The 52,020-nt window shown below is 75.6% G+C and carries 26 protein-coding genes and 2 pseudogenes; 21 read left to right on the forward strand and 7 right to left on the reverse strand.

All coding sequences use genetic code 11. The features are described from left to right. Positions 1–122 precede the first annotated feature (122 nt). Positions 123–1,868: a putative Ig domain-containing protein gene (locus ACFV8H_RS28610; protein WP_380405558.1), complete on the reverse strand. Its 1,746-nt coding sequence runs from the start codon at positions 1,866–1,868 to the stop codon at positions 123–125. Positions 1,869–2,163: 295 nt separating this feature from the next. Continuing rightward, the gene (locus ACFV8H_RS28615) at positions 2,164–3,354 is read right to left on the reverse strand and encodes a M20 family metallopeptidase (RefSeq protein ID WP_380405626.1); all 1,191 of its coding nucleotides are present in this window, start codon (positions 3,352–3,354) and stop codon (positions 2,164–2,166) included. Between the two features lie 287 nt (positions 3,355–3,641). Here ACFV8H_RS28615 and ACFV8H_RS28620 point away from each other — a divergent pair, with 287 nt between their 5' ends. The 5 genes and pseudogenes from ACFV8H_RS28620 to ACFV8H_RS28640 all read left to right on the forward strand — a co-directional run. Beyond that, on the forward strand, positions 3,642–3,968 hold the full coding sequence (locus tag ACFV8H_RS28620; RefSeq protein ID WP_380405560.1) for a PadR family transcriptional regulator: 327 nt from the start codon (positions 3,642–3,644) through the stop codon (positions 3,966–3,968). Continuing rightward, positions 3,965–4,918, forward strand: a complete 954-nt coding sequence (locus ACFV8H_RS28625; RefSeq protein ID WP_380405563.1) for a hypothetical protein — start codon at positions 3,965–3,967, stop codon at positions 4,916–4,918. The genes ACFV8H_RS28620 and ACFV8H_RS28625 overlap by 4 nt, the downstream gene beginning before the upstream one ends. Positions 4,919–5,062: 144 nt before the next feature. Then, on the forward strand, positions 5,063–5,929 hold the full coding sequence (locus ACFV8H_RS28630) for a DUF4184 family protein (protein ID WP_380405566.1): 867 nt from the start codon (positions 5,063–5,065) through the stop codon (positions 5,927–5,929). A 705-nt stretch (positions 5,930–6,634) separates the two neighbouring features. Next, positions 6,635–6,811 (forward strand): hypothetical protein, encoded by a 177-nt coding sequence (locus ACFV8H_RS28635; protein ID WP_380405569.1) that lies wholly within the window; start codon positions 6,635–6,637, stop codon positions 6,809–6,811. 111 nt (positions 6,812–6,922) lie between these two features. Continuing rightward, positions 6,923–6,979 (forward strand): annotated as a pseudogene (locus tag ACFV8H_RS28640) (hypothetical protein); the annotation flags it as partial. 20 nt (positions 6,980–6,999) lie between these two features. On the opposite strand, the gene ACFV8H_RS28645 reads toward ACFV8H_RS28640, so the two are convergent. Continuing rightward, positions 7,000–7,314, reverse strand: coding sequence for a hypothetical protein (locus ACFV8H_RS28645; RefSeq protein ID WP_380405631.1), 315 nt, complete (start codon positions 7,312–7,314; stop codon positions 7,000–7,002). A gap of 585 nt (positions 7,315–7,899) precedes the next feature. Here ACFV8H_RS28645 and ACFV8H_RS28650 point away from each other — a divergent pair. From ACFV8H_RS28650 to ACFV8H_RS28715, 14 genes are all read left to right on the forward strand, one after another. Next, the gene (locus ACFV8H_RS28650; RefSeq protein ID WP_380405572.1) at positions 7,900–9,858 is read left to right on the forward strand and encodes a hypothetical protein; all 1,959 of its coding nucleotides are present in this window, start codon (positions 7,900–7,902) and stop codon (positions 9,856–9,858) included. Between the two features lie 356 nt (positions 9,859–10,214). Further along, positions 10,215–11,471, forward strand: coding sequence for an NAD(P)/FAD-dependent oxidoreductase (locus ACFV8H_RS28655; RefSeq protein ID WP_380405574.1), 1,257 nt, complete (start codon positions 10,215–10,217; stop codon positions 11,469–11,471). 74 nt (positions 11,472–11,545) lie between these two features. After that, on the forward strand, positions 11,546–12,748 hold the full coding sequence (locus ACFV8H_RS28660) for an SRPBCC family protein (protein WP_380405577.1): 1,203 nt from the start codon (positions 11,546–11,548) through the stop codon (positions 12,746–12,748). Next, positions 12,745–22,029: an amino acid adenylation domain-containing protein gene (locus ACFV8H_RS28665; protein ID WP_380405580.1), complete on the forward strand. Its 9,285-nt coding sequence runs from the start codon at positions 12,745–12,747 to the stop codon at positions 22,027–22,029. Before ACFV8H_RS28660 ends, ACFV8H_RS28665 begins: the two co-directional genes overlap by 4 nt. Continuing rightward, positions 22,026–31,064, forward strand: a complete 9,039-nt coding sequence (locus ACFV8H_RS28670; protein ID WP_380405583.1) for an SDR family NAD(P)-dependent oxidoreductase — start codon at positions 22,026–22,028, stop codon at positions 31,062–31,064. The genes ACFV8H_RS28665 and ACFV8H_RS28670 overlap by 4 nt, the downstream gene beginning before the upstream one ends. Next, positions 31,061–37,267 carry a beta-ketoacyl synthase N-terminal-like domain-containing protein gene (locus tag ACFV8H_RS28675; RefSeq protein ID WP_380405586.1) on the forward strand — a complete coding sequence of 2,069 codons (6,207 nt, stop codon included), beginning with the start codon at positions 31,061–31,063 and terminating at the stop codon, positions 37,265–37,267. Before ACFV8H_RS28670 ends, ACFV8H_RS28675 begins: the two co-directional genes overlap by 4 nt. After that, positions 37,260–38,381 (forward strand): DNA alkylation repair protein, encoded by a 1,122-nt coding sequence (locus ACFV8H_RS28680; protein ID WP_380405589.1) that lies wholly within the window; start codon positions 37,260–37,262, stop codon positions 38,379–38,381. The genes ACFV8H_RS28675 and ACFV8H_RS28680 overlap by 8 nt, the downstream gene beginning before the upstream one ends. Continuing rightward, the gene (locus tag ACFV8H_RS28685; protein ID WP_380405592.1) at positions 38,378–42,223 is read left to right on the forward strand and encodes a bifunctional SDR family oxidoreductase/pyridoxal phosphate-dependent aminotransferase family protein; all 3,846 of its coding nucleotides are present in this window, start codon (positions 38,378–38,380) and stop codon (positions 42,221–42,223) included. The genes ACFV8H_RS28680 and ACFV8H_RS28685 overlap by 4 nt, the downstream gene beginning before the upstream one ends. Before the next feature lie 59 nt (positions 42,224–42,282). Continuing rightward, complete coding sequence (locus ACFV8H_RS28690) at positions 42,283–42,594, forward strand: hypothetical protein (RefSeq protein WP_380405595.1); 312 nt, start codon at positions 42,283–42,285, stop codon at positions 42,592–42,594. Beyond that, positions 42,591–43,742: a class II histone deacetylase gene (locus ACFV8H_RS28695; RefSeq protein WP_380405598.1), complete on the forward strand. Its 1,152-nt coding sequence runs from the start codon at positions 42,591–42,593 to the stop codon at positions 43,740–43,742. The genes ACFV8H_RS28690 and ACFV8H_RS28695 overlap by 4 nt, the downstream gene beginning before the upstream one ends. After that, a complete protein-coding gene (locus ACFV8H_RS28700; protein ID WP_380405601.1) occupies positions 43,735–44,703 on the forward strand; it encodes a thioesterase II family protein in 969 nt (322 codons plus the stop codon). The genes ACFV8H_RS28695 and ACFV8H_RS28700 overlap by 8 nt, the downstream gene beginning before the upstream one ends. Then, positions 44,618–46,126 (forward strand): MFS transporter, encoded by a 1,509-nt coding sequence (locus ACFV8H_RS28705; protein WP_380405629.1) that lies wholly within the window; start codon positions 44,618–44,620, stop codon positions 46,124–46,126. Before ACFV8H_RS28700 ends, ACFV8H_RS28705 begins: the two co-directional genes overlap by 86 nt. A gap of 183 nt (positions 46,127–46,309) precedes the next feature. Then, complete coding sequence (locus ACFV8H_RS28710) at positions 46,310–46,669, forward strand: glyoxalase (RefSeq protein ID WP_380405604.1); 360 nt, start codon at positions 46,310–46,312, stop codon at positions 46,667–46,669. Continuing rightward, positions 46,630–47,262 (forward strand): hypothetical protein, encoded by a 633-nt coding sequence (locus tag ACFV8H_RS28715; RefSeq protein ID WP_380405607.1) that lies wholly within the window; start codon positions 46,630–46,632, stop codon positions 47,260–47,262. Before ACFV8H_RS28710 ends, ACFV8H_RS28715 begins: the two co-directional genes overlap by 40 nt. Here the strand turns inward: ACFV8H_RS28715 and ACFV8H_RS28720 are convergent. Further along, the gene (locus tag ACFV8H_RS28720; RefSeq protein ID WP_380405610.1) at positions 47,228–47,818 is read right to left on the reverse strand and encodes a TetR/AcrR family transcriptional regulator; all 591 of its coding nucleotides are present in this window, start codon (positions 47,816–47,818) and stop codon (positions 47,228–47,230) included. The two genes, ACFV8H_RS28715 and ACFV8H_RS28720, sit on opposite strands and share 35 nt — an antisense overlap. Before the next feature lie 141 nt (positions 47,819–47,959). Here ACFV8H_RS28720 and ACFV8H_RS28725 point away from each other — a divergent pair. Next, positions 47,960–48,229, forward strand: a pseudogene (locus ACFV8H_RS28725) (phytanoyl-CoA dioxygenase); the annotation flags it as partial. 132 nt (positions 48,230–48,361) lie between these two features. On the opposite strand, the gene ACFV8H_RS28730 reads toward ACFV8H_RS28725, so the two are convergent. The 3 genes from ACFV8H_RS28730 to ACFV8H_RS28740 form a co-directional block, all read right to left on the reverse strand. After that, positions 48,362–49,546, reverse strand: coding sequence for an alpha/beta hydrolase family protein (locus ACFV8H_RS28730; RefSeq protein WP_380405614.1), 1,185 nt, complete (start codon positions 49,544–49,546; stop codon positions 48,362–48,364). Between the two features lie 131 nt (positions 49,547–49,677). Beyond that, complete coding sequence (locus ACFV8H_RS28735; protein ID WP_380405617.1) at positions 49,678–50,616, reverse strand: hypothetical protein; 939 nt, start codon at positions 50,614–50,616, stop codon at positions 49,678–49,680. Positions 50,617–50,718: 102 nt separating this feature from the next. Beyond that, positions 50,719–51,123 (reverse strand): hypothetical protein, encoded by a 405-nt coding sequence (locus ACFV8H_RS28740; protein ID WP_380405620.1) that lies wholly within the window; start codon positions 51,121–51,123, stop codon positions 50,719–50,721. Positions 51,124–51,559: 436 nt separating this feature from the next. Here ACFV8H_RS28740 and ACFV8H_RS28745 point away from each other — a divergent pair, with 436 nt between their 5' ends. Beyond that, on the forward strand, positions 51,560–51,925 hold the full coding sequence (locus tag ACFV8H_RS28745) for a hypothetical protein (protein WP_380405623.1): 366 nt from the start codon (positions 51,560–51,562) through the stop codon (positions 51,923–51,925). Positions 51,926–52,020 lie beyond the last annotated feature (95 nt).

The following is a 52,020-nucleotide window of genomic DNA, read 5'->3' on the forward strand; positions in this document are numbered from 1 at the left end:
GGGGGGGGGGGTTGGGGGGGGGGGGGGGGGGGGGGGGGGGGGGGGGGGGGGGGGGGGGGGGGGGGGGGGGGGGGGCGCGGGCCCCCCCCCCCGGGGGGGGGGGCCCCCCCCCCGGCCGTGGCTCAGGAGACGTTGACGGCGGTGTCGTCGAGGACGAAGGAGGTCTGCTTGGTGTAGTCCTCGGAGCCGGAGAACTTGAGGGTGACGCTCTGGCCGGCGTAGCCGGACAGGTTGAAGCTGTGCTGCTGGTAGCCGGCGGCCGCGTTGACGTTGGAGTAGGTCGCCAGGGTGGTGCCGTTGGCGGTCACGGTCAGCTTGTCGAAGGCGGTGGTGTTGCTGGCCGCGGTGTCGATGTGCAGCCAGAAGCTGAACGTGTAGCTGCTGCAGCCGGCCGGGAGGGTCACGGTCTGGGCGAGGGTGTCGGTGTTGGTGCTGCCGTACCCGTCGAGCCAGGCGTCGTAGCTGCCGGAGTGCGGCGGCTCGTTGGAGCTGCTGTTGATGGTGCTGGTGCCGCTGGTGTTGGTCTCCGTCCAGCCGGTCGTCGAACCGGCCTCGAAACCGGGGTTGGTGAGCAGCTGGGCGGCGGTGCAGCCGCTGCCGCCGCCGGTGGGCTGGACGGTCCAGGTGAAGGTGACGGAGGAGGACGGGCCGGTGGAGTCGGTCGCGGTGGCCGTCACGGAGTACGTCCCGGCGGTGGTCGGCGTGCCGCTGATCAGGCCGGTCGTGGCGTTGACGCTCAGCCCGGCGGGCAGGCCGGAGGCGCTGTAGCCCAGGGTGCCGCCGGCGGTGTCCGTGGCGGAGAGCTGGAGGCTGGTGGCGGTGCCGGCGGTGGCGGTGCGGGCGCCGGGGTTGGTGAGGCTGACGCTGCCGGTGGTGCTGCCGCTGCCGCCGGCGGCGAGCCAGGCGGTGGCGTTGAGGCCGAGGGCGGCGTCGGTGCCGGCCGGGTCGTCCCAGCCGTTGTAGACGGTCTTGCCGGGCTCGCCGGTGCCGTCGTCGATGGCGGAGCTGTCGCCCCAGACGGCGACCCGGCCCTTGCCGAAGCTGCTGGTGGCGAAGAAGGCGCCGGTGGTGCCGGAGGAGCCGGTGCGGTAGACGATGCCCTTGACGGCGGGGTTGTCGGCGGGCTTGAGGGTGAAGGTGGTGCCGTTGCGGATGATGCTGCCGGTGACGGTGCCGAAGGGGCCGTGCAGGACGGGGTCGGTGGCGTCGTTGACGGCGGTGGGGTTGTCGGTCTGGATGTTGAGCAGGTCGACGGAGAGCCCGAACGGGTCCTTGCTGTTGACCGAGTTGGTGGTCATCAGGTCGTTGATGACGGCGGGGGAGTCCCAGCCGTCGTTGTTGCGGTCGCTGCCGGTGTGGTCGGAGATCAGGAACAGGCCGCCGCCGTTCTGGACGAACGTCATGACCGCGGTCTTCTCGGCGTCGCTGAGCCGGACGTTGGGCTCGGGCAGGACGAACTCGTCGAAGTTGGCGAGGTCCAGCGCGCCGCCGGTGCCGTAGGTGATGCTGGAGCCGCTCGGCAGGGTCTTGAGGCTGTACTGGCCGGTCTTCTGGAGGGCGACGCCCCAGCTGGAGATGGCGCCGGTCCAGTCCGTCCCGGACTGGGGGTTGGCGTTCTCGGCGAGCGGGTCCGGCTGGCTGGTGCTGATGATCCAGTCCGCGTTGCCGGCGGTCTCCGCCTTGCTGTTGTCGAACAGGACGCGGTGCTGGGTGGCGGTCGCGGCGGCGGGGGCCGTCGTGGTGGCCGTCGTCGCGGTCGCGGTGGTGGCCGCCGCGGCCGGGTGGGGGGCGGTGCTCGCGACGGCGAGCACGGTCAGGACGGCGGCACCCAGGGCGAGCGGGCGTGTCACGTTGACGCGTCTGAGCATGGGTCAAGTCCCTTGGGTCGTGGGGATGCAGGGGAGAGCTACGCGCGTAGGCGCAGTGGCACCGTCCCATGATGGGGTAATCGGCGCTTGAACGGAACGCGACGAAACGGCTCATCGGTGCGCCCTCGGGCCTTTCGCCGGAAGCCTGCACAGCTGCGACACCATTGGGCCACCGGACCTCCGCGCCCGTGCCGCGGCCCTTGCCGAAGCCTTTAACGAGGGCTCCGGCAAGGGCCGCGACATCGGACTCCGGCGACGGGAGCAGCTACCCCTGCATCGGTTGTGCGCGGGGCCGCTACCCCCGGGCCAGCCGCCCCAGGGCCAGACCCGCCAGCAGCGCGGCGCCGTCGCCGAGCACGCCGTCGTCGAACTCGGCCTCCGGGGAGTGGTTGTAGGGCGCGGTGAACGGGTCGCGCCCGTCGTCCGGGACGGCGCCGAGCAGCAGGTACGCCGACGGGACCAGTTCGCCCAGCACGCCGAAGTCCTCGGAGCCGGCGATCGGCTGGGGCATCTCCAGGAACCGCCCCGACCCGAACAGCCGGGCCGCCAGGCCGGATGCGAACTCCGTCTCCCCCGGGTCGTTGACGGTCACCGGGTAGCCGGGCTCCACCTCGGCCGCCACCTCCAGCCCGTGGGCCGCCGCGATCCCGTGCACCACCCGTAGGGACTCGGTGCGCACCAGTTCGCGCGAACGCGGCGAGAAGGAGCGGACGGTGGCCTCGAACCGCGCCTCGTCGGGGATCACGTTGGCCGCCGTACCGGCGCCCAGCAGGCCCACGGTGAGCACCACCGGGTCGAAGGCGTCGATCCGGCGGGTCACCATCGACTGGAGTGCCAGGACCGCCTCGCAGAGCGCCGGGACGGGGTCGAGCGCCGAGTGCGGGCTGGAGCCGTGCCCGCCGCGCCCGCGCAGGGTGACCCGCAGGGTGTCGGAGGCGGCGAGCACCGGCCCGGGGCGGGTAGCGACCACCCCGTTGGGCAGGATGGCGGCGGCCACGTGCAGGGCGTACGCGGCCACCACCCGCTCCCCGGCCGCGTCCAGCACGCCCGCCTCGACCATCAGCCGGGCGCCGTCCGCCCCCTCCTCGCCCGGCTGGAACATCAGGACCACGTTCCCGGCCAGCTCCGCGCGCCGCTCGGACAGCAGCCGGGCGGCGCCGACCAGCGCGGCCGCGTGCAGGTCGTGCCCGCAGGCGTGCATCACCCCGGGGGTCTCGGAGGCGTACGGCAGCTCGGTGCCCTCCTGTACGGGCAGGGCGTCCATGTCGGCCCGCAGCAGCACGTTCGGGCCCGGTCGCCCGCCGCGCAGGACGGCGGTGATCGAGTTCAGTCCCTTGCCGAGGGTGAGTTCCAGGGGGAGGCCGTCGAGCGCGGCGAGCAGCCGGGCCTGGGTCCGGGGGAGGTCCAGTTCGAGTTCCGGGCGGCGGTGCAACTCCCGGCGGAGCAGCGCGAGTTCGGGTTGCAGGAGGGCGGCCGAGCGGAGCAGTTCGGGCAGGTCGAGCCGCTCCCACGGTGCGGCGGGCGCGCCGGGTGCGCCGGGGGTGGTGCTGGACAGGTCGGACACGGGGGACCTCCAGGGGTGGACGGACCGGGGGGAGCCCGGGGTGGCTGGTGCCATGATCGGAGGTTGCCCACCCCGATCCGGCCCGGCACACGGGAGGGCCGTGAATCCGGTCCGGACGCCACGGGAAACGCTCCGGGGCGTGGCCGACCTCGGGCTTCGTTGAGATGGTCCGACGGAGTGACTATCTTCATGGGGTGAGTGAGCGTGTGATGCAAGAACCCACCGTGATGGTCCTGACCGCCCTCGCGGACGCCCCCCGGCACGGCTACGCCGTCTCCCAGGAGATCAAGGCGATGACCGACGGCCGGGTCGCCCTGCGCACCGGAGCCCTGTACGGGGCACTGGACCGCCTGCTGGCCGACGGCCTGATCGAGGTCGAGCGCGAGGAGGTCGTCGACGGCCGCGCCCGACGGATCTTCACCCTCTCCCCGACCGGCCGCGAGCGGCTGGCCGCGGAGGCCGACCGCCTGGCCGCGACGGCCCGGGAGGCCACCCGTCGGCTGTCCGCCGCCCGACCGGCGGCGACCGGCACATGATCGACCACCTGCTGCGCCTCTACCCCGCCGCCTACCGCCGCGCCCACGGTGCGGAGATCGCCGCGACCTACCGCGAGCTGACCGCCGGCGAGCCGCTGGGCCCGCGCCTGCGGGACGCGGCGGAACTGGCGGGGCACGCGCTGCGGCTGCGCGCCGGACTGGGCCCGGGCACCGCCGCCGCACGGATGCTCGGGGCGGCGTACCCGCTGGTCCTGGCCGCCTCGGCCGCCGCCTGCGGTCTGCACCTGCTGCGCTGGTACGCCGCCGTGGCCGCCTCGCCGGCCCCACTGGGGGTGCAGCTCCGATCCGACCTGTCCGGGGTGTGGGGCGTACTGCTGCTCTCCTCGCTGCTGGTGTTCGCGGGGGCGGCGGCCGCCCTGGCCGGACGGTGGCGGGCGGGCGTGCCCTGCACCGTGGCCGGGCTGCTCGCCTTCGCCACGGCCGCCGTGGCCAGCGGGCCGGCCCTCGGCGACCCGGTGGCCGGTCCGGCCGCAGCCGTGCTGGCGGCGGCCGCGCTGCTCGGCTGCCCGCCGGACCGGCGCACGGAGGCCCTGGCGGCCGGCCGCGCGGGCACGGCCGGGGTGGCGGTCGCGCTGGTCCTGGTGCCCCGGGCGGCCGTCGCCGCGCACGCCGTGCCCTGGATCAGCACCGACTACGGGTGCTGGCCGCCGCTGGTGCTCGCCGCGGCGGCGGCGGTGACCGCCTGGCGCAACGGCGCCGGGGGCGGCGCATCTCGGGGCGGCGATTCTCAGGGCACCGGCTCCCGGGGCACCGGCTCCCGGGGCGCCCGCGAACTGGCCGCCCTGGCCCTGGCCTCGCCGCTTCTGCTCGCCCAGGCCGGCACGGTGGCCTGGGGCGACCCGACCGCGCTCGCCGTCCTGGCGACCGTCCTCACGGCAGCCCTGGCGGCCGTCCCGCTCGCCGGCCGCCTCGGGCGGGCCCGGCGCTGAACAACCCGACCCCGCCGAGCGGCCCCCGGCCGAGCGGCGGGGTTCGTCGCGCACGTATTACTCCGTTTGACGTAGCATTCCGTTCAACGGACTATCGGGCCGTCGGCTCCACCGGATCCGGCGGGCCCACGCGAGAGGATGCCCATGCCGTTCACCATGTCCCACCCCGCGGCTGTCCTGCCCCTGCTGCGGACGCCGTTCAGCCGGGTCGCGCTGGTGGCCGGGGCCGTCGCGCCGGACCTGCCGTACTTCCTGGTCACCACCGGACTGCCGGTCAGCGCCCAGTCCTGGTACGAGCCCTTCGCCAATGCCACCACCACCCACACCCTGCCCGGCGCCCTCACCGTCGGCCTGCCGTACACCCTCGCGCTGTGGGCGCTCCTCCTGGCCGGGTGGCGGCCGCTGGCCGCGCTGCTGCCGCTCCCGGCGCCCGCCGCGCTGCAGTCGTCGGGCGGTGCGGGCGGTACGGGCGGTACGGCCGGAGCGATGGTGCGGCGGGCCGGCTGGGTCCTGCTGTCCGCGGTGATCGGGCTCGCCACCCACCTGGTCTGGGACTCCTTCACCCACTACGACGGCTTCGTGGTCACCCGCGCGCCCTGGCTGAACACCACCCTGGCCGGCAGCCTCACCTGGGCCCGGGCCCTGCAACACGCCAGCACCATCGGCGGCCTGGCGGCCATCGCGGTCTTCGCCTGGCGCCGACGGGCCCGGCTGCGCACCGGCGCCCGGCCCGTCACCGGTCGGCGTCGCCGCATCCTGCTCGCGCTGGCCCTGTGCACGGCCACCGGGGCGGTCGCGCACGCCTGGTGGTGGCTGGCCGGCCCGCAGGCGGTGGCCGACGGGCGGCCGCTGGACGCCCTGCTCGAAGGCGTGCTCTCCGACGCGGCGAAGGGTGCGGGCGCCGGCCTGATCGCCGCCCTGGTGCTGTACACCAGCGCCTGGTGGATCCGCCACGCGGCCATCGCACTGCGCGGCCGCGCGGGCGCCGCACAGGCCGGTACCACGGCCTGACCGTGGCAGACCCTCGTGCCGCCCGATGGGTCGTCCGACGGGTCGTCCGACAGGTCGACAAGTCCTGCCTGCCGTCCAGGACTTCGCTGTCGTTCGACGTTTCGGGGGCGCCCACCGGGCGCCCCCGAAGGGCCGGACGCTGGGTCCGGGCGGTGGCCGGCTCCGCTGCATCGGAGGGCGGCCGTGGTCCCTGGGTGTCGATTGCTCGCGACCGGGACATCGGGTTCAAGGCTGGCGGGGAGCGGGGCCGGAACGCCCAGTTGCGTGCTGCGGGGCCGGACGGCATGGTGGCGACGTCGCTGGACGGGGTCGCCTCGGTGGTGGATGACCTGGGCCTTTTCCCGTTCCGCCGGGCGTGATTGTTGCGGCGGGTTCCGGACTCGCGCGCAAGAAATCCCGGGGGCGGTGTCCGTCGGGACGGAAAACCCGGACAGGGGCGCGATCCGGCGTGTGCGGGGGTGCTCACGGTGGCCGCGAGCTGCGGATACCTCCGTTGATCATGCGATGTTCTTTCGGAGCGGAATGCCGATTGGGCCGTTCGGGGAATTCGCGGGGCACGTCGTACCCGAGAATGAACGGCGGGTGCCGGGCGGGAGCTGCAATCTCCGGTCCGGGTCTTCAAGACTCGATTGAACGTCAATTCGATTGTAGGGACTTCGTATGAGTGTGCCGCGTCCGCGGCGGACGACGGCGAGCAGCAGTGTGTTGCCCGTCTCGGTCGTCGTCCTGGCGTTGGGTGTTCTGACCGCGGTCGTCGTTCTCGCCCTGGCCGGGGTGTCCACGGAGACGATCATCGCCCTGTCGAGTGCAGCGGTCTTCGCCGCGGCCGAGCTGACCAGACGGCTGGTCGCCGCCGTCGCCCGCGAACGCCGGCGCAGGTGAGCGTGCGCCATGGGACGGCACAAGAAGGCGGTGCCGGACGGTGCGTTCGCGGAGCGGCTCGCCGTGTACCTGCGCGGCCTGCGGGAGCGCAGCGGCAAGACCTACGAGGCCATGGAACCCTTCTCCGTCGCGACCTTCTCGCGTGCGGACTCCGGTGCTTCCAGGCCGAGTTGGCGAGTCGTGGAGGCTTACGTACGGGCCTGCGGCGGACGGCCGTCGGAGCTGCGCAAGGCCGACCGGCTGTGGCAGGAGACGCCCGCGAGCCAGCCGGCGGCGGACGCCCCGGCCGACGGCGCCGACGCCTGGCCCGAACCGGACACCCTGGTGGAGCCCCACCAGCTCGGCGAGGTCATGCGGATCGCGCGGAAGGCGTGCGGCGACCCGTCCTTGCGCGGCCTGGAGGTGCGGGCGGCGCAGCTGGGTGAACAGCTCTCCCGCAGTACGCTCAGCGACGCGCTGCGCAAGCGCGGCGGGCCGCAGTTGCGGACGTTCTGCGTCTTCATGCGGGTGATCGCGGACTATCCGGGGTCGCCGGCCGCCGGCTACCCGGCCCGGGTGTGGGCCGAGGCGTGGCACCGCGTGCAGGAGGGGGGCGGCGGGGCGGCGGCGCCCGCGGTCGGGCCGGGGCGTCCGTCGGCGGGGGCCGGGCGGGCCCCCGCGTACCGGGTGGGGGGGCGGGGGCCGCCGGGGCGGCTCGCCCCCCCGGGGCCCCCCCCCCCCCGGGGGGGGGGGGGGGGGGGGGGGGGCGGGGGGGGGGGGGGGGGGGGGGGGGGGGGGGGGGGGGGGGGGGGGGGGCGCGGGGGGGGGGGGGGGGGGGGGGGGGGGGGGGGGGCGGCCGCCCCCCCTCGACCGGGGAGGGGCGGCGGCGCCCGCGGCTGCTGACCCGTCCGTGGGCGCCGCCGGGGCCGCTGCGGGACCTCAAGGACGCCCTGCACGACCTGTACCTCGCGGCCGGCGCGCCGTCCCTGGCGGACATCGCGGGCGCCGTCCGGCTGGACGACTCGCTCGCCGCCGCACCGGAGCGGGACAGCGTCCGCCGGCTGCTGCGCTCGCCCCAGCTGCCGCCCAACCCGCACGACGCGGTGGCGGTGGCGTCGGTGCTGGCCCGGATGGCGGGGGGCGGGGCGGCGGTCGCGGCGGGGGAGGCGGCCCTGCGCGCCCGGAACCTGTGGATCGCGGCGGCGGCGGAGCCCCCGTACGGGCACGCCGTCGCGGACCTGCTCGATCCGATCGCCCTCGGGGTCCGTCCGACCTTCGCGTTCCCGGACATGCCCGACACCCTGCCGACCCTGACCCCGTACGTGGACCGGCTGCACGACCGGGCGCTGCTGGACGTGGTGCGGCTGGGGGTCGGCGGGCACAGCGGCATCGTCATCGCGCGCGGTGCACCGTCGACCGGCAAGACGCGCAGCTGCTGGGAGGCGGTGCGGTCGCTGCCCGCCGACTGGCGGCTGTGGTACCCGGCCAATCCCTCCGACACCGGGCAGGTGCTCCAGGCACTGGCGGGGGCCGGGCCGAGGACGGTGGTGTGGCTGGACCGGATCGACCGCTACCTGGACGCCGTCCAGGGGGTGACGGCCCAGCGGATCCACGACGAGATCAGGCAGGCGCTGTCCGACACCCGCCGCGCCCCGGTCCTGGTGATCGGGACGGTGTCCGACTCCGCCCGGATGCTGACGGGGGAGGGGGGCGAGGAGCTCCCGAACGCCGCCGCCCTGATGCTGATCGAGGAGGCGGGCGTCAACGTCCCCAACTCCCTGACGGGCAGTGAGCTGCTCGGGCTGGCCGCCCTGGCGCACCGGGACCCCCGGCTGTCGCTGGCCCAGGCCACCGCCAAGGAGACGGCCGTGCAGTTCCTGGCCAGCAACCACGGCGCCCACCCCGTGGTCAACGCGTACTCCTTCCACACGGCCGTGACCACCGGGGACACCGACACGCTCGTGGTGGGCGCGCGCCTGCTGCACGAGACCGGCCGCCCGCGGGAGGCGGTGGCCTGGTACCAGGCCGCGGCGGAGGCCGGCGACAGCCAGGCCGTCCGGTCGGCGGCGAGCCTGCTCAGCGAGAGCGGCGACCTGGCCGAGGCGATCTCCTGGCTGCGCGAGCGCGCCGACGCCGGCGACACCCACGCCGCGTTGGAAGCGGCACGGCAACTGGAGCACGACGGGCAGGACGAGGAGGCGATCACCCTCTACCAGCGCGCCGCCCAGACGGGTGGCAAGAGCCAGGCGCTGCGCTCGGCGGCGGCCGTGCTGCGCCGTCACGGCCGGGCGCCCGAGGCCCTGGCGTGGTTGCAGGGCCGGGCGCGGGACGGCGACGAGAAGGCGCACCGCGAGGCCGCCCACCTGCGCTGGACCACCGGTGACCGGGAGGGCGGACTGCGCTCCTACGAGGAGGCGGTGGCCGCCGGCGACACCACCGCCCTGCGCGAGGCGGCGGAGCACCTCCAGGCCGCGGACCGGATCGAGGAGGCGATCGACTGGTACCGGCGCGCCGTCCGCGGCGGCGACAAGGTGGCCCTGCGGCCGCTGGCCGACCTGTTGAAGGCCGAGGGCGACCTCGACGGCGCCCTGCCGTACTACCTGCGGGCGGCGGAACTGTCCGACGTGCTGGCCATGCACCAGGCGGCCGCGCTCTACCGCTTGGGGAAGCAGCCGGCCCGGGCGCTGCACTGGTACCGGGAGGCCTCCCGGCACGGGGACGACTCGGCGCTGCTGCACATCGCCGCCCTCCACCAGGAGGCCGAGCGGATCGACACCGCGCTGACCTGGTACGCGAGGGCGGCCGACAGCCGGATCCGGGACGCCTACCGGGAGGCCGTCTGGATGCTCTGGGACGCGGGGCGGCTGGACGACGCCTACGCGTGGCTCGAGGGCCGCGTCGACAACGGCGACCGCCGGGCACTGCGCGAGATGGGCGACCTGCTCCGCGAGGTCGGCCGGCTCCCGGAGGCGCTCGCCTGGTACCGCCGGTCCGCGGCGCTGGGCAGCAAGTACTCCGGCCGGCACGTGGCCCGGCTGGAGGCCCGGTCGGGGGCCCGGTCGGCGTAGCGGCCGGGCCACCGGCCGCTCCGGTGATTTTCGGCCACGGCGCGGCCGGATTCCCCTGCGAACTTCACGAGTTACTTCACCCCAGTGATTCCGGGGCCCTTCCGCCGGTGATTACCGGGGTAATCAGAGAAATGACATGTCTCAGGAATGTGAGCAAGATGTGTGCCCTGGTATGTCCGCTTTTGATCGGACAAGTCGCCGGTGGTGAGGCGCGTAGACAGCCGGGGAATTGCCTCGGCACTACCAACTCTTGACCTTCACTAGGGGATTACGTAGCCTCCTGATCAATACGGAGGGCCGGTCGCCGGGGTGTTCGAGCGAGCCAGTTGCCGCCGTGGGGTGACCAATTCGAATCCGTGGGGGATCTCGTGTACGACGTCATTGTTGTCGGTGCCCGCTGCGCCGGATCGCCGCTGGCCATGCTGCTGTCCCGGCAGGGGCACCGGGTGCTGGTGGTGGACCGGGCCTCGTTTCCCAGCGACTCCGTGTCGACGCACTACATCCATCAGGCCGGACTGTTGAAGCTCAAGGAATGGGGGCTGCTCGACGAGATCGTCGGCGCCGGAACGCCGGCGCTGCGCACGATGCACTACGCCTACCGCGGGATCGAGCTCAACGGCTTCGCCGAGCCGGTCGACGGCGTCGACGCCGTCTACTGCCCGCGCCGCACCGTGCTCGACGAGATCCTCGTCAACGCGGCCCGCCGGGCGGGCGCGGAGGTGCTGGAGGGCTTCACCCTGACCGACCTGGTCTTCGACGGCGACCGGGTGGTCGGTATCCGCGGCCGCGAAGGCGACGGCCCGGAGCGGGAGTTCCGCTCGACCGTGGTGGTCGGCGCCGACGGGTTCCACTCGACGGTGGCCAAGCGCACCGGAGCCGAGCTCTACAACGTGCGCCCGGCCGCCGGGTTCATCTACTACTCCTACTACACCGGGCTGGAGGACTGGGGCCTGCACCACAAGACCGGCATGAACGAGCGCTGGTTCGGCACCTGGCCGACCAACGACGGGCTCCAGATGCTGGCGACCATCTGCACCCGCCGCCAGCTCAAGGAGTTCCGCCAGGACGTCGAGGGCCGCTTCCAGGCCGTGTTCGACGACGTGTCCCCCGAGATGGGCGTCCAACTGCGGGACCAGGGGCGGCGCGTGGAGGACTTCAAGCCGATGCGCTACCCGGACAACTACTACCGCCGCGCCTACGGTCCGGGCTGGGCCCTGGTCGGCGACGCCGGCTACCACAAGGACCCGTACACCGGGTGGGGCATCACCGACGCCTTCCTGCACGGCCAGCTGCTGGCCGACCGGCTCCACCAGGGGCTGGCCGGGGAGCGGCCGATGGAGGAGGCGCTCGCCGAGTACAACAAGCTCCGCGACGAGGAGAGCGGCGACGTCTACGACTTCACCACCACCCTCGGCGAACTCACCGAACTGCCGCCCTTCTTCCGCGCCACGATGTCCGCGATGAGCGCCACCCAGGAGTGGACCGACCGGATGCTCGGCCTGATCGGCGGCATCGTCGAGGGGTACGAGATCTACGCGCCGGACGCCCTGGAGCGCCTCTACGACAGCGCCGGAGTGCCGCAGGACCAGCGGATCTACGACCCAGCGGGCTGAGCCGCCCCGCCCGTCCGATGGTCCGTCACAGCACTGCCGCAGCAGTCGTTCCAGTCCGCCGAGGGAGCCAGCAGATGACCAACGCCGCCAGCATGTACGACCTCATCAGCGAACAGCCCGAGCAGAGACCGTACTTCGAGACCGGCGGGACCGGCCGGTCGCACGAGTTCTACACCGGCGAGGAGCAGCACCGCAGGGAGATGGAGCGGATCTACGGCCGCCGCTGGCTGCCCGTGGACCACGTCTCCCGGCTCAAGGAGAAGGGCGCGTTCAGCACCCTGAACATCGGTACCGGATCCGTCCTGCTGCTGCACGGCGACGACGGCATCCAGGCCTACCACAACTACTGCCGCCACCGCGGCTACAAGCTGGTCGAGGAGGCCTCCGGCAAGCGGCAGAGCCTGGTCTGCCTCTACCACTGCTGGGTGTACGACCGCAACGGCGCGCTCAAGAGCCTCAACGGCACCTACCTCGACCACTTCTTCGCCAAGGAGAAGAACGGGCTGCTGCCGATCCGCACCGAGATCCGGCACGGCGTCGTCTTCATCGCCTTCTCCGACGACGCCCCGGACCTGGACGAATCCCTCGGCGAGTTCGGCGAGTTCGCCCGCGTCTACCACCTGGACGAACTGGAGTGCATGGAGGCCAAGGACTACCCGGTCGCCTCCAACTGGAAGCTCGTCGCGCACAACGTCAACGAGAGCCTGCACTTCCCGACCGCCCACAAGGACCTGCACCGGATCACCGACTTCGACGACGCCGGCACCTACGACCTCCGGGGCGACATCGTCGGCGCCTGGCAGTCGATCCGCGGCGGCTTCAACTCCGTGTCCATGACCGGCCGCAGCCGCCGCGAACCGATGCCGCTGGTGCCCGAGGCCGACCGGCAGCGGATCAACTGGATCACCATCCTGCCCAACCTGCTGTTCGGCTTCACCGCCGACTACGTGATGATGCAGTGGGTCTGGCCGGAGAGCCCCGGCACCTGCCTGGTCCGGCACTTCTGGCTCTTCCACCCCTCCGAGACCGCCAAGGAGGACTTCTCCCACGAGGCCGTCTTCGCGCTGTGGGACAAGGCCAACTACGAGGACTGGGCGATGTGCGAGCGCACCCACCGGGGCCTGGCGAACCCGCACTGGGCCCCAGGGCAGCTCTCCCTCGACGAGGAGGTGGTCTCCCAGATCGACGCCTGGGTCGCGGAACAGACAGCTGAGATGGACCCGACAACTCCTTCCGTCAGCTCCGACGCCGCCCCGGCCGGCGAGGCCCGCGCATGACGACGAACTGCTACCTCATCGGCGGCACCCGGGTCCTGACCGCGTGCGCCGCCCGGCTCCTCGACGTCGGCGTGCACATCGAGGGCGTCCTCAGCGACGACCCGGCCGCGGCCGCCTGGGCCGCAGAGCACCGGATACCGCTGCTCGACCCGCGCGGGGACCTCCGGGAGCTGCTCTCCCGACGGCCGTTCGACTACCTGCTCAGCACCGTCAACTTCCGGATCCTGCCCGCGGACGTGCTCGCGCTGCCCAGGATCGCCGCCGTCAACTTCCACGACGGCCCGCTGCCCCGCTACGCCGGCAGCCACGTCCCGGCCTGGGCGCTGTACGAGGGCGCCACCCGCCACGCCGCCACCTGGCACCGGATGACGGAGACCGTCGACGCCGGAAGCGTGCTGCTGGAGCGCTGGTTCCCGATCCGCGAGCACTCCACCGCCCTGTCGCTGACCTACGAGACGGCCGAGACCGGCATCGAACTGTTCGGCGACCTCGTCCCGCACCTGGTGGCCGGCACCCTGCCCGAACCGGTCGACACGGCCGGCCGCGAACGCCGCTTCTACCGCCGCTCCGCCCGGATGGCCGACGGCGGCGTCATCCACGCCGGAACCACCGCCGCCGAGGCCGTCCGCACCGCCAAGGCCCTCGACTACGGCTCCTTCCCCAACCCGCTCGGGCTGCCCGTGTACCTCACCGGGCAGGGCGCGGTGTTCACCCGGCAGGTCCGCTCGATCCCCCGCGCCGACGCCCGCACCGGCACCACCGCGCTCTCGGTGACCACCTCCGCGCTGACCCTGGCCGGACCGGACGCCGACCTCGTGCTCAGCGACTTCACCGCCGTCGACGGCACCGCCCTCAGCGGGCAGGCCGCCGCCCAGTGCCTCGGCATCGTCGAGGGCGCCCCGGTGCCGCCCGCCCCGCAGGACCTGCTCGCCGCGCTCGCCGCCGCCCAGGAGCAGCTGCGACCCCACGAGCCCTGGTGGCGCGCCCGCCTGACGGACCTGCGCCCGGCCCGGCTGCCCGCCGGGGACTTCACCGCCGCCACGGCCCACTACGGCCGCTACGAGCTGGCGTTCACCCCCGCCTCGCGCGAGGACACCGCCGAGGTCGTCCGCGCCTTCCTGCGCGCGGTCGCCGAGCGCACGGACGCCGGGCGTACGGACGCCGAGAGCGCGGACGTCGAGAGCGCGGACGTCGACCGCACGGACGCCCCGGCCGACCAGGACGCCCCAGGGGGCTTCGACTTCGCCTGGTCCCCGTCCGCCGCGCGGGACCTCGCCGAGCGCACCCACGGACTCGTCACCGCCCGCCACCCCGTCCGCTTCGACACCGAGGACACCGCCGCGGCGCTGCGCCGCAAGCTCGACCGGGCCGCCGAGAAGGGCGGCTACGCCGCCGACCTGGAGGCCCGGCTCGGCCTGGCCGGGCGCCCGCTGGGCGAGCGGGAGCCGGCCTTCACCCGGGTCATGGTCCTGGAGCGCGGCGCGGGCGAGGAGGCCTCCGCCGAACCGCACACCGAAGTCGCGCTGCTGTGCGTGCAGGACGGCCCGCCCACGGTGTTCGTCCGGGAGACCGCCATGGACTCCGAGGAGGCGCTGGCCTTCACCGAGCGGGTCGAGGACCTCTTCCTGGCCGCGCTGTTCCACGGCGAGGACGGGACGCCCGCGGCGAGCGGGAGCACCGAGGACGCCTCGGCACGTGCGAGCACCGATGCCCCGGCGACCGGGGCCGAGTCGGACGCCACCGAGGGCCCGACCGTGCTCGACCTGGTGGCCGCCGCCGTCGCCGAACGGCCCCGCGCCGTCGCCGTGCGCTGCGGCGACCGCACCCTCGACTACGCCCACCTCGACGCCTGGGCGGACGCGATCGCCGCCCGCCTCCACGACCACGGCATCGAACCCGGCTCGGTGGTCGGCATCCTGACCGAACGCGGCCCCCACCTGCTGCCCGCCCTGCTCGGCGTCCTGCGGGCCGGCGCCGCCTTCCTTCCGCTGGACCCGGGCTACCCGGCCGACCGGCTGCGCCGCTACACCGAGGTCGCCCGCTGCGACCTCGTCCTCACCGACGACCGCACCCACGCCCTCGGGCAGTCGCTCGGCGCCGCCCTGCGCGTGCCGGAAGCGGACGGCGCCGCGATGGCCGTGCCGGCCCCGGTCGGCGGCCGCGACCTCGCGTACGTGCTGTTCACCAGCGGATCCACCGGCGACCCCAAGGGCGTCGAGGTCGAGCACGGCGCCCTGGCCAACTTCCTCACCGGCATCGGCACCCGCCTGGCCGTACCGGCCGACGCCCGGGTGCTCGCGCACACCACGGTGGCCTTCGACATCTCCCTGCTGGAGCTGCTCCTGCCGCTGACGCTCGGCGCCACCGTCGTCCTCGCCTCCCGCGAGACCGCGCGCGACCCGCACCGGCTGGCCGAACTGACCGGCGAGGTGACCGTCGCCCAGGCGACCCCGAGCCTGTGGCGCCTGCTGCTGGAGACCGGCTGGACCCCGCCCGCCTCGCTCACCGTCCTGTCCGGCGGCGAGGCGCTGCCGGCGAGCGTCGCCCGGCAGCTGCACGCCTCCGCCCGGGAACTCTGGAACCTCTACGGCCCCACCGAGGCCACCATCTGGGTCTCCTGCCACCGGGTCACCGACACCGACGCCCTGCTGCCGCTCGGCGAACCCCTGCCGAACCTCCGCCTGCACGTCCTGGACGAGCGCTCGGAGCCCGTCCCGGCCGGCGGCACCGGCGCCCTGTACCTCTCCGGCGCCGGGCTCGCCCGCGGCTACGCCCACCGCCCGGACCTCACGGCGGACGCCTTCGTCGTCCACCCCACCAGCGGCGTACGCCTGTACCGCACCGGGGACGAGGTGCGGCTGCACCCGGACGGCGCCGTCGAGTGGCTGGGCCGGGCCGACGCCCAGGTGAAGGTGCGCGGCAACCGGATCGAACCGGCCGAGATCGAGCGGGTGCTGGAGCGCTTCGACGGCATCACCGCGGCCGTCGTCGGCGCCGCCCGCTTCGAGGGGCGCGGCGAACCGCGCCTGACGGCCTACCTGGTCGGCGGAGCGACGGCCACCAAGTCCCGGCTGGACGCCTTCGTGCGCGCCGCGCTGCCGGACTACATGGTCCCCGACGCCTACGTGCGCATCGACGCCCTCCCGCTCACCGACAACGGCAAGGTCGCGCGCACCCGGCTGCCCGAGCCGAAGCGGGACAACATCGTCCGCGCTGGCGACGGGGCGGAGCCGACGCGCCCGGCGGTGCAGGACCGCACCGGCGGGATCGCCCGGGTCTTCGCCGCCACGCTCGGGCACACCGAGTTCACCGCGGACGACAACTTCTTCGACCTCGGCGGCGACTCGGCCAGCGTCACGGTGGCCGCGGCGCAGCTGAGCACGGCGCTGGGCCTGCGGATCAGTGCGGCGGACGTCTTCGCGACCGGCACGCCGGCCAAGCTGGCCCGGCTGCTGGGCGCGGGGGAGGGGGAGCCGGCGCCGACCGTGCCCGCGCCCGTACCCGTGGCCGTACCAGTGGTCGAGGTCGAGGTCGAGGTCGTTCCGGCCCCCGTACCGGCCCCGGTCGTCGCCCGGGAGCAGGCCCCGCCCGTGGCCCCGGCGCCCGCCGCCGTACGGCCGCAGCCCGCTCCGCGCCCGGCCGAGGACGGCGCGCTGGCCGTCGTCGGCATGGCCTGCCGCTTCCCCGGCGCCGCCACCCCGGACGAGTTCTGGCGCAACCTGATGGACGGCGCCTCGGGCGTCGGCCCGGCCCCGGCCGGGCGGCGCGGCTGGGCCGAGCTGTGGTCCGACACCGACGACGTGCCGACCGGCTGGCTCGACGGCGTCGAGTACTTCGACCCCGCGCGCTTCGGCCTCACCGACCGCGAGGCCCGGCGGATGGACCCGCTCCAGCGCCTACTGCTCAGCGTCACGGCCGAGGCGCTGGAGAGCTGCGGCCACGACCACACCTCGCTCGGCGCGGACACCGGCGTCTTCGTCGGCACGATCGCCAGCGACTTCCCCGAACTGGTCGCCCGCAGCACCGGCCACGCCGACCCGCACGCGGCCACCGGCACCGCCATGTCGATGATCGCCAACCGGCTGTCGCACGTCTTCGACTGGTCGGGACCGAGCATCGTGGTGGACACCGCCTGCTCCTCCTCCCTGGTCGCCCTGCACCAGGCCGCCATGCACCTGCGCGCGGGCGACGTCGACGCCGCCGTGGTCGGCGCGGCCAACCTGGTGCTCACCCCGGACAAGTCCCGCTCCTACGCGCGCACCGGCATGCTGTCCCCGCAGGGGCGGTGCCGCACCTTCGACGAGGCGGCGGACGGCTACGTACGGGGCGAGGGCTGCGGCGTCGTCGTCCTCAAGCGGCTCGCCGACGCCGAGCGCGACGGGGACCCGGTGCTCGCGGTGATCCGCGGTACCGCCGTCAACCACACCGGCGGCAGCGCCGGATTCCTCACCGCGCCCAGCAAGCCCGCCCAGGAGGCGGTGCTGCGCAAGGCGCTCGCCGCCGCCGGCCGCACCGCCGAGGACATCGGCTACATCGAGGCGCACGGCACCGGCACCCCGCTGGGCGACCTGATCGAGCTGGAGGCCCTGCACGCCGTCCTCGGCCGGGGCCGGGAGGCGGCCCGGCCGCTCCCGGTCGGATCGGTGAAGACCAACCTCGGCCACCTGGAGCCCGCCGCCGGCATCGCCGGCCTGATCAAGACCGTCCTCGCCCTCCAGGCGGCGACCATCCCGCCCTCGCTCAACTACCGCACCCCGAACCGGGCGTTCGACTTCGCCGGCTCGCCGCTGGTCGTCGCCGACCGGGCGCTGCCGTGGGACGGGCCGAAGGCGGCGGGCGTCAGCAGCTTCGGCTTCGGCGGCGTGAACGCGCACGTCGTGCTGGAGGCCGCGCCGGACACCGCCCCGGTGCAGGACGGCGGGCCCCGGCTGGTCGTCCTGTCGGCCGGGTCGGAGGCGGCGCTGCGCACCCTCGCCGAGCGGCTCGTCCTGATGCTGGACTCCCCGCACTGCCCGCCGCTGGCCGCGCTGAGCGAGGCCGCCCTGCGCCGCCCGGCCCAGGCGCACCGACTCGCCTGCGTGGTGAACGGCGTGGAGCAGCTCGACGACAAGCTCCGGCTGTTCCTGGCCGGGGCGGGTACCTCGCGCTCGCTGCACACTGGCGTGGTCTCCGGCACGGCCAGGCCCGGCCGGGAGCCGCTCGCCCCCGGCGCCTCCAGGGCGCAACTCGACGACGCCGCACGGCAGTTCGTCACCGGGGTGGACCTGTCCGCCGGCCCGGGCCGGGCGGGCGTGCGGTTCCCGACCGCACCGCACGAGGAGCGCTTCCTGTGGCCGGCCCCGGCCGCCGCCCCCGTGGCCGCAGCGGTCCCCGTTGCCGCGCCCGCACCCGTGCCGGCCGGTCCGTCCGTCCGCCGCTGGGACGGGCAGCCGGAGGCCGCCGAGCACCTCGTGCTCGGGCGGCCGACCCTGCCCGGCGCCGCGTACCCCGGCCGGGTCGCCGAACTCCTCGGCCGGGACGGCTTCACCCTGCGCGACCTGACCTTCCGGATGCCCGTCGAAGGCGCCGACACCCTCACGGCCGAGCAGGACGGACCCTCCGTCCGGTTCCGCAACGCCGCCGGGGCACTGGTCTGCGACGGCGAGGTGACCGCCGCCGAGGCGCCGTCCCCCCTCGCCCCGCCCGCCGCCAACGGCCTGGCACCCGTGGACCTCGACGCGATGTACCGGGCCCACGAACAGGCCGGGCTGCACTACGGCCCCGGCTACCGCACCGTCACCGCGCTGTCCACCACCCCCGGACAGGCCGTCGGCACCCTCCGCGCCGACGACCGGCCGTACGGGCCGCTGGACGCCCGGCTGCTCGACGGCGCCTTCCAGGTCGCGCTCGCCGCCTGCGGCGCGCGGGGACTGTACGTCCCCTTCGCCGTCGAGCGGCTCACCGTCCGCGGCCCGCTGCCCGCCACCGCCCGGGTGCACGCCCGGCGCGACCGGGAGGCCGGCCCCGACGCCGGGCTGCTCAGTGCGAGCCTGGTGATCCTGGACGGCGACCAGCCCGTGCTGGAGGCCCGCGGGGTCACCTGGAAGCGGATCTCGCCGACCCCGCCGGGGCCGGCGCCCGAGCCCGACCTGCGGCGGGAGACCGCCCACGGCGCATCCGCGACCGCGCCCACCGGCGGCACCCGGCCCACCGCACCGCCGCCCTCGCCCCGGCGGACCGGGGGCGCCCTCCGGGCCACGCTCGCCCAGTGGGTGGCGTCCGCCCTGGAGCTGGACGCCGACACCCTCGAAGGCGACCGGCCGCTCCAGGAGTTGGGGCTCGACTCGGTCCTGGCCGTCTCGCTGGCCCAGGACATCCGGTCCCGGCTGGACGTGGACATCCCGATCACGCTGCTGCTGGAGGTCGGCACGGTCGACCGGCTGTCCGCCGCGCTGCGCGAGGAGTACGGCGTCACCGACGGCCCGGCCGAGCCGGCCCCCGCTGCCCCGCCGGAGCGCACCGAGGCCCCGGCGGCCACGGAGGTCCCCGTGACCCCCGCGGCTACTGCCGCTCGACGTGAGGATCACCAGGACGACGGTCCCCGTGACGAGGGCCCCCGCCACGACGACGAGCGCCACGACATCGCCGTCATCGGCGTCGACGGCGTCTTCCCGAACGCCGCGAACCCCGCCGAGCTCTGGCGCGTCCTGACCGACGGCCAGGACTGCCTGCGCGAAGTGCCCGCCTCCCGCTGGGACATCGACGCGTACTACGGCACCGAGGGCGAGCCCGGCACCGTGTACCTGCGGCGGGCCGGCTTCGTCGACGGCCTGACCGACTTCGACGCCGGGTTCTTCCGGCTCTCGCCCGCCGAGGCCCAGTGGATCGACCCCCAGCAGCGCCACCTGATCCAGTCGGCCTGGCGCGCCCTGGAGGACGCCGGCCCGGCCGGCCGGGAGCAGACCTCCACCGGCGTGTTCGTGGGGGCCAGCTACCAGCACTACCGGGACATGGTCGTCGGCGAGGTCGTCGAGACGGCCGCCGGGCTGGGCAACCACAACGCGATCCTGGCCAACCGGCTGAGCCACTTCCTGGACCTGCGCGGTCCGAGCATGACGATCGACACCCTGTGCTCCTCCTCGCTGGTCGCCCTGCACACCGCCGTGCGCTCGCTGCGCTCGGGCGAGTGCGAGCAGGCCATCGTCGCCGGGGTGCACCTGGGCATGTCGCCGCAGTACTTCCAACTGGGCTCCCGGCTACGGTCGTTCTCGCCCTCGGACGCGATCCGGCCGTTCGACGCGGCCGCCGACGGCTTCGTGCCGGGCGAGGGCGTGGTGTCGGTGGTGCTGAAACCGCTGACGGCGGCGCTGCGCGACGGCGACCGGATCCGGGGCGTCATCCGCGGCAGTGCCGTCAACCACGGCGGCCGCACCAGCGGCCTGACGGTGCCGAGCAGCGGCGCCCAGGAGGACGTGGTGCTGGCGGCGCTGCGGGACGCGGGCGTGTCCCCGGACACGATCGACCTGATGGAGGCCCACGGCACCGGAACCGGCCTGGGCGACCCGATCGAGGTCGAGGGGCTCACCCGGGCCTGGCGGCGGTACACCGACCGTGCGCAGTTCTGCGCGCTCGGCTCGGTCAAGTCCAACATCGGGCACCTGGAGCCGGCCGCCGGACTGGCCGGCCTGGTCAAGGTCCTGCTCGCGATGGAGCACGGCACGATCCCGCCCTCGCTGCACCTGCGCCGCCCCAACGACCACGTGAAGTTCGAGGGTTCGCCGTTCTACCTGGCCGACCGCGCCCTCGACTGGCCGCGCGGCGGCGGGCGGGTGCGCCGGGCGGCGGTCAGCGCCTTCGGCATGGGCGGCGTCAACGCCCACGTCATCGTGGAGGAACCGCCGGCCGTCCCGGCCCGCACCCCGGAGGCCCGGCGGAGCCACCTGATCCGGGTGACGGCCGCCGACCAGGACGCCGTCCGCACCCTGGCCGCCGCCTACGCCGACCGCCTGGGCTCCGCGACCGCCGACGAACTCGGCGACATCGCCTACACCGCCAACACCGGCCGGGCCGCCCACCGCTGGCGGGTCGCCGTGCACGGCAGCACCGCCCGCGAACTGGCCGAGCGCCTCACCGAGGTCGCCGACGGCCGCACCCCGGCGGTCCGGCCCACCGGCCGGCCCACCACGGCCTTCCTGTTCACCGGCCAGGGCTCGCAGTACCGATCCATGGCGAGCGGCCTGCTCGCCACCGAACCGGCCTTCCGCGACGCGCTGCACGAATGCGCCGACCTGCTGCGCCCGCACCTCGACGTCCCGCTGCCCGACCTGCTCCACGGCGACGCCCGGCACCTGCTGGACGAGACCCGCTACGCGCAGCCCGCCATCGTCAGCGTCCAGGTCGCCCTGGTCCGGCTGCTCGCCGGAACGGGCGTGCACCCCGACGTGGTCGCGGGCCACAGCCTCGGCGAACTCACCGCGGGCTGGGCCGCCGGCGCCCTCGACCTGCCCGACCTGCTGCGGCTCACCGCGCTGCGCGGCGCCCTGATGCAGGAGTGCCACGGCGCGGGCGGGGCGATGACCGTCGTCCACACCGACGCGGACACCCTCGTCGAGGAGCTGCGGGCCCACCCCGGCGTCGAGATCGCGGCGTACAACGCGCCGCGGGTGCACACGGTCACCGGCCCGGCCGAGGCCGTCGCGCGGTACTGCGAGCGGACCCCGCACCGCACCCAGCGGCTCGCCGTCGGCCACGCCTTCCACTCCGCCGCGATGGAGCCGGCCGTCCGCCCGTTCGCGGAGGCCGTCGCGCGGACGCCGCTCAAGGCACCGGCCCTCCCGTTCGCCTCCACCCTCACCGGCCGCTGGCACACCGACACCACCGCCACCGACCCCGAGCACTGGGCGGCGGCGATCCGCGAGCCCGTGCGCTTCGCCCAGGCCCTCGCCGTACTCGGCGAGGGCGCCCCGGACACCGTCTGGGAGGTCGGCCCGCACCCCCAGCTGCTGCCGCTGGCCCGGACCGTCCTCGCCGAACCGCACCCGGCCTGGATCCCCACCCTCCACCGCGACCGCGACGACCAGGCCCAGCTGCACGCGGCCCTGGCCACCCACCACAACCGCACCGGCGCCGACCTGGACTGGAGCGCCCTGCACGCCGGCCGGGACCGGCGCACCACCACCATCCCCGGCTACCCCTTCCACCGGCAGGAGCTGACCGCGCCCCCCGCCCGCCGCCTCGCGGCGAGCGCCGTCGGCCACCCGCTGTTCGACCGCCGTTACGAGAACGGGAACGAGGGCCAGTGACGACGCATCGAGCCGACACCCACGCGACCCACGGGACGCACGACACCCGAGGGACGCACGGGACGAACGACGTCCACGGGACGCGCGAGACCTACGAGAAGACCTTCGCCGGGCGCGAGCCCCTCATCGCCCAGCACCGCGCCGACGGCCTCGGCCTGCTGCCGGCCGCCGTGCAGCTGGAGATGGCCCTGGCGGGCATCGCCGGGCTGCGCCCCTTCGCACCGTCGGAGCTCACCGACGTGGCCTTCCTGCGCCCGCTCACCCTCGCCGAGGACGCCTCGGCCGCCGTGCGCCTCGACGTACGCCGCACCGGCACCGGCACCGACCGGACCGGCTTCGAGCTGAGCACCGTCCTGGCGGGCGAGCGCAAGGCCCTGTCCACCGGCACCGGGCGCCTGCTCGGCGCCGGGAACTCCGGCCCGACGGCCTGGCAGGTCACCGCGCCCCGCGCGGTCGACCCGGCCGAGCTGTACCGGGGCTGGGCGCGCGAGGGCCTCGCCTACGGGCCCGACTTCCGCACCGTCCGGGAGCTCGCCGTCGGCGACGGCACGGCCCGCGCCGTGCTGGCCACCGACGCCGAACCGCTGCCCTGGCACGCCCACCCGCTGCTGGTGGACGGCGTGTTCCAGGCCGCCGCCTGCGCGCTCCAGGACCTCGCCGACGGCCCGCGGCCCGTGCTGCCGATCGGCATCGCCCGGATCGCCGTGCACGCCGAACTGTCCGGAGGGACGGGCGGCGCGACCGTGCTGGTGCGCCGCACCGGCGACGAGGGCGCCTACGCGACGGCGGACGCCCTGCTGCTCGGCCCCTCCGGCGAGGTCGTCGTCGAGTTCACCGGCCTGCGGATGCGCCGCACCACCGGGCGGGCGGCGGGCCCCGCCCACCCGCTCTCCCGGATCCGCTGGCGCCAGGCGCCCGGCCCGGGCGAGGCACCCGGCCCGGTCCGCGAGCCGGCCGAGGGCACCTGGGTGCTGCTGCACCACGGCGCCGCCGGGGACGACCCCGCCGGGCGCACCGCCCGCCGACTGCGGGCGGAGGGCGCCCGCGTGGTGGAGGCCGTCCTCGGTACGGACACCGCCACCGGCGGATCCGACCGCGTCCTGCTGCCCGCCGCCGACGAGGAGTCCTTCCGCCGGCTGTGGGAGTCGCTGGGCGAGCCGGTGGCCGGGGTCGTGCACCTGTGGAACACCGGGCCCGCGCGCGAGCGGCAGGCCGAACTCGACCAGGGCCTGCACGGCTGCCTGGCCGCGCTCAGGACCCTCGGCGAACGCCAGCGGAACGCCCGCTTCTTCGCGGTGACCGCCTCCGGCCAGCCGGTCGTGGACGGCGACGTCCCGGTGCCCGCCCGCGCCGCGCTCTGGGGCCTGGTGCGCACCGCCGCGATCGAGTACCCGGGGCTGCGCCCGCGCCTGATCGACCTGGACGGCGCCTCCGCCGAGGCGCTGGCGGGCGAGCTCGGCGACGGCCCCACCGAGGTCGCCTACCGGCGGGGCGTGCGCCACGAACCGGTGCGGGTGCGCACCCGCCCGGCCCGTCCGGGCGGGCGGCCGGTCCGGCCCGGCGGCCGCTACCTGCTGCTGGGCGGGCACGGCGGGCTGGGCCGCGAGCTGGCCGCCCGCCTCGCCCGGGAGGGCGCCGGCCTGGTCGCGCTGGTCAGCCGCTCCGGCGGCGCCGGTGCCCCCGCCGCCGACCTCCCCGGCTGCACGGTCGTCTCGTACGCGGCCGACATCACCGCCCCGGGCGAACTCGGCGCCGTCGTCGACCGGATCCGTGCGGAGTTCGGCGAACTGCACGGCGTCGTGCACGCCGCCGGCACCCTCAAGGACGGCCTGATCCGCTCCGCCACGCCCGCCGACCTCGCCGCGGTGCTGCGGCCCAAGGTGGACGGCGTCCACGAGCTCGCCGCCGCCCTCGCCGGGACGGACCTGGACTTCGCCGTGCTGTTCGCCTCGGTCTCCGGGACCTTCGGCAACCTCGGCCAGGCCGGGTACGCCGCCGCCAACGCCTACCTGGACGCCTTCGCCCATGCGCACGGCCGGCCCTGGCTGAGCGTCGACTGGGGCCTGTGGGGCGAGGTCGGCATGGGTACCGCCGTCGCCGACCAGCTGCGCCGGCGCGGCGTCCGGCCGCTGGGCACCGCCGAGGCCCTGGACGCCCTGCTGGCGGTGCTGGGCGAGGACACCCGGCAGGTCGTCATCGCCCACCCCGACGCCTCGGTGGTCCTCCCCGAGGACGAGCCCCCGGGCGCGCGGCTGCCGGGTGCCGAACCCGCCGACGAGCTGCGCGCGCCCGCCGCGCTGCACGCCGGAGGCGCCGGCCCCGAGCGCGTCGAACAGGCCCTGGAGGGCTTCCTGACGGAGCGCCTCGGCCTGGCCCGCCTCGACCGCGACGCGCCGCTGTCGGACTACGGGATGAGCTCCATCACGAGCGTCGAGCTCTCGGAGGAGCTGTCCCGCCGGTGGGGGATCCACCTGCCCGCCACCCTGTTCCTGGAGTACGGCGGCTTCGCCGAGCTGGCGCAGGCGCTGACCGAGCGGTACGGGGCGGCCGAGGCGCTGCCCGCGCCGACCGCGCCGACCGCCGATCCTGACCCCGGGCCGGACCCGGCGCCGGACCCCGGACCGGCTCCCGCTGCCGCTCCCGTCCTGGAAACGGCCGAGGCGTCGCCCGCCGCCCGCCCCGTCGACCGCCCCGGGGACATCGCCGTGGTCGCCGCCTCCGGCGACCTGCCCGGCGCCACCGACCCGGACGGCCTGTGGGCCCTGCTGCGGGCCGGCGGCCACGCCTTCACCGAGATCCCCGCCGACCGCTGGGACATCGACGCCCACTTCGGCCCGCGCGCCCCGCGCCAGACCGGCACCTACTGCCGCACCGGAGCCTTCCTCACCGGCATCGACCGCTTCGACCCGGCGTTCTTCGGCGTCTCCGTCCGCGAGGCCGAGGAGCTGGACGTCCAGCAGAAGCTGCTGCTGGAGCACGCCTGGGCGGTGCGCGACGAGAGCGGCCTGGCCGACCGCCGCGACATCGGGGTGTTCGTCGGCGCCACCTACACCCACCACCGCGACGCCCAGGGCCTGGACAGCGTCGGCCCCTACAGCGCGCTCGGCTCCATGAACGCCCTGCTGGCCAACCGGATCTCCTACGCCCTGGACCTGCGGGGCCCGTCGCAGACCGTCGACACGCTCTGCTCCTCCGCCCTCGTCGCCGTCCAGCAGGCGGTCGCCGCCCTGCGCGCCGGCCACTGCGGCGCCGCGATCGTCGCGGCCTGCCACGTCGGCCTGACCCCGTGGTACTACCGCAGTCTCAGCCAGCTGGGCGCCCTGTCCGAGGGCCTGCCCCGCCCGTTCGACGCCCGGGCCGACGGCTTCGTCCCGGGTGAGGGCGCGGTGGCCGTCATGCTCAAGCCGCTGGCCGACGCCGAGCGGGACGGCGACCGCGTCCTGGGCGTCATCCGCGGTGCGGCCGTCAACCACGGCGGCCGGGCCGGCGCCCTGCCGGTGCCGCGCAGCGAGGCCCAGACGGAGGTGATCCGGGCGGCCCTGGCGGACGCCGGAGTGGCCCCGGCGGAGATCACCCTGATCGAGGCGCACGGCACGGCCACCCAGCTGGGCGATCCGATCGAGACGGCCGCGCTGGCCGCCGTGTTCGGCGCCGACCCGGCCCGCCGCGCCCCCTGCCACCTCGGCTCCGTCAAGGCCAACATCGGCCACCTGGAGCCGGCCGCCGGCCTGGCCGGCCTGCTCAAGGTGCTGCTCTGCCTGCGGCACCGGGAGATCCCGCCGCTGGCCGGCTTCGACACCCCGAGCGCCCAACTCGACCTGGCCGACGGGACGTTCGTCATCCCGACCGAGCCGGTGGAGTGGTCCGGGGAAGGGCCGCGCCGGGCCGGGATCAGCGCCTTCGGCATGGGCGGCACCAACGCGCACCTCGTGGTGGAGGAGTACGTCCCGCAGCCCGCCGACCGGACCCTCGCCCCGGGCGGGGCACCCGAGGCACTCGGCGAGCACCTGCTCGTGCTGTCCGGGCACACCCCCGAGGCCCTGGCCCACCGCGCCGCGGACGTGCTCCGCCTGCTGCGCGGCGACACCCCGACCGACCTCGCCGCGCTCTGCCGCTCGGCCGCCGTGGGACGCGACCACCGGCGCCACCGGCTGGCCGTCCTCGGCTCCACCGCCGGAGAGCTGGCCGCCGGGCTGGCCCGCCACCTGCGCGACGGGCAGGCGCCGGCCTTGCGTGGCGACGCGCCCCTGGACGGCGCCGCGACACCCGCCGACGACGACTTCCTCGACCTGGTCGCGGGATTCACCACCGTGAGCGCCGAGCGCCTGCGGGCCCGGCTGCCCCTGCCCGAGCAGCGGCTCGGCACCGCGCTGGCCCTGCACCACGTCAGCGGCGGAACCGTCGACTGGCGCGCCGTCCACCAGGGCGCGCCCGCCCGCCGCACCGACCTGCCGCCCTACCCCTTCCGGGCCCCGGCCGAGACCGCCCGCCGGCTGACCCGCGCCCACCGGGTCTTCGGCGAACCGACCGTGCCCGGCGCGCTGCCGCTGGCGCTCGCCCTGCACCGGGCCCACCTGCTGCACCGGGCGGCCTTCCTCGGCCGGGGCACCGGCGAGGGCCCGCTCGGCAGCGACCTGGACGACCCGGCACGCACCGGCGCGGCCACCTTCCGCCACGGCGGGCGGACCATCGCCCGCATCGAGCCGGCCGGCCCGGACACCGCACCCGCCCGCGCCCCCCGCGCGGCGGACCTCGACGCCCTGCGCGCCCGCCTCGGCCGCACCCTCGAACCGGACGGCCTGTACGCCTGGTTCGCGGCGAAGGGCATGGACCTCGACGCGCCGCTGCGCTCGCTCGGCGAGGTGCGCTACGGACCGGACCGCGTGCTCGCCCGCGTCGACCTGCCGGAGGGCGGGCCGCTGGAGCGGACGGTGGTCGCGCTGGACGCGGCCCTGCAGAGCATGGCCGTGCTCACCCTGGCCGACCCGTCCGCCGCCGCGGAGACGTACCTGCCGGAGTCCGTCCGGCAGGTCGAGCGGTGGGACGACCCCGCCCGGACCGCCTACGTGCTGCTGGAGGCCGAGGACAGCGGGACGGACCGGGTCCGCCGGGGCGACGCGACGCTGCTCGCCGCCGACGGCGCCGCGCTGGCCCGACTCACCGGAGTCGAGTACCGGACGGCGCAGGGGCCGGGGGCGTCGGCCGGGTCCGCTGCGGCCGAGACCGCTGAGCCCGAGACCCTCGTGGCCGGGCCCGAGGCGCCGGTGCCGGTCCGGACCGTACCGGACGGGCACGGCGCGGCCGTGGAGGCCGCCGTCCTCGCCATCGTCCGGGACGCCTTCCGCGACCCGGCGATCACCGCGACCACCCCGCTCTCCACCGTCGGGCTCGACTCCCTGCTGGCGACGGCCGTCGCGGCGGACCTGGAGGCGGCCCACGGGCTGCGGCTGAGCCCCGGTGAGGTGCTGGAGCACCCCGACTGCCGCTCGTTGGCGGCCTACCTGGCCGGGCAGGCCGCCGCCGGTTTCGCCGCAGTACCGGACGTGCCGGCGGACGCACCGGCTGAGGCACCGGCTGTTACTGAGTCGGAGCCGGAGCCGGAGGCGGACTCGAAGGACATCGCGGTCATCGGCTTCGCCCTCGCACTGCCCGGTGCCCGGGACGAGGACGCGCTCTGGTCGCTGCTCGCCGACGCGGGCAGCGCCCTCGGCCCGGCTCCCGCCCACCGTTGGAACGGCTCCGCGGCCGTGCGGACGGGCGACGTCGGCGGATTCCTCGACAACGTCGAGGAGTTCGACGCCCGGTTCTTCGACTTCTTCCCCAAGCAGGCCGAGGTCCTGGACCCCCAGGTCCGCTGGCTGCTGCGGACGACCTGGGAGGCGCTGGAGTCGGCCGGTCTGCCGCCGCGCGGCCTCGACCGCGACACCGGCGTGTTCGTGGGCGCCAGTTACCAGCACTACCGCGAGTACAACCTCGCGCCGGAGCTGGATGCCCACAGCGGCCTGGGCAACCACAACGCCTTCCTGGCCAACCGGCTGAGCCACTTCCTGGACCTGCGCGGTCCGAGTATGACGATCGACACCTTGTGCTCCTCCTCGCTGGTCGCCCTGCACACCGCCGTGCGCTCGCTGCGGGTGGGCGAGTGCGGCCAGGCGATCGTCGCCGGGGTGCGGGTCGGGCTGTCGCCGCTGCACTACACCGCGATGACCAATCTGCGCGCACTCTCCCCGACGGGCCTGGTGCGGGCGTTCGACGCGACCGCCGACGGCTTCGTGCCGGGCGAGGGCGTGGTGTCGGTGGTGCTGAAACCGCTGGCGGCGGCGCTGTGCGACGGCGACCGGATCCGGGGCGTCATCCGCGGCAGTGCCGTCAACCACGGCGGCCGCACCAGCGGCCTGACGGTGCCGAGCAGTTCGGGACAGGAGGACGTGGTGGCCTCGGCGCTGCGCGAGGCGGGGGTGTCGCCCGAGTCGATCGGCCTGGTCGAGGCGCACGGCACCGGTACCCGGCTGGGTGACCCGATCGAGGTGGAGGGGCTGACCCGGGCCTGGCGCGAGCACACCGACCGCGCGCAGTTCTGCGCGCTCGGCTCGGTGAAGTCCAACATCGGGCACCTGGAGCCGGCCGCCGGACTGGCCGGCCTGGTCAAGGTCCTGCTCGCGATGGAACACGGCACGATCCCGCCCTCGCTGCACGTCCGGCGACCCAACGACCATGTGACGTTCGAGAGTTCGCCGTTCTACCTGGCCGACCGCGCCCGCCCCTGGCCGCGCGGGGAGCAGGCCCGCCGGGCGGCCGTGAGCTCCTTCGGGATGGGCGGCGTCAACGCCCACGTCATCGTCGAGGAGCCGCCCGCCCTCCCGGTCCGCCCGCCGCTGCCGCCCGGCAGCCACCTGGTGCGGGTGACGGCCGCCGACGAGGACACCGTCCGCACCCTGGCCGCCGCCTACGCCGAGCGGTTCGCGGCGGTCCGCGACCCGTGGGAGACCGCCGACCTGTGCTGCACGGCCAACACCGGCCGCTCCCCGCAGGAATGGCGGACGGCCGTCCACGGCCGTGACGCCGCCGAACTCGCCACCGCCCTGCGCGCCGTCGCCGCCGGCCGGGTGCCCGTCACCCGCGCCGACCAGGAACCGGGCGCCGCCGAGCGGTCCGTGCTCGCTACGCCCGGTGCCCGCACCGCGAACCTGCCGACCTACCCGTTCGCCCCGGACACCTACTGGCGGACCCGCACCGGCGAAGCCCCCCGGCCCACCGGTACCCGGGCCCTGCGCACGGCATGGCACCCCCAGGAGCCGGCCGCCCCGACGGCCGCCCCGACGGTGGCCCTCGGGACCGTCCGGCTGGTCGGCGCCGACCGCGCCCTCGGGCAGCTGATCGAAGCCGAACTCCGCGCCCGCGGCGCCCGCCTGGCCGAACCCGGCCGGGCCGCCGACACCGTCCTCATGATCGACGCCTCCAACGACGCCGACGGTGGCGACGGCGAGGAGCTGGGCCCGTTCTGGAAGGAACTCGGCGACCAGAGCCGGGAGTTGCCGCCACACGGCCGCATCCTGTGGGCCGGCTGCCACGGCGCCGCCGTGCACCCCGGGGAGCGCGCCGCGCTGCGCCCGGTACGGGCCGCCGAGGCCGCGGCGGTGGCCGCCGCCTGCGCCGAGAGCCGTAGGTCCGGCGCGATCGTCCACCTGGACGCGGCCGATCCGGCCGAGGCGTGGGCCCGGCAACTCGCCGCCGAGTACGCGGCCCTGGGGCACGGCCCGTACGCCCAGGACAGCGAGCACGGCGAGCACGGCGCTTCCACGGTCGTGGCGTACCGCGGCGGCGTCCGCTACGCCCCGCAGTCCGCCGACGCGGCGCCCGGGCCGAACTGCGGCCTGTCCGGAGACGGTTACCTGCTGGTCACCGGCGGGCTCGGTGCCGTCGGCCGACGCCTGGTCGCCCGGCTGATCGAGCGCGGCGCCCGCCGCATCGGCATCGTCGGCCGGTCCCCGCTCGACCCCGGGCGCTCCGCCGCGCTGCGCCAGCTGGCAGGCCCGGCGGAGGTGGCGTACCTGCCGTGCGACACGGCCGACGCCTCGGCGCTCGCGGCCGTCGCCGACGAACTGGGCGCCCGTTGGGGCCGGTTGCGCGGTGTGGTGCACGGAGCCGGCGGCGTCAACCCGTTCGGCGCGATGCACCGCCGCCCCTGGGGCGACGCCGCCCGGGTGCTGGCCCCGAAGGTCGCCGGCTCGCAGAACGCCGTCCGGCTCGCCCAGCAGCGCGGCGCGGACTTCGCCGTCCTGGTGTCCTCGATCGCCGGCGCCCAGGCCCGGGCCGGGCGCGGACTGGTCGACTACGCCCTCGCCAACGCCTACCAACTCGCCCTGGCCGAAAGGGAGAACGGCACTACCGGAACCACCGTCACGGCCCACGCCTGGCCGGACTGGACGGGGGTCGGCATGGCCGCGGACGCCTCCTTCGCCGCCGCCCACGCCATCGACGCCGCGGAGGCGGAGGCCGCCTTCCTCGACCACGCACTGACCGGCGGCGCCGTGGTCTTCCCCGGCCGCACCACCGCCACCGCGCAGCCCGTACCGGCACCGACACCGACACCGGAACCGGAACCGGCCCCGATCCGCGTCGTCATCCCCGCCGCCGTCCCCACGGCGGTGCCCGCCGCCCCCGCGCCGGTCACCGGCCGGGACCGCACGGCAGCCCGCGAGGCCGTCCGCGCGGCGTTCGTCCAGGTCCTCGGCGAGGACCCCGGTGAGCGGGCGCTGCCCGGCCTCGGGCTCGACTCGCTGGCGATCGCCGAACTGGCCACCGCCCTGGAACGGCACACCGGACGCACCGTCGACCCGTCGCTGCTGATGCGCACCCGTACGGCCGACGACCTTGCCGCCGTGCTCGCCGCCGAGCTCGCGGTGACCGTCCCCACCCAGCCGGGCCCGGACCGCCCGGTCCCCGCCCCGCCGGATGCCGACGGCCGCAGCACCGCGCTGCGGGCCCTGCTGCGCCCCCTGGTCGGCGCCGGACCGGGACCGGTGACGCCGTGACCGCTCCCGCCGGCCGCCCGGCCGATCCCTTCACCAACCACTCCACCGACAGACCCGCCGACGAAAGGACCAGCGTGGACCGCCCGGACCGCCGCATCGCCGTCATCGGCCTCGCGGTACGCCTCCCCGGCGCCGAGGACGCCGTCGACCTGGCGCACTTCCTGTACCAGGACGGCACCGAGGTCGGCGAGGTCCCGCCCGGCCGGTGGCGTCGCGAGCTCTACCTCGGCGACGGCCCCCACCAGGGCTCCCACCACCGCGGGGCGTTCCTGCTCGACCCCTACTCCTTCGACCACGCCGCCTTCGGCCTCAGCGCCGAGGACGCGCTGCTGCTGGACCCGCAGCAGCGCACCATGCTGGAGGTCGGCGCCCGGGCCCTGGAGGACTCCGGCCAGCTCGGGGCCGGGCGGCGGAGGCTGAACGCGGGCGTCTTCATCGGCGCGCGGATGAACTCCTACGGCTTCGACCACGGCCGCGGCCTGGCCGCCCGGCTCCCCGAGGCCGCCCGCCCGGCGGCGCTGTGGGGGCGGTCGCAGAACTTCCTGGCGGCCTGGCTCTCCGACCGCCTCGACCTCGCGGGCCCGAGTCTGGTCGTCGACACGGCCTGCTCGTCCTCGCTGACGGCGCTCTGGCTCGCCTGCCAGAGCCTGACCGCCGACGCCTGCGACCTGGCCGTCGTCGGCGGCGTCGACCTGCTGATCGACCCGCTGACCTTCGTGCTGCTCTCCCGCACCGGAGCGCTGTCCCCGGACGGCCTCTGCCACACCTTCGACGGCCGGGCCAACGGCTACGTCCCGGGGGAGGGCGCCGTCGCGCTGGTCCTCAAGCCGATGGCCGCCGCCCTGGCCGACCGGGACCACGTCCTCGGCGCGATCAGCGCGAGCGCGGTCAACAACGACGGCGCCACCATGGGCGTCACCACGCCCAACCTGGACGCCCAGGTGGAGCTGCTGGACCGGGTCTACCGGAGCGTGGACCCGGCCACCGTGCAGTACGTCGAGGCGCACGGCACGGGCACCGCCATCGGGGACCCGATCGAGACCCGGGCGCTCACCGAGGTCTTCGGCCGGCACGGTGTGCCGCGCAACTCGGTGGCCCTGGGCTCGCTCAAGCGCCGCATCGGCCACCTCCACTCGGCCTCGGGCCTCGCCGGGCTCGCCAAGGTCCTCGTCCTGCTGCGCGAGGGCGTCATCCCGGCGGCGGGCGTGCCGGCGCCCAACCCTCGCCTGGGCCTGGACACCGGCCCCTTCCACCTGCCCACCGCCGCCGCCCCCTGGCCCGAGGCACCGGTGCGCCGGGCCGCGGTGAGCGGCTTCGGCTTCGGCGGCACCAACGCCCACGTGGTCGCCGAGGCCGTGCCCGACTCCGTCCCGGAGCCTCACCCCCCGGCTCCGGGACGGGCCGTCCACGTCCTGCCGCTGTCCGCCGGCACCCCGTACGCGCTGCGCGAGCTCGCGGCGCAGTGGCTCGGCCTCCTGACGGCCGACCGGGCGGACCCGGCGGACGTCTGCGCCACCGCGCGACTGGCCCGGCCGCACCGCGCGGAGCGCACCGCCGTCACGGGCGCCGACGCCGCCGAACTGGCCGCCGCCCTGCGGACGTGGCTGCTCGGCGGCGCGCCGGAGCCCCGGGCGACCGTCCGGCTCCGCCCGGTGGCGGCGCCGACCCCGCCCGCCTGGCTGGCCGCCCTGGACCGGACGCTGCCCGCCGTGCGGGAGGTGCTCGACCTCTTCGAGGCCGCGACCGGCACCGAACTGGCCTCGTTCTCGGGCGAGTTGCTCAGGATCAGCGAGGGCGTCGCGCTCGCGGTGGCGCTGCGCGGTCTCGGCCTGCCCGCCGAAGCGGTGGACCTGCCGCCGGGCTGGGAGGCCGTCCGGGAGTTCGCCTGGGGGAGCACGCCGCTGGAGCAGGCGCTGGCCGACGTCCTGCGGCAGGAGGCGGATGCCGAGGCGGCGGCCGACCCCGGCGCGGACACGGCGGAGCTCTGCGCCCGGCTCGACCGGGCCCAGGGCGACCAGGAGGTGGCCGGGACGCTCGCCGCGACCGTGGCCGAACTCTTCACGGCGGGCCGGGAGATCGACTGGGCGGCCTTCCAGGGCGGGCGCGCCTGGCGCAAGCGCCCACTGCCCGCGGCCCAGTCCACCGGCCCGGCCCTGGACCTGCGCGAACCGCTGCGCTCGGCCGAGCCCGGCACGCCCACCGTGCTGGACTCCGACGAGGGCGCTGCCGGCTACACCTTCTCCCGGGTCTTCGGCCCCGGCGAGGCCCCGATCGCCCAGCACGCGGTCTACCGGCGCACGATGCTGCCGGGCGTGGCCTGGTTCGACTTCCTGCGCGAGGGCGCGGCCGTGCGCGGCGAGGCCTTCCACGGGCTCGGCGACGTCCTCTTCCACCGCCCGCTGATCCCCACGGCCGCCCGCCTGGTGGTGTGCCGGGTGGACGGCGAGGGCCGCTTCACCGTCCAGGACGGCGAGAACGGCGAGCCGTTCGTCACCGGCCGCTACCTCGCGCGCCGGGCGCCGCAGCCCGCCGCCGTCCCGCTCGCCGCGCTCCTGGACACCTGCTCGGCCGAACTGCACGCCGGCTCGCGGCTGTACCGCTGGCTGCGCCGGATCGGCTACCACCACGGCCGCTACTACCGCAACATCTCCTGGGTGGCCGGCCTGCCCGACGGCGGCACGCTGGCCCGCATCGAGGGCGAGCGTCAGCGGGAGCTGAACCCCGGCGGGGTCGAGCTGTACCCCGGACTGCTGGACAGCGTGACGATCGCCGCGATCGCGCCCGACAACCCGGTGTTCGGCGCCGCCGAGGCCTCGGCCTTCATCCCGCTGTCGGTCGGCCGACTGGAGGTCCACGGCCCGCTGGCGGAGGCGGCGTACGTCCGCACCGAGACCGCCTTCTGGAACGACGAGGCCTGCCGGGTCACCCAGACGGTCACCGACGCGGCGGGCCGGCCACTGCTGGTGCTGGCGGACATCTCCTCCAAGCGGGTTCCCACGGCGGCCTTCGAGGAGCACCCGGAGCCGGGCGGGCGCCCGGACGACCCGGCACCCGAGGCCCGCCCGACGCTTGACGCCGCATCGGCTCCCGAACCTGAGCCCGAGCCCGCGCCGACGGCCGCACCGCAGCCGGCCGCCCCGGCCCCGGCCCCCGCCCGTCCGGTGGACCCGGTCGCGCGGATCCTCGCCTGGTTCCTGGAGCTGACCGGGACCGCCGAGGCCGACGCCGACACCGAGTTCCTGTCCGCCGGATCCGACTCCGTCGGCCTGGTGTCGCTGAGCGAGCGGATCTCCCGGGAGCAGGGCCTGTCGCTCTATCCGACGGTGTTCTTCGAGTACCCCACCCCGCGCCGCTTCGCCGCCTTCCTGGCCGAGGAGGCCCCGGAACTGGCCGCGACGCTGCCCGCCCCGAGCGGCCCCGCCCCGGACACCGACACGCCCGCCGCCCCGGCCCGTCCGGTCGACGCCGCGCCGCAGGCCGCCGAACAGCGCCGCCCCCGCCCCGCACCCGCTCGCCCCGCACCCGCTCGCCCCGCGCCCGCCCACCCCGCACCCGCCCGCGCCGCCACGGCGAACACCCCCCGCCCGCGCGACATCGCCGTCGTCGGCGCGGCCGTCCGGCTGCCCACCGCCGCCGGTCTGGCCGAGTTCGCCGAGCTGCTGCGCGAGGGCCGCGACACCGTCCGCCCGCTGCCCGCAGACCGCCGCCACCCGGGCGCCCCGGTCCCCGAGGCCTCGTTCCTCGACCGGGTGGACGGCTTCGACCCCGCGCCGTTCCGGATCTCGCCCCGGGAGGCGCCGCTGATCGACCCCCAGGCCCGGATCGTCTACGAGACGATCTGGGAGGCCCTGGAGGACGGCGGCCGCTCCGGCGCCCGGGCCGAGGGCGCCACCACCGGGCTGTGGATCGCCTACAGCCACGACCACTACCACGAGGAGCGGGTGCGCCACGGCGTCGCCGACGGGCGCGGCCTCGGCCTGGAGGCGATGATCGCCAACCGCCTCTCCTACCTGATGGACTGGCACGGCCCCAGCACCCTCGTCAACACCCTCTGCTCCTCCTCCCTGGTGGCCCTGCACACCGCCGTGCAGCACCTGCGCTCCGGGGACGTCGACACGGCGGTGATCGGCGCCGTGCACGCCGGGATCAGCCCCGAGTACTTCCGTTCCATGGGCGACCTGATGGCCCTGTCGCCCCGGCACCGCTGCCGCTCCTTCGACGACGGCGCCGACGGCTTCGTGCCCGGCGAGGGCGCCGTCGCCGTGGTGCTGCGCCGGCACGCCGACGCCGAGCGGGACGGCGACCGGGTGCGCGGCCTGGTCCGGGGCACGGCGGTCAACCACGGTGGCCGCACCACCCGCTACTCCGCGCCCAGCCCGGCCGCCCAGCGCGACGTCGTCTCCGCGGCCCTGCGGGACGCCGACGTCTCCCCGGAGAGCATCGACCTGGTCGAGGCGCACGGCACCGGCACCCGGCTGGGCGACCCGATCGAGGTGGACGGGCTGACCCGGGCCTGGCGCGAGCACACCGACCGCGCGCAGTTCTGCGCGCTCGGCTCGGTGAAGTCCAACGTCGGCCACCTGGAGCCGGCCGCCGGCCTGACCGGCCTGGTCAAGGTCCTGCTGGGCCTGGAGCACGAGCAGCTGTGGCCGACCCTGCACGTCACCCGGCCCAACGACCACATCCGCTTCGAGTCCACCCCGTTCCACCTGGTCGACCGCGCCCGCCCCTGGCCGCGCGGCGAACGCCCGCGCCGGGCCGCCGTCAGCGCCTTCGGCATGGGCGGGGTGAACGCCCATGTGATCGTCGAGGAGGCGCCGGCCGCCGCCGCCCCCGCTCCGCTCGCCCAGGACAGCCACCTGGTGCGCCTCGGCGCGGCGAGCGAACCGGCGCTGCGCGCCCTGGCCGCCGCCTACGCCGGGCACGTGGCCGCCCTCCCGGCCACCGGCCTGGGCGACTTCGCCCGCACCGCGAACACCGCGCGGGCCGCGCACCGCCACCGCACCCTCGTGCACGGCTCCACCCCCGCTGAGCTGGCCGCCCGGCTCGCCGCCGTCGCCGAGGGCGGCGCCCCGGCGGCCCGGCACAGCGGCGGCCCGGCCCGCACCGCGTTCCTGTTCACCGGTCAGGGCTCGCAGTACCCCGGCATGGGCGAGGGCCTGTACGCCACCGAGCCGGGGTTCCGCGCGGCGCTGGACGAGTGCGCCGCACTCCTCGCCCCGCACACCGACGTCCCGCTGCTCGACCTGCTCCACGGCGACGCCCGGCACCTGCTGGACGAGACCCGCTACGCCCAGATCGGCATCGTGAGCGTGCAGGTCGCCCTGGTGCGCTGGCTGGCGGCGGCGGGCGTACGGCCCGACGCGGTCGCCGGGCACAGCCTGGGCGAGCTGACCGCGGCCTGGGCGGCGGGCGTGCTCACCCTGCCCGACCTGCTGCGGCTGACCGCGCTGCGCGGCCGGCTGATGCAGGACCAGCCCCGGGGCGGCGCGATGGCGGTCGTGCACACCGACGCGGACACCCTCACCGGCCTGCTCGCCCGCTACCCGGGCCTGGAGCTCGCCGCCCACAACGCGCCGCGCCAGCACACCGTCAGCGGCCCGGCCGGGGCCGTCGAGCGGCTCCGGGCCGAGAGCACCGAGCGCGTGCAGCCACTGACCGTCAGCCACGCCTTCCACAGCGCGCTGATGGACGGCGCGGTGGCCCCGTTCGCCGAGGCGGTGGCCGGCGTCCAACTCGCCGCGCCGGTCCTGCCGTTCGTCTCGACCCTCACCGGCACCTGGCACACCGCCGGGACGGCGACCGACCCGCAGTACTGGGCCCGGGCCATCCGCCGCCCGGTCCGCTTCGCCGAGGCGGCGGCCACCCTGGGCCGGGAATCCCCGGACACGGTGTGGGAGATCGGCCCCCAGCCGCACCTGCTCCCGCTGGCCAGGGCCGCGCACACCGGCGACCACCCCGAGTGGATCGCCACCCTCCGGCGCGGCCGCGGCGACCAGGCCCAGCTGCACGCCGCCCTGGCGGCCCAGCACGACCGCACCGGCGCCGAACCGCGCTGGAGCGCCCTGCACGAGGGCAAGGGCCAGCGGATCACCACCCTTCCGACCTACCCCTTCCACCGGCAGCGGTACTGGATCACCGCGGCCGCACCGAACCCCGACGAGCACACCGAGCACACGAAGAGGGCCGAGCACCATGGCTAGCGAGTACGGACTCAAGCGACACTTCAACGGCGAGGCGGCCCGCCTGATCGGAGGCAGGATCCGCGCCGCCCACCCCGGCTTCGACGTCGAGGGCTACGCCGCCGAGGTCGAACGGCGCGTGCCGGGCAAGGAGTTGAAGGACCGCGTGCTGGTGCTCGCCGAGGGCCTGCGCACCCGGCTGCCCGACGGCTACCCCGCCGCCCTGCCCCTGCTGCTGACCACCCTCGGCGACGAACTCGCCGAGGGCGAGGGGATGTTCAACGCCAGCTGGTACCTGATGCCGGTGGCCAGGTTCGTCGAGGAGTACGGGCTCGACCACCCCGAGGCCTCCCTCGACGCCATCGAGGAGATCACCCGGCGGCACACCGGCGAGTACGCGATCCGGCCCTACCTGGAACAGCACCACGCACTGACGATGGAACGGGTCACCGAGTGGGCGGCCAGCCCCAGCCACAACGTGCGGCGGCTGGCCAGCGAGGGCGTGCGCCCGCGGCTGCCCTGGGCCCGCACCCTGGGCATCTTCGTCAAGGACCCGCGGCCCGTCCTGGAGATCCTCGAACCGCTGCGCAGCGACCCCTCCGAGTACGTCCGCAAGTCCGTCGCGAACAACCTCAACGACATCTCCAAGGACAACCCGCAGCAGGCCCTCGACACCGCCCTGCGCTGGCTGGAGCAGAGCCGCACCCCCGAGACCGCCTGGATCGTCAAGCACGGCCTGCGGACCCTGGTGAAGAACGGCGACCAGCAGGCCCTGGCGGTGCTCGGCGCCACCGGCGGCGAGCACGTGGCGGTGCCCCGACTGAGCGTCACACCGCGCGAGGTGACCGTCGGGGACGCCGTCGTGATCGAGCTGGACGTCGAGAACACCGACACCCGCGCCCACAGCGTGACCGTCGACTACGTCGTCCACCACGTCCGCAAGAACGGGCGCAGCATCCCCAAGGTCTTCAAGCTGACCACCCTGGAGCTCGCCGCCGGCGAACGGCGCGGCCTGCGCAAGACCCACCCCGTCAAGGAGGTGCAGACCCGCAGCTACTACCCGGGCGAGCACCGGGTCGACATCCAGGTCAACGGACTGGTGAAGGCCACCGAGCACTTCGGGCTGCGCACATGAGCGCGCCGGCGCTCGTCCTCGACGCGGCCGATCCGGTGGTCGCCGACCACCGGATCGGCGAGCACCCCGTCCTCGCCGCCGCCGTCCAGGCGGACGCGCTGCTCCGCGCCCTGGACACCCGGAGCCCGGGCCGGTCCTGGACGCTGGAGCAGGTCGCCTTCCGCGCGCCGCTGCGGGTGGACGGCCCGCGCGTCGAACTGGCGGTGGTGACCGGCGAGGACGGGCAGTGCGCCGTACGCACCGACGGCCCCGACGGCCCGGTCGCGTACAGCACCGCCCGCGCCCACGGCGTCCCGCTGCCGCCGCCGCGCCACCTCGACACCGCCGCCCTGCGGGCCGGCTGCCCGGACGCCGTCCCGCTCGCCGAGCTGGACGCCTGGCGGCGCGCCAGCGGCATCGCCTACGGGCCCACCTACCGGGTGGTCCGCTCCGCGCAGCGGGGGCCCGGCCGGATCGCGGCGGTGCTGCGCACGGCCGAGGACGACCCGCGCGCGGCGGCCTTCGTGCCGCCGCCGCTGCTCGACGGCGTGTTCCAGCTGCTCGGGCTGCTCGACGGGGGAGCGGCCGGGGCGTGCCTGCCCTGGTACGTCGGCCGGATCGCCGCCCGCCGCCGGATCACCGGGACGGTGCTGGCCCTGGTCGAGCTCGACCCGCCCGCACCGGGCGGCCCGGGCGGCGCGGTGCGCGGACGGGCCACCGTCTGCAACCAGCAGGGCGAGGTGCTGCTGGAGCTGGACCGGATCACCCTCAAGGCCGCCGGCGCCGGGCGCCCCGCGCCTGCGGGACCGACCGGGACCACCGGGACCGTCGAGCCAGTCGAGCCTGCCGGGCCCGCCGTCGGACTGATCGAGGCCCCCGGGTGGCGGCGGACCGAACCGGCCCCCGCGCCCCGGGCCGCCGACCGGGCCGTGCTGCTGATCGCCCCGCCGGACACCCCGCCGCCGCCCGGCCCCCCACCCGTCGCGCGCCTGACGCCCGGGGAACTGACGCAGGAACGGATCGACGCCGTCCTCGCCGAGCACCCCGTGCACGAGGTGGTGTACGTGGCACCCCGGGGGCCGGCGGGCGCGGACGGCGCGGCCCAGGCACTCCAGGGCGTCTTCACCCTGGTGCGCGGGCTCGCCGCCCGGCCCCCGATGCCCGACCTGCTGATCGTCACCGCGGGGGCCCACGACCTCACCGGGGGCGAGCCTGTCGACCCCTTCGCGACCGCGCTGTGGGCGCTGGCCCGCACCCTGCGCGCGGAGCACCCGCGCACCACCGTGCGGCTGGTCGACCTGGAACCGGGCGAGGCCGCGCCGCCGCCCCGGTACGCCGAACCGGACCTGGCCCGGCGCTCCGGCACCTGGTACGCGCCGGTGATCGAACCCGACCGGTCCGCCGCGGCCCGGCCCCCGCGCCTGCGCGGCGGACGCTTCCTGATCACCGGCGGCCTGGGCGGCATCGGCCTGCGGGTCGCCGAGTTCCTGGCCGAGGAGGGCTGCGCCCACCTCACCCTGGTCGGCCGCACCGCCCCGGCGGGCGGAGAGGTCCGCCGGCGCCTCGACCGGCTGGCCGCCCGGTGCGACCTGGAGACGGTGGCCGCCGACGTCCGCGACCTGCCCGAGCGGCTGGCCGGCGCCGCGCGCTACGACGGCATCCTGCACGCCGCCGGAGTACTGCGCGACGGCCTGGCCCGCGGTCTGACCCCGGTGCAGATCGGGGAGGTGTTCGACCCCAAGCTCGGCGGGGTGCACGCCCTCGCCGAGCTGGCGGCCCGGCACGACCCGCCCGGGTTCGTCGCGCTGTTCTCCTCCGTCGCCGCCGTGCGCGCCAACCTCGGCCAGAGCGCCTACGCCGCCGCCAACGGCTACCTGGACGGCTACGCGGCCCGCCGACGCGCCGCGGGCCAGCCCTGGTACAGCCTCGGCTGGGGCCTGTGGAACGTCGGCATGGGCGAGCACATCGCCGCCAGGGCCGCCGCCCACGGCGTCCCCGCCCTCACCCCGGACGACGGCGTCGCGCTGCTGCGCGCGGCCCTCAGCCGTCCACCCGCGCACTACGTCCTGACCGCCACCGCCCGAGCGAAGGGGGCACCCATGACCACCACCCTGACACCCACGAGCGAGCTGTGGCCGCCGCTCACCGCCGCCGTCCGGAAGATCCTGCTCGTCGACGACGTCGCCCGTGAGGACGACCTGCTGGAGCTGGGACTCGACTCGATGATGGCGGTCGAGCTGGCCGCGGCGCTGGCCGGCACCGGGCTCGACGTCGACCCGATGGTCTTCTTCGAGCACAGCGGCGTCGGCGCCCTGCTGGGCCACCTGGAGTCGCTGCCGCGCACGGGGGCGGCCGCCGACCGGCCGGCGCCCTCGCCCGCTCCCGCGCCTGCCCCCGTGCCTGCGGCCGTTCCCGTACCCGCGGCCGTCGCGGCTCCCGTTCCCGTCCAGGCGGGCGCTGACGCCTTCGTCCCCGAGTGGGACCGCTACCGGGACCCGGCACCACACGCCGAGCCCGCACCCGTACGGAAGCCCGAGCCGCGCCCCGCGCCCGCCGCCCGTACGGAACCCGCCGCCCGTACGGAACCCGCCGTCCGTACCGAGCCCGCCCCGGCGCCGCGCACCCGGACGCCCCGGCGCACCCTGCCCGGCCGGCTGTCCGGCGCACCCGGCGGCAGCTTCCTGGAGCGCCGGATCGACGCGCTCTCCACCGAGGACCGTCAGATCGTCGCCAGGGACGAGTACTTCTACGAGCCGGTGATCGAACGCGCCGAGGGCGCCCGGATCAGGTTCGACGGCCGCTGGTTCCTCAACTTCGCCTCCTACAGCTACCTCGGGCTGATCGGCCACGACTACATCGACCAGCAGGTCCTGGACGCGGTGGAGCGCCACGGCACCGGCGCCCACGGCGTGCGGCTGCTGGCCGGCACCCTCCACCTGCACCGCGAACTGGAGCTGGCGATCGCCGACTTCCTCGGCGCCGAGGACGCCGTGGTGTTCTCCAGCGGGTACATGGCCAACGTCGCCACCGTGGGCGCCCTGGTCGGCGCGGGCGACGTGGTCATCGGCGACGTCTACAACCACGCCAGCATCCTCGACGGCTACCGGCTCTCCGGCGCCGAGGTGATCACCTACGCCCACAACGACCTGGCCGACCTGGAACGCGCCCTGCGGAAGGCGGGCGACCGGGGCCGCCTGGTGGTCACCGACGCCGTGTTCAGCATGGACGGCGACATCGCCGACCTGCCCGGCATCGTCGAGCTGTGCGAGCGCTACGACGCCCCGCTGATGGTCGACGAGGCGCACAGCCTCGGCGTCCTCGGCGACACCGGACGCGGCATCACCGAGCACTTCGGCCTGGACCCGGCCCGGATCGACGTCAAGATGGGCACCCTGTCCAAGACCGTGCCCAGCGCGGGCGGTTACGTCGCCGGCTCGCGCGACCTGGTCTTCGCGCTCAAGAACAACGCCCGCGGCTGGATGTTCTCCGCCGCCGCGACCCCGGCCCAGGTCGCCGCCGCCAAGGCCGCGATCGAGGTGATGGCCGCGGCCCCCGAACTCACCCGCGACCTGCGCGCCCGCACCACCCGCTACCGCGAGCAGCTGCGCGCCCTCGGCTTCGACACCCTGCACAGCGAGACCCCGGTGGTGCCGGTGATCTGCCGCAGCGCCGAACAGGCGGGCGCGATGGCCCGGTTGTGCCAGCGCGACGGGCTGTTCGTGCAGCCGATCGTCTACCCGGCGGTGCCGCGGACGCTGCCCCGGCTGCGCACGATCGTCAACCTCGCCCACTCCGAGGCCGACCTGGACGAGGCGGTCGCCGTGCTGGCGCGCGCCGGCCGGGCCTGCGGCCTCATCCCCTGACCCCCCGTCCGCACACCCGTCCGCACATCCGCGCACCGCATCCCGGAGGGGAGCACCGCATGACCGCCGCACCCGACACCGAGGCGTTCTTCTCGGCCGTCCTGAAGGCCATCGCCGTCACCCGCAACCACGCCACCGACCCGCAGGAGCACACCCGGGGCGTGGTCGAGCCGGCCGCGCGCATCCGCGCCGCCGAGGAGCGGATCGGCGCCGGCCCGATCAGCCCCGCCGAGGCCGGCGAGGTGCTGGACCTGCTGGAGACCACCTTCCGCACCAAGCGCACCCCCGACGAGGAGCGCGAGCACTACCTGGCGTACATCGAGAGGGTCTCCGGCGTGCGCCGGGCCCCGCTGGGTGCGTCCGCCGCGTGAGCGTTCCCGAACTCGCCTGGTACAGCCACGAGCTGTGCTTCTGGCACGACCCCGGGCCCGGCGCCGGCTACCTGCCGGTGGGGCCCGGGATCGAGCCGCTGCGACAGTTCGCCGTCGACCCGGACCTGCGCCGGGCGGAGGGCCTGGTGCGGGCGGCCGGCGTCCTGGAGCGGTTCACCGCCGTGACCCCGACGCCCGCCACCGACGAGGACCTGCTGCTGGTGCACACCCCGGAGCACCTCGAACGCGTCGAGGCCGCCTCGGCGGCCGGCGCGGGCGACGCCGGGGTGTACGCACCCGTCAACTACCACAGCGCGCGGGCCGCCCGGCTCGCCGCCGGGGCCTGCGCCCAGGCCGTCACGGCCGTGCTGGACGGTCGGTTCCGCCGGGCCTACTGCCTGGTGCGCCCGCCCGGCCACCACGCGGAACCGGACCGGGCGATGGCGCTGTGCCTCTACAACAACCTGGCGGTCGCGGCCCGCACCGCGCGGCGGCACGGCGCGCGCCGGGTGCTGGTCCTGGACTGGGACGTCCACCACGGCAACGGCCTGCAACGGGTCTTCTACGAGGACCCGGACGTGCTGTACGTCTCGGTCCACCAGGACGGGCTGTTCCCGGCGGCGTCCGGCCTGGTCCTGGAGACCGGCGCGGGCGCGGGCGCGGGCACCACGCTCAACGTGCCGCTGCCCGCGGGCTCCGGGCACGAGGCCTACCTCGCCGTGGTGGAGCAGCTGGTGGCGCCCGCCGCCCGGTCCTTCCGCCCCGACCTGATCCTGGTCGCGGCCGGGGTCGACGCGGGCGGGCACGACCCGATGGGCCGGATGCTGTGCACCAGCCGCACCTTCCACGCCATGACCGCGGCCCTGTGCGAACTGGCCGACGAACTGGCGGACGGGCGGATCGTCCTGGCCCACGAGGGCGGCTACTCGGCGTGGTACCAGCCGACGCTGGTGCTGGCGACGGCCTGCGCGGTCGCCGGGCTGCCGGCCCCCGACGACCCGTTCCTGCACTCCCTGGAACACCTGCCGGGCCAGCGCCTGCAACCCCACCAGCGGCGGGTGGTCGACCACCTGCGCGCCCACCACCCGCTGTTCGCGGGCCGCTCGGGCCCGGCCGGCCCGCGGGCGCAGGGGGCCGGCGATGGGTGACTGGTGGACGCGCCTGGGAGCGCCGGCCAAGGGCTCCGGGCCGCGCCCGCGCCGACGGGTGGTGGCGCTGCCGCACGCCGGCGGCTGGCCGTCCGCCTTCCGCGGCTGGCGGGAGGTGCTGCCCGCGGACGTCGAACTCCTGGTGGCCCAGCTGCCGGGCCGCGGCGTGCGCCTCGGTGAGACACCACCGACCAGGGTCGAGCCGCTGGTCGAGGCGCTGGTCCGGGAGCTGGCCGACCTCACCGGGGCGGATCCGCTGCCGTACACGGTCGTCGGGCACAGCTTCGGCAGCATCCTCGGGTACGAGCTCACCCGGGCGATGGAGCACAAGGGCCTGCCGCCCGAGCTGCTCGCCGTCTCGGCCCGCCAGCCGCCGTGCTTCGGCGGCGGGCCGCCGTCCGCGCGGGACCGCACCGACGCCCAACTCCTCGCCCACCTCCAGGAGATCGGCGGCATCGCGCCGGGGCTGCTGGCCCGCACCGACCTCCTCGGGCCGGCGCTGCGCGCCATCCGGGCCGACCTGGAGGCGATGGAGGCCCATGAGCGGCCGCTGACCGGCACGGCCGTGCCGATCCTCGCCCTCGGCGCGACGGACGACCCGGTCGTCCTCGCCGAGCGCCTGCACCTGTGGTCGCTGGAGACCACCGCGGGCTTCCGCCGACTGATGTTCACCGGCGGCCACTTCTACCTGTACGACCACGCCAACGCGCTGGCCGTCACCCGGCACCTGGTCGCTCCGACCCCGCCGGGCCCCGCACGACCGCTCCACCGACCGCCCCACGGGGCGGAACCCCCGTACACCCCCGGACTTCCGGAAAGGAACCCCGTTGAGCACCACCGCCGACTCCCCCCAGCAGGCCGGTCCACGCCAGTGGCTGGGGCTGGCCGTACTGGCGCTGCCCACCCTCCTGCTCTCCATCGACGTGAGCGTGCTGCACCTGGCCGTACCGCACATCAGTGAGGCCCTGGCCCCCTCGGCCTCCCAGATGCTGTGGATCATCGACATCTACGGCTTCCTGATCGCCGGCTTCCTGGTCACCATGGGCACCCTCGGCGACCGCATCGGCCGGCGCCGACTGCTGCTGATCGGCGCGGCCGCCTTCGGGGTGGCCTCGGTGGCCGCCGCCTGGACCAGCGACCCGGCCGCGCTGATCGCGGCCCGGGCGGCGCTCGGGGTGGCCGGCGCGACGCTGATGCCCTCCACGCTGGCGCTGATCACCACGATGTTCCCCGACCCCCGCCAGCGCGGGATGGCCATCGCGGTGTGGGTGACGATGTTCTCGGTCGGCATCGCGCTCGGCCCGGTGGTCGGCGGCGCCATGCTGGAGTACTTCTGGTGGGGCTCGGTCTTCCTGCTGGCCATCCCGATCATGGCGCTGCTGCTGATCGCCGGCCCGGTGCTGCTGCCGGAATACCGCGACGAGAACGCCGGCCGCCTCGACCTGGCCAGCGTGCTGCTGTCGCTCGGTGCGATCCTGCCGGTGATCTACGGGCTCAAGGAGATCGCCAAGGGCGGCGCGGGCGTGCTGCCGGTGCTGGCCCTGGTGGTCGGCCTGGCCGTGGCGGGCGCGTTCGTCCGGCGCCAGCGCACGCTGGCCGACCCGCTGCTGGACTTCCGGCTGTTCGCCGGCCCCACCTTCCGCACCGCGCTGGCCACCCTGCTGGTCAGCATGCTGGTGGCGGGTGGTACCTACCTGTTCGTCACCCAGTACCTCCAGCTCGTCGGCGAGCTGTCGCCCATGACGGCGGGCCTCTACCTGCTGCCGGCGGCCTTCGCACTGATCGTCACTTCGGTGGTCTCCCCGATCGCCGCGGCCAAGGTGCGGCCCGCGTACGTCGTCGCGGCCGGTCTGGCGGTGTCGGCGCTGGGCCACGTCATGCTGGCGACGGCCGACAGCACCTCCGGCATCGCCCAGGTGGTCACCGGCTTCGCCCTGGTCTACGCGGGCGGCGGCCCGCTGGTGGCCCTCGGCACGGACATCGTGGTCGGCTCGGCCCCGCCGGAGCAGGCCGGTGCGGCCTCGGCCCTCTCGGAGACCAGCACCGAGCTGGGCATGGCGCTCGGCGTGGCGCTGCTCGGCAGCCTCGGTGCGGCCGTCTACCGGGGCGGGGTGGAGGTGCCCGGCGGGGTGTCCGACGACGCGGCCGGCACGCTCGCCGGGGCGGTGGAGGCTGCCAAGGGCCTGCCCGCCGAGGCGGCGGGCGCGTTCCTGGACTCCGCCCGGGCCGCGTTCACCGACGGCATGAACGTCATCGGCGGGATCGGGGCCGTGCTGGCGCTCGCCAGCGCGGTGCTGGTGGTCCTGGTGATCAAGGCCCCGCCGGCGGGGGCCGGGGCGGAGGAGGAGGCCGGCGCGGAGCCGGTGGTGGCCGCGGTGGAGTAGCGCCGGTCGGAGGCGCGGCCGCAGCGCCCGACGGCCGGTCCGGGACGGGACCGGCCGTCGGCGCATGTCCGGGCGGGTCCGGGCGGGGGGCTGGCGGGGCTGCCACCGACCGTGTTGACATACCGACGGTACGCAAATAGGTTCAGTTGACATACCGTCGGTACGTGAATGGGGATGCCGTCCATGCTGGCCAGCTTCCGTCCGGTGATCTGTACGTCCCGCCTCGACGAGACCCGCGCGTTCTACGCCGGGCGCTTCGGCTTCGAGACGGTGCGCGAGGCGCCCTGGTATCTCGTCCTCGGCCGCCCCGCCCCCCGGCCCGCCGAACTCACCCTCGTGGACCCGTCCCACCCGGAGGCGCCCGAGGAGTGGAAACGGCCGGTGCGCGCGGTGCGGATCGTCCTGGAGGCGGACACCGGGGGCGGACGAACGGTCGTGGACCCCAACGGCGTCCGCGTCGACGTCGTACCGAAAGCTGCGAGGGACCCAAGGGGAGAGGTGCCATGGCAGGAAGAATCGATCCCGACACGGCGGCCGCGGTGATGCGCGCGGCGGGCCTGGAGCCGCTGGAGCCCTACCCGGGCGCCAACGTGGCCTGGAACTGCCGCTGCACCGACGGCGCCCACCGCGTCGCGCCCACCTTCACCCTGGTGCGCACCGGCCGGAGCGCCGGCTGCCGCGAGTGCGGGCGCACCGCCGCCGGCCGCCGGCGCCGCGCGGCCGGCCAGGAGCGCGCGGAGACGGACATGCGGGCGGCCGGCTACGAGCCGCTCGACCCCTACCCGGGCGCCCGGGTGCGCTGGCGCTGCCGCCACCTGCCCTGCGGCCGGACCGTCCACCCCCGGCTGTTCAAGATCCGTGCGGGCGGCGGGGGTTGCCTCACCTGCGCGGGCCGCGCCCCGGTGGACCCGGCCGCTGCGGTGGCCGAGATGCGTGCCATCGGCATGGAGCCGTTGGAGCCCTTCCCCGGCCGGGTGCGCGACCAGTGGCGCTGCCGCTGCACCCGGTGCGGCCACGTCGGCACCCCGATGCTCAACAACATCCGCCGCGGCCAAGGCGGTTGCTACCCCTGCGCGCACCGCCACCGGCAGCCGTCCCGGCTCACCGCGCGCGCAGCGCCTCAAGCAGCCGGGTGAGCGCCCGGACGGTGTCCGCCAGGTCGTCGGGGCCGCCCGAGGCCGCCAGCCACAGGGCCGCCTCGTTCATCGCACCCGACAGCAGGTGGGTGAGCGGCGCGGCCGGCTGGGCGGGGATCGTCCCCTCGGCGATCAGCACGGCGAGCACATCGGCCAGGTGCCGGCCGGAGGTGGCCTCGTTCATGGCCCGCCACTCGCTCCAGCCCAGCACGGCAGGCCCGTCGACCAGCAGGATGCGCTGGACCGACGGGTCGGTGGAGGTGCTGAGGAAGGCCTCGCACCCGGCGACCAGCTGCTCCCACGGCTCCTCCCGGGCGTCCGCGGTCACCGCGATCCGCTCGGCCACCTCCTGCTGCACCTGCTCCAGCACGGTGCGGAACAACGCGGCCTTGCTGTCGAAGTGGTGGTACAGCGCGCCCTTGGTCACCCCGGCCGCCGCCACGATCTCCGCCAGCCCCACGGCGCCGTACCCCTCCGTCGAGAACAGCCGCCTGCTCTCGCGCAGCAGCGACTGCCGGGTCTGCTCCCGCTGCCGGGCCCGCACTCCCTGCGCCATCGTGGCCCCCTGTCCTTGACGTACTGAAGGTATGCCAACACGGTACCGGCCCGACACCCCTCCCACCGGCCCCGGTCACCCGACATCTCGCGCACCGCTTCTGTCGGGTCACCGGGGCCGGTGGCGCCGCAGGATGGGGGCATGGACGACACGACCTTGACCTCCCGCTTCCTCCGCGACGGCTTCGTGAAGCTGGAGGGCGCCGTCGCGCCCCGGGTGGCCGCCGACTGCGAGCGGCTGCTGTGGCGCGGGACGGGCTGCGACCCGGACGACCCGGCGACCTGGACACAGCCCGTCCACCGGGTGGGCGGCCTGGCCCAGGGCCCGTTCGCCGCCGCCCCCAACTCCCCGGCGCTGCACCGCGTGTACGACCTGCTGGTCGGCGCGGGGCACTGGGAGCCGCGCTACTCGCGGGCCGACGGCGCCTACTCGCCGGTGGAGCTCGCGATCCGCCGGGGCCTGGGGCTGCCCCAGCGGGCCACCGGTTCCAGGGTGCAGGCCGTTTCAGAGTGCAGGCCCCCGAAGGATCGACGCGGCGCTGCACTAGTCATGGAAGACCACTTCCGGATTGTCCGCCGAGGGGCCGTCCAGCAGCGGGCTGGGGATCCCCTCCAGCGTCCGGTCGAAGAATGCCGTCACGTACGCGCGGGTGATCGCCACCCCGCGCTCCGGGGAGAGGGGCGGCGTCGGGAACCCGGCCTGCTCCTGGATCAGGTCAAGGTCGGAGAAGCTGAAATGGTCGGCGCCGGCGACCGTCAGCCACTTCTTGCAGCCGCCGAGGGCGGCCCAGGCCTCCCCCCACGTGGTGTCGGTGCCGCCGGGCGAGTGGCTGTCGGTGATGCCCAGCATGAGGAACGGCCGGTCGATCTGGCCGGGCAGCGGGGCCGGTTTGAAGGCGCCGTCCAGGTTCACCCCGGCCCGTACGCGCGGGTCGGCGACCATCGTGGCGGCGGCCGTCGCTCCACCGATGGAGTGTCCGGCCATGCCGATCTCGTGCTTGTCGATGAGGTGCGCCAGGGGCCACGCGGTGTTGCCGTGCGTCAACCGGTCGATCACGAAGGACGCGTCCAGCGCGCGGTTGGCGGGGACGGAGTCGACCTTCGTCTGGTCGTCGCAGATCGCGCACGGCGGCGTCCGGCCGTCCGCCAGCGTCTCGCCGCTGTCCCCGTTGGTGTCGCCGACGAGCGCGACGACGTAACCGTGACTGGCCAGGTCGGTCGCGAGCGAGGTGAGCGTCATGCGCGGGTTCTCGAACGCGGGGGAGAGGACCACCAGCGGATGCTTGCCGCGCTGCGGCCGCGCGCCCTCGAAGGCGTGAGTGGTGATGCTGGAAAGGGTCTGCGGGGTGACGCCGGAGCTCGCCGGCACCTTCCGGCGCTGGAGGATTCCGGCTGCCTCGGCGAGGGTCGTGTAAGGGGCCGGAGTGCCGGTCCCGGGGACGGCCGGGTAGACCATCGTGACGGCCAGTTGGCGGGGGCCGGACGACGGCACCCACGGGTCGGGACGGCTCTCGTCGGTGAGGTGGATGACGTCCTCGCCGGCGGCGTAGGGGCCGGTCGGCGCGGGGAGCGCGCCTTGGAAGGACCGCGTGGCCGCCGGTGTGGCCGATGACGCGGTCGACGGTGTGGTCGACGGCGCGGGCGTGGCGGCGAACCCGGCGCCGGTTCCGGTGACGAGGGCGGCGAGCGCCAACGCCGCGACAGCGCCCATGCGGTGATTGCGTTTCATGGGAGGGACGCTAGGTTCCGCGGCTCCGGATCGGATCAACCCACAGAGGTAACCGTCCTGGTGTCGCCCGTAGCCCCCGTGGGGTACCCGAGTCATACGCCAGTACTACGGTCGCCCCGTCCCCCGGCCGGTCACGCCTCGGCGGGGACCCCGAACCGGATCGAGTAGCGCTGCTCCAGCTCGGCGACCCGCCCGGGCAGCGCGTCGCGTACCCGGGCCAGCTCGGCCCCGTGCTCCCGGACGAAGGTGTCCCGCAGTGCGGCGCGCAGCGGCTCGCGAGCCGCCTCGACCGGCCGCATGCAGCGGGCGTAGGCCGCGCCGAGGCGGCGGTCCTCGGCGCGGGCGGCCTCCTCGGTCGGGGCACTCTGGAGGGCGCGGTCCACCTGGTCGAAGAACTGCTGTTCGCCGTCGGAGGCCCGGACGCCCTGCCCGGACAGGCAGTCCGGCAGCTCCCGCCGGGCGGTGAGCACGGCTTCGTCCCGTTCCAGGACGGCGAGGCCGGTGAGCCAGGCGGACTGCAAGGGCCCGTAGCCGGAGCGCAGGTGGTCGGCGGCCGTTGCGCCCTCCCGGTCGCAGCGCTGCTGGGCGGCCGGGTCGGCGGACGTCGCGGACGTCCCGGACATCGGTGCCGGGGCGGGGGTGGCGGCGGGGGCGGTCGGGACGGTGCTCGGGCTGAACCCGTGGCGGGCGATGTGGGCCAGGTCGGGGATCTCGAACTGACGGATGAACATCGGGGGCGGGGCGTCGGGCACCTGGACGCGGGCGGTGGCCAGGCAGTCGCGCATCGCCCGGTCCCGGACCAAGGCGGTGAAGCCGTCGAGCCCCTGGGTGAGCCGGGTGTCCGCGCCGTTGGCCGGCAGCAGCATCGGGGTGAGGTCCGTCGGCAACCGGTAGTCCACGGCGGCCTGCTCGGCGGAGGGCGGCGCGGCGGCAGCGGTGGCAGCGGTGGCAACCGTGGGGCCGGGGCCGGCGGCCGAGCATCCGGTCGTCAGGGCCAGGGCGGCGCAGAGCAGTCCGGCCGCCGGGCGCAGGGCGGTGGAGCGGCGCGGACGCCGGTGGACGCGGGGCATGGGCGGAGGACTCCGGCGGGGCAGGGGGAAGGACGGGCCGTTGGTGGGCGCGAGAGCACCGTGGCCCCCGCCCGCTTTCCGGGCGGGGGCCACAGGAGGGCGTCAGTGCACGACGACGAGCTGGTCACCCGGGTTGCGGCTGATCACGGTGAACTGGGTGCCGGGGCTCAGGTCGGTGATCAGGGTGTTGGCGGGGTCGTTGATGTCGTGGGTGCCGTTGTCCAACTGGACGTAGCCGCGCGAGGCACCGATCCAGCCGCTGCCGGAGGACTTCCGGTAGTAGCCGGCGTAGCCGGAGTACTTGCCCCACGGGTTGTTCGACCAGGAGACGTTGACGTCGTGGCACGGGGAGTTGGACTTGGTGAGGACCGTGACGTTGTTCAACGTGGTGCCCTGGCTGGTGATGCTGTTGGGCACGCAGCCGGCGGCCGAGGCGGCGGGCGCCAGCACGATCACCGAGGTGGCGGCGGTGCCGGCCACGGCGAGGGCGGCAAGGAACTTCTTCATGAAATGACTCCCCAGGGGAACGACACGGGCGGCGGAAATCCCGGCAGGGGCCGCCCAAAGCGCCGCAAGGTTATCCCGGGAAATCACCCCGACCTGCACGATCACCTGCTTTACGGCTTCTTTGCCTCGTCTTGTGATCGTATTGAAATTGTTTCGGGAGTGCATTCAGCCCCCGTGCTCGCCGAGGACCGGTCGCCGGACCGGGCTGACGGCCTCCGCCTCCACCGGAAGTGTCGGGTCAACGTCGGGTGAACGTCGTGGCCGGGCGGTACGGGTCGCGGTGAGGATGGACACCGCGCCGGCGACGGCGGTTCCTACCGAGAGCCGGTACCTGACGCGGTAGCGCGCGGGCCGGGACCCGGGACCGGAAAGCAACCAGAGCAACGAGAGTAACCAGAGCAACCAGAGCAACCACCGACAACACCAGGAGACACCGATGATCACGAAGCGCACCGCCGTCCGCCTCGGCGCCGTCGCCACCGTCGCCGCGGTCGGCTTGGGCCTCAGCACCGGGATCGCGTCGGCCGACACCACCTACCCGGCCAACGTTCCCGGTTGCGCCGGGGGCATGGTGGTCTCGTTCTACAGCGGGCACGACCACGTGCGGGGCTACGCGATCTCCACCGGGGGCAACGCCTGCAGCGTGGTCCTCACCCAGTCCAACGGGGGGAGCTCCAGCAACTGGACCAACATCCCCCACGACACGGCCTGGACCGACACCCTCCTGGACGCCGGGATCACCTCGTACGTCGTGGTGTGCAACGGCGACACCGGCCGGTGTGCCACCAGCGCCTCGTACTGACGGGCGCCGCCGGTCCCGTCCCGGCCCCCGCTCGGGGGAGCGGACGGGACCGGTGCCGTTTCCGACCGCCGGGCCCGGGGGGCGGGGCGGTCGGC

It is taken from the genome of Kitasatospora sp. NPDC059827 (assembly GCF_042731675.1).
GTDB lineage: Bacteria > Actinomycetota > Actinomycetes > Streptomycetales > Streptomycetaceae > Kitasatospora.

Excerpts from the sequence above, each read along its gene's own strand:
- ACFV8H_RS28625 (WP_380405563.1), top strand. The coding sequence starts at position 3,965 with ATGATCGACCACCTGCTGCGCCTCTACCCCGCCGCCTACCGCCGCGCC.
- ACFV8H_RS28685 (WP_380405592.1), top strand. The coding sequence starts at position 38,378 with ATGAGCGCGCCGGCGCTCGTCCTCGACGCGGCCGATCCGGTGGTCGCC.
- ACFV8H_RS28710 (WP_380405604.1), top strand. The coding sequence starts at position 46,310 with ATGCTGGCCAGCTTCCGTCCGGTGATCTGTACGTCCCGCCTCGACGAG.
- ACFV8H_RS28645 (WP_380405631.1), bottom strand. The coding sequence starts at position 7,314 with ATGAAGACGCAGAACGTCCGCAACTGCGGCCCGCCGCGCTTGCGCAGC.
- ACFV8H_RS28665 (WP_380405580.1), top strand. The coding sequence starts at position 12,745 with ATGACGACGAACTGCTACCTCATCGGCGGCACCCGGGTCCTGACCGCG.
- ACFV8H_RS28620 (WP_380405560.1), top strand. The coding sequence starts at position 3,642 with ATGCAAGAACCCACCGTGATGGTCCTGACCGCCCTCGCGGACGCCCCC.
- ACFV8H_RS28660 (WP_380405577.1), top strand. The coding sequence starts at position 11,546 with ATGACCAACGCCGCCAGCATGTACGACCTCATCAGCGAACAGCCCGAG.
- ACFV8H_RS28680 (WP_380405589.1), top strand. The coding sequence starts at position 37,260 with ATGGCTAGCGAGTACGGACTCAAGCGACACTTCAACGGCGAGGCGGCC.
- ACFV8H_RS28610 (WP_380405558.1), bottom strand. The coding sequence starts at position 1,868 with ATGCTCAGACGCGTCAACGTGACACGCCCGCTCGCCCTGGGTGCCGCC.
- ACFV8H_RS28715 (WP_380405607.1), top strand. The coding sequence starts at position 46,630 with ATGGCAGGAAGAATCGATCCCGACACGGCGGCCGCGGTGATGCGCGCG.
- ACFV8H_RS28690 (WP_380405595.1), top strand. The coding sequence starts at position 42,283 with ATGACCGCCGCACCCGACACCGAGGCGTTCTTCTCGGCCGTCCTGAAG.
- ACFV8H_RS28630 (WP_380405566.1), top strand. The coding sequence starts at position 5,063 with ATGCCGTTCACCATGTCCCACCCCGCGGCTGTCCTGCCCCTGCTGCGG.
- ACFV8H_RS28740 (WP_380405620.1), bottom strand. The coding sequence starts at position 51,123 with ATGAAGAAGTTCCTTGCCGCCCTCGCCGTGGCCGGCACCGCCGCCACC.
- ACFV8H_RS28730 (WP_380405614.1), bottom strand. The coding sequence starts at position 49,546 with ATGAAACGCAATCACCGCATGGGCGCTGTCGCGGCGTTGGCGCTCGCC.
- ACFV8H_RS28700 (WP_380405601.1), top strand. The coding sequence starts at position 43,735 with ATGGGTGACTGGTGGACGCGCCTGGGAGCGCCGGCCAAGGGCTCCGGG.
- ACFV8H_RS28720 (WP_380405610.1), bottom strand. The coding sequence starts at position 47,818 with ATGGCGCAGGGAGTGCGGGCCCGGCAGCGGGAGCAGACCCGGCAGTCG.
- ACFV8H_RS28735 (WP_380405617.1), bottom strand. The coding sequence starts at position 50,616 with ATGCCCCGCGTCCACCGGCGTCCGCGCCGCTCCACCGCCCTGCGCCCG.
- ACFV8H_RS28745 (WP_380405623.1), top strand. The coding sequence starts at position 51,560 with ATGATCACGAAGCGCACCGCCGTCCGCCTCGGCGCCGTCGCCACCGTC.